This is a genomic window from Streptosporangium becharense, from assembly GCF_014204985.1.
In the GTDB taxonomy this organism is placed as follows: Bacteria; Actinomycetota; Actinomycetes; order Streptosporangiales; family Streptosporangiaceae; genus Streptosporangium; species Streptosporangium becharense.
This window is the reverse complement of the sequence record NZ_JACHMP010000001.1, coordinates 6,019,087-6,076,757: the sequence shown is the minus strand read 5'-3', so window position 1 is coordinate 6,076,757 and position 57,671 is coordinate 6,019,087. Positions and strand designations below refer to the sequence as shown.

The following is a 57,671-nucleotide window of genomic DNA, read 5'->3' as shown; positions in this document are numbered from 1 at the left end:
GCAGCCGCCGGGCGAGGGCGGCGGCCTGGAGGGCGAGCGGACGCAGGCCCTCGTTCTTGATCTTCCAACGGCCGGCCATCTGCTCGACGACCAGTTTGGAGTCCATCCGGACCTCGACCGTCGCGCCGTCGCCCGCGAGGGCGAGGAGCGCGTCGAGACCGGCGATCAGCCCTCGGTACTCGGCGACGTTGTTGGTCTGGGTGCCGATCGCCTCGGCGGTCTCGACGAGGATCTGACCGTCGGCGGCGTCCCTGACGACGGCGCCGTACCCGGCGGGCCCGGGGTTGCCCCTGGACCCGCCGTCGGCCTCGATGACGTAGGAGGTCACAGGCCCGACTCTGGGGTGCGGACCAGGATCCGGCGGCACTCCTCGCAGCGGACGACCTCGTCGTGCGCGGTGGCCTTGATCCGGTTGATCTCCGCGATGGACAGGCTCGTGCGGCAGCCGAGGCAGCGACCCCCGTGCAGCATGGCGGCGCCGACGCCGAACTGCTCCCGGAGCTTCTCGTAGAGAGCGAGCAGGTCGGCCGGGATGTCGCCGGCGACCGTGCCCCGCTTGGCCTGGACCTCCGCCCGCTCCTTGTCGATCTCGGCGAAGGCGGTGTCCCTGGCGTCCTCGACCGTGCCGCGCTCGGCGGCGAGCTCGTCGCGCTCGGCGGTGAGCCTGGCCACCTGGGCGTCGGCCGCCTCGCGGCGCTCCATGATCTCCAGCACGACCTCCTCCAGGTCGCTCTGGCGGCGGCCGAGGGAGGCGATCTCGGACTGGAGGCTGGCCAGGTCCTTCGGCGAGGACACCTGGCCCGAGTCGAGGCGCTTCTGGTCGCGTTCGGCGCGGACGCGGACCGAGTCGACGTCGCCTTCGGCCTTGGTCTGCTCGCGGGCGAGGTCGCCGGCCTCGGTCTCGGCGGCGATCACCTGGGTGGCGACGCGGGCCAGGCGGGTGGAGAGGTCGTCGATCCGGGCCAGCTCCGGCAGGGTGCGGCGGCGGTGGGCCAGCCGGTCGAGGGCGGAGTCGAGTTCGGCCAGGTCAAGCAGACGCTTCTGGGCTGCCGGGGCTGCTTTCACGTGAAATCCTCGCACTTTGCTGTTGTGTTCCAGGCGTCCGTGACCGTCTCGGATACGCGCGTCTCAACAGTAATCCCCCCGGCGGCCAAGGCGGACGCCAGGAGGCGCGCCGCGTCGGCCAGCCAGGGCCATTCGGTGGCCCAGTGAGCGGCGTCGACCAGCGCCGGGCCGCCGCCCTCCATGAACTCGCTCGCCGGGTGGTGGCGCAGGTCGGCGGTGAGGAAGACGTCCACCCCGGCGGCGCGGGCCGCACCGAGCAGGGAGTCTCCGGATCCTCCGCTGACCGCGACCCGGTGCACCGGCCGGTCGGGGTCGCCGGCGACCCGCAGGCCGCCGGCGGTGGCGGGCAGTCCGCTCGCGGCCCGCCGGGCGAACTCGGCCAGGGGAACCGGGGCCGGCAGCGAACCGATCCGGCCCAGGCCGCGCCGGGGGGCGTCGGCGGCCGGCTGAAGGGGAACGAGCGGCCCGGTCAGCCCGACGGCACGGGCGAGCGCGTCGGAGACGCCGGGGTCGGCGACGTCGGCGTTGGTGTGGGCGGTGAAGAGCGCCACGTCGTTCTTGATGAGCATGTGGACCACCCGGCCCTTGAAGGTGGTGGCCGCGACACTCGTGGTGCCGCGCAGGTAGAGCGGGTGGTGGGTGACGATGAGGTCGGCGCCCCAGTCGAGGGCTTCGTCCACCACGGCGGCCACCGGGTCGACCGCGAACAGGATCTTGCGTATCTCCGCGGAGGGGTCTCCGCAGACGAGCCCGACCGCGTCCCACGACTCCGCCCACCGGGGGTCGTAACGGGATTCGAGCTCTCGGACGATGTCGGCGAGGGTAGGCACGTGCGCAGACTACCGGCCTGTCCGCCGGGGGACGTAGATCACTTGGCGTGAGCCTCCCGGGATGGGCGGGTACGGCAGCCGCTACCGTCGTGCCGGACGAGAGCAGCCCGCACAGAAAGGTTTCACCGTGTCCGCCGACCTTCACCTCGACCTCCACCACCGCGCCGTGGTCGCCGATGCCCACAATGACTTGTTGATGGCGGTGTGTGCCCGGCCGCCGGAGCGGTGGGCGTCGTTCTTCCGGGAGCGGTGGCTGCCCCAGCTGCGCGAGGGCGGGGTGGACATCCAGGTGCTGCCGGTCTTCGTCGAGGACCGCTACCGGCCGGAGGGTGCGCTGCGCCAGACGCTGCGGATGATCGAGTGCGCGCATGTGCTGGCCGAGGGCAACGCCGACGCGGTGCGGTTGTGCCTGGACGGGGCCCAGGTGGACGCGGCGCTGGCCGCCGGGCGGATCGCGCTGGTGCTGGCACTGGAGAGCATGCCGGGGCTGGACGCGTCGGTGGAGTTGCTGCCCACCGTGTACCGGCTGGGGGTGCGGGTGGCCTCGATCGCGCACTGGGGGCGGAGCGCGCTGGCCGACGGCAGCGGGGAGGACGCCACCGGGGGGCGGCTGACCGCGGCCGGGGTGGCGGCGCTGGCGGTGATGGAGCGGCTGGGCATGCTGTTCGACGTCTCGCATCTGGGGGCGGCCGGGGTGGCGCACGTGCTGGAGCTGGCGACCCGGCCGGTGCTGGCCACGCATTCGGCGGCGCGGGCGTTGCGGGATCATCATCGGAATCTGACCGATGCGCAGCTGCGGGGGGTGGCCGCCACCGGTGGGGTGGTGTGCGTCAATTTCTTTCCGGGGTTTCTGGCGGCGGATCCGGCGGCGCGGGGAGTGGATCGGCTGGTGGAGCACATCGCGCATGTGGCGGGGGTGGCCGGGATCGATCATGTGGGGCTGGGGCCGGATTTCGTGCGGGAGGTGCTGCACGATGTGACGCCGCCGTGTTGTGAGGATCTGGGGTACGGGGAGGTGGACGTGTACGCGACGCTGCCCGGGCTGGCCGGGCCGGCCGGGTTGCCGCTGGTGACCGAGGCGCTGGTCGGGCACGGGTTCGCCGACGACGAGATCGTGAAGATCCTGGGCGGCAACGTGCACCGGTTGTTCCGCGCCGAGTTGGGCAGGCCCGCGTGAGCCGGCTGTTCCACGTCAGATCGGGCGAACCCACCTGAACCGGCTGTTCCGCACCGGTTTGCGCCGGTCCGGGCGTGCATGGGCAGGCCTGGGCGGGCCTGGGTGAACCGGTTCTTCAGCACCGGTCCGGGCAGGCCCGGGTGAACCCGCTGCCGAGCCCGGCCGGCGGATCGGTCGCCCGGAGCGGCACTCCACAGCGGATGGTGGGGCGATCTTTGCCACTGCTTGGCCATGGATGGCCAGGAAAGGGCAATTAATCCGCCTGGGATGATCGTTCGTGCCGGGAGAGTGAAGTGTTCAGGCGGAACGCGTGGTCGGTGAGACTCCGGCTGACGCTGATCGCCATGGTGACGGCCGTGGCGTCCGGCTTGGCCCTCACCGTCGTGGCCACGATCTCCCTGTACGGCCTGGCGGGCGGTTACCGGACGGAGGAGGCCGCGAGCGGGGCGCTTGAGGTCGTCCACCTCATCAAGAGCGGCAGGCTGCCCCAGGTGCTCCCCGAGGGCAGGACCAGCGGCATCCAGGTGCTGGACCCTCAGGGGCGGATCGTCTCGTCGACCCGGAACCTGGTCGGTGCCCCACGGGTGGCGGACTTCGTTCCGCCGAGCACCGTCGTCAGACAGGACCGCAGAATCTGCGACGCCCCTCACTTCCCCCGCAGGTGCGTGAAGATCGTGGCCTTCCGGATCTCCGACCCCGGCGGCGACTGGATGATCTACGCCACCGCCACCCCGGTCCCCTGGTACGCGCATTCCGGCCTGTTCGCCGTCATCGTCGGCTCCTCCCTGCTGGGGGTGGCGATGTCGGGGATCGGCGCCTACCGGACGGTGACCGGGTCGCTGGAACCGGTGCGGGCGATCCGGAGGGAACTGGAGGAGATCACCGCGACCGACCTGGGTCGCCGGGTGCCGGTTCCGCCCGCGCGGGACGAGATCAGGCAACTGGCCGAGACCATCAACCAGACGTTGGACCGGCTGGAGGCCGCGGCGGAGCAGCAGCGCAGGTTCGCCTCCGACGCGTCGCACGACCTGCGCAGCCCGCTGACCGCGATGCGTGCCCAGGTGGAGGAGGCGCTGCACTATCCCGAGGACGTCGACTGGAAGTCGAAGGCCCACGAGATGCTCGCCAGCCTGGACCGGCTCCAGGCGATCGTCTCGGACCTGCTGGTGCTCGCCCGGCTCGACTCCGGGATTCCCGCCGCCAGGGAACGCATCGACCTCGGCACACTGGTCGGTGACGAGCTGGACCGCCGCAGACGTCGCGTCGAGGTGGTTCGGGACCTCGAATCCGGAGTGATGGTGACCGGCGACCGGCTCCGGCTGGCGCGGTTACTGACCAACCTGCTGGACAACGCCGAGCGGCACGCCATCTCGCGGGTCGGGGTGCGCGTGGCCGGGGAGGACGGCACGGCGGTGCTGGAGGTGCTGGACGACGGCGCCGGCATCCCGCCGGAGTACCGGGAGCTGGTCTTCCGGAGGTTCACCCGGCTGGACGCCGCGCGCAACCGGGACGCCGGCGGCACCGGGCTGGGACTGCCGATCGCCAGGGAGGTCGCCGAATCCCACGGCGGCACCCTGAAGGTCGAGGACAGTACCCGCGGTGCGCGCTTCGTATTGCGCATACCCCGCGCCGACTAACGTGATATTTACCCGCTAATGTTCTTTCGTGACACGGGGATTTGGGCGATTACGTCGTGAAGATCTGCTGCGGACCGCCTGCGATGTCATCGCGGCCAGGGGATTCGGGCATACCCGTACCGCGGATATCGCCCAGGCCGCCGGGGTCAGTCAGGCGCTGCTCTTCTATCATTTCGAGACCAAGGAGAAACTGTTCGCCCAGGCGTTCTCCTACGCCGCCCAGCTCGACCTGGAGGCGCTCGCCAAGATCGAGGAGTCCGGCGGCTCCCCGCTCGACCGGTTACGGGCCCTGATCCGGCTCTACGCCCCCACCGGCAAGTCCAAGTCGTGGGCTCTGTGGATCGACGCTCGGGCGGAGTCGATGCGCAACCCCGAGTTGGAGGAGACCTCACGCGGGATCGGCCTGCGGTGGAGGCAGGCGCTACGCGCGGTCATCGAGGACGGTGTCCGGTCGGGGCTGTTCGTCTGTGACGACCCCGAGGGCACCACCTGGCGGATCATTTCTCTCCTGGACGGGCTGTCCACCCAGGTGACCGTGCATCGGCGGGTGCTGAGCCGCGCTCGCATGGCCGAACTGGTCGGCGCCGCCACCGCGAGGGAACTCGGCGTCTTCCCCGCCGACCTGCTCTGAACGGTCCTCCGGGCGGTACGGCCAGGAGCATGGCCAGTGCCACCAGTCCCCCGCCCAGCAGGACGCTCGCGGTGAGCGGTTCACCGTGGACGGCGACGGCCAGCCCGGTCGCCCAGAGCGGCTGAGCCGACAGGATGACCGCGGCGGGTACCGGCGGGACGTGGACCTGGCCGTAGGAGCGGGCCAGGAAGCCCAAGGCGCAGGCCACGACGGCCAGGTGCCCGAGGGCAGCCCAGTCCGAGGGGGTGCCGGGCAGCGCGAGGCCGTCCGGTACGGCGAGCAGACCGGTCATGACCGCGATGGTGCCGAGCTGGATCACCGTGACGGCGTAGGCGTTGCGTCGCGCCGCGGCGGAGGTGCCGAACACCAGCGTGTGGATCGCGTACAGCACCGCCGACAGCAGGGTGACCGCCAGCGCGGACAGGGAGACGACGTCGTCCTCCGCCTCCCGTAGCAGGACGAAGACGGCCATCGCGGCCAGGGCCAGCAGCACCGCGGCCCAGACCCTGCCGGAGATCGCGACACCGAACAGGACCAGCCCGAGGACCGGCGTGATCACCACGTACGAACCGACCGCGAATCCCGACACCGGCGCGGGCAGGTCGTGCAGGGCCATCGCCTGCGCGGTCTGCCCGACGCCGAACAACAGGCCGAGCGCCAGGCCGGCCGGCCAGGTGCCGCGGGCCAGGCCGCGCAGACAGCCGGGACGGAGCGTCACCAGGACGAGCGCCGCGACACCGTACCTCTCGGCGAGGACGTCGGCCACCGGCATGCGGGTGATGAGGTCCTTCATCAGCGGAAACGCCGATCCCCACGCGGCGCCGACGAACAGCAGGAGCACGGCCCCCAGGAGGGGCCGGGGCACTACCGGTGTCATCACCGCAGGATGGCATCACCGTCGGCGACGGCGGAGTCACCGAGTGGGCGGGGGATGGCCCGGATACCACGCCGGGTGAAGGACCTCATCCCGACACCCGGGACCTCACACCTCCGCAGGCTGACGGCCGAGGACCTCGACCGCCGGTCAGGCTCCACCGGCAGCCGAACATATCCGGTCATGCCTGGCCCGGCCCGCCGCAGGACTCGGTGGACGGCAACGAACGACGGCGGAGGGCGGTGGGTGGAGGGTGACGGCCGACGGTGGACGGTGGACGGTGACGGCCGCGGGTCGCCGTCCGGGATCGTCGCCGTCCGGGGGAAGGCCGGGGATGACGAAGAACCGGACTCCGGGAGGAGGCGTACCCGAGGAAGGGGGATCCGGAGAATCCGATTCCCGGAGAAGGCGATCCCGGAAAAGGGCAGGCCGGGGAAAGGGCTGCGGGGGAAGACGGGCCCGAACCCTGGAATTCCCCGAGAAGAACGGGGCGGAGCTCACGGGATGGAGCCGGAAGGAAGGAGAGCCCGGAGAAAAGGAACTCCCGGAGCGCGTACACGACGAGGGCCGCACCGTGTTTCGACACGGTGCGGCCCCGAACGGCGGAAACCCCGCACCGGGTGACCAGACCACGGTGCGGGGTTTCCGCTTTTCCTTCATTCGGTAGGGGGTGCCTGCCGCTGTCGCCTGTCAGTCCCGCCCCAACCGCTCACCGGTTCATCGACCACGAGGGTGACGAGGGAACCCGGGAGCCGGACCTAGTTGTTGTTGTTATTGTTGTTGTTGTTCCCACCGCCGTTGTTGTTGTTGTTATTGTTGTTGTTGTTCCCACCGCCGTTGTTGTTGTTGTTATTGTTGTTGTTGTTCCCACCGCCGTTGTTGTTGTTATTGTTGTTGTTGTTCCCACCGCCGTTGTTGTTGTTGTTGTTATTGTTGTTGTTGTTCCCACCGCCGTTGTTGTTGTTGTTATTGTTGTTGTTGTTCCTGCCACCGTTGTTGTTGTTATTGTTGTTGTTATTATTGCGGCACTTGCCGCGCTTCCTGCAGTCCTGCGCGAGGAACGTCGACGAGGCGTCGGCCGAGACGACCGCGGTGCCGGTGGTGCCGACGGCGGCACCGGCGGGCTGGGCCAGCATCGCCGCGGGGGCGAACGTGGAGGCGACGATGGCGGCGGCGGCGAGGGCGTTCTTGAAAGTGATCATTAGAGGTAACTCCATCTCGTGTCTGTTTCGTGGTGCTTGTGAACTTTCTAGGCGAGACCCCTTGCAAGCCCCCTTCGTCCCGATAACAGCCGCTTTCGTGCCAGTTGACTGATATGTCCGCATCCCCGTGCCGGCCGATGAAAGTGGGGGTCTCACCGACACCCCATCTGACCTGCGAAAAGGTGCTTGACAGCCCTTGACGGGTGATGAGGCTCGCTTCAGACGAGAGATGGCAGGCACGATTCCCGGGCGCCGGACGGTGGTGGGACCATGTCAGGGTCATGAGGAACCCAACGGAAGGCCACGACCGGTGAGGCGGCTACTAACGGTCCTGCTGCTGGTGTGCGCCGCGCTGCTCGGCGCGGTCGCACCGGCGCAGGCTCACAACGTGCTGATCGGCAGCGACCCCAAGGACGGCGCCGAGCTGACCGCCGGGCCGCGGCAGATCACGCTGACCTTCGACCAGCCCGTCCGGCAGGGCTTCGCGCAGATCAGCGTGACCGGCCCGGACGGCGCCCGGTGGGAGGACGGGAAGACCACCGTCGACAAGGAGAAGGTCAGCGTCGGCGTCAAGCCCCTCGGCCCCGCCGGGGAGTACGTGGTGGGCTACCGGATCCTCTCCTCCGACGGACACCCGGTCTCCAGCAAGATCGCCTTCACGCTGACCGCTCCGGGCCCCGCCGCCGGGCAGGCGTCCGCCGCCCCCGTCCCGGCGGCCTCCGTGCCCGCTCCGCAGCAGCCCGACCTGGGCGCCCAGGCCGCCGAGGCCGCGCAGAACGGCGGGGCCGGGATGGCCGTGCTGTGGATCGCGGTCGCCCTCGTCGTCCTGGGCGGTGCCACCGTCGTCGCGCTGCGCCGCACGAGAGAGCAGGGGAACGCGGGATGACCGTCACCGTGGAGCGGGCCTCCGGAGCCGGCACCGCCAGGAGGCTGGTGGTCGGCGGGTTCGTGTCGGGAGCCGTGCTGTCCGTGCTGGCCGCGACGGCCTTCGGCGCCCAGGAGGCCGTGCCGGGGATCGCCATCCCCGGGCCGCTGGTGGAGTACGGCCTGCCGGTGCTGCGGGTGCTGCTGGATCTGGCGACGGTGGCGGTGGTGGGGCTGAGCCTGCTGCCGAAGCTGCTGGGGTTCGACGACCCGGAGCTGACCGAGCCGGTGCTGCGCCGGGCACGGCCGATGGCGGTGACGTTCGCCTGGGCGTGGGCGGTGCTGGCGCTGGTGGTCATCGTGTTCCAGACCGCCGAGCTGAACCCCGGCACGATCCCGACGCCGGGCATGATCGCCGAGTACGTCGACACGGTCGGCGCGGGTCAGGGGATGCTCTTCACCGCCGCCTGTGCGCTGGTCTACGCCGGGATCGGGCTGCTGGCGGTGCGGTTCGGCGAGAAGGTCCCGGCCGAGCTGCGGATCGTGATCGCCTTCTTCGGGCTGCTGCCGATCCCGGTCACCGGCCACGCGGTCGACTCGGTCTGGCACGACCCCATCATGATCTCGATGGAGCTGCACGTGATGGGCTCGGCGGCGTGGACCGGCGGCCTCATCGTGATCATTCTTCTGGTCGCCCGAGACCGGGAGCTGCTGGCGCGGGTGCTGCCGAAGTTCTCCCGGCTGGCGACCCTGGCACTGGTCCTGGTGAGCGTCTCGGGCCTGGTGAACGGCCTGGCGACGATGGCACTGACCCCGGGCGTGGAGCTGCCGGGGGCGCTCCTGGAGCGCGAGTACGGCCTGCTGGTGGTCGCCAAGACGGTGTGCGTGGTGCTGCTGATCCCGTTCGCCGCCCACATCCGGTTCCGCCTGCTGCCGCTCATCGCGGAGCGGCGGGCGACGGCGGTCGCGGCGTGGGCGGCGGCGGAGGTCACCGTGATGGGGCTGGCCTACGGGGTGGCGGTGGCGCTGACCACGGCCTCGCTGTCCTGAAAGCGGAGCCGGTAGCGGCCGAGCGACCACTCGGCCGCCAGCCACAGGGCCATGATCCCGGCCCCTCCGATCACCATGGTCGCGGGAGACACCAGCGGCGGCGACATGAACATCGCGTTCTGGAAACGCAGCGCCTGGTCGAGCACCAGGGTGGTGCCGACCGAGCCGATCACGGCCCTGGCCACCGGGTTCCTGAGCAGGAACGCCAGGTCGACGGCGAGCGCCCCGGCGATCAGGAAGACCGGCACCGCGGAGCGCGGGAAGTCGGCGACCGCGAGCAGCGGCCAGATCAGGGTACGGAAGACGAGGTAGGCGCCGATCACGGCGGTGGCGGAGAACATCCGGCCGATCATCGCGCGTGCGCAGACGGCGACGATCATCGCGGCCATCGCGGCGTAGAGCGGGTAGAGCTGGTCGGGGACGGGCAGCGCGAAGTGCAGCGCCACTGCCCTGTCGGTCACCGGCAGGCCGATCTGGTCGGCCGCGAACTTGATCAGGATCGGCTCGGCCTCCGGCTCGCCGCGGTCCCAGGCGGCGATGCTGTAGACGCCGTACTCCTGATGCTGGGCCGGGAACCAGACGTTCTCGAAGAGGAAGACGAACAACCCGCCCAGGACCAGGGTGCGCATCCGCCCGGGAGGCGCACCCATGAACCACCCGCGGACCACCCCGAAGATCATGAAGAGCGTGCCGATGTACAGCATCATGTGGGACGGGCTCCACGAGGTGATGTCGAGCCCGTTGATCCGGTGGTTGATCAGGTCCAGTGGAACGGCCACCAGGAAGACACCCGTGCCCCAGGTGATGAGACGCTGCGATGTCCTGTCGACGCCGTAACCGGTGTAGACATGGACGATCGTGAGCGTCAGGACGATGACCGTACCGACGCTGTTGAGCAGGTGCGGCGGGGCGAGGTCGTCGCGGAGCCACTTGAAGTGCCAGGAGACGTCCCAGGACGCTCCGAGCACCTTGAAGGAGAAGGCCACCAGCCATCCGAGATAGAGGACCCGGAAAAGATCCTCGGGGGTTTCCCGGCCGGCTTTGCCTCGCGTCCAATACGGCAGAGCCCACTCGATCGCTGAGGTGGCTCTTCTTCGGAGGCGCACTACTGGATTCACGCGTCGCAATGATGCCCGCCCTTTACCTTGGTCCGCAATCGGGGATATCCCTGATGGATAAGACCGGCTCACCCCCTCCTGCCTGGATGATCACCGCGGCGGCGACCTGAGAAGCGTCTCAGGAGCGCTTTGGCTGCGGTCAGTAAGCTCTCGGCATGAGACGTGCGGGAGGGCGGGCCACCTGGGTCGCGGTGGTGGCCGTGCTGGTGGTCGGCGTCGCGGCCTGGCTGGTGTGGCCGTCGACGCCGGCGGTACGGGCCCAGAACCAGATGATCACAGTGGTCGACGGGCCCCGGGACGACCAGCGGGTCACCCTGGACACGAGCTTCTTCCCGCCCGCCGGTGGTGGGAAGGCCCCGGCGGTGCTGCTCGCGCACGGCTTCGGCGGCAGCAAGCAGAGCGTCAGGGCCGAGGCCGTACGCCTCGCCGGTGAGGGATACGCCGTGCTGACCTGGTCGGCGCGCGGCTTCGGCCGTTCCACCGGGCAGATCGCGCTGAACTCCCCCGACTACGAGGTCAAGGACGTCCGGCAGCTGGTCGACTGGGTGGCGCGGCGGCCCGAGGTCCTGCTCGACGCGGCCGGCGATCCGCGGGTGGGCGTGGCGGGCGGCTCCTACGGAGGGGCCATCGCGCTGATGTCGGCGGCCCACGACTCCCGGATCGACGCGATCGTCCCTCAGATCACCTGGTACGACCTGGCCGACGCGCTGTTCCCCGACGCCACCGGGCGAGGCCCGGAGAACGGGGTGTTCAAGCGCATGTGGGCCGGGCTGTTCTTCAGCCGGGGCGGCCCCACGCCGGACGCGTCCGCGCTGGCCGGGCTTGGTGCGCGGAGCGCGCGGGACACCGGGGACGCAGGGGACGCAGGGGACACCGGCGACGGGGAAAGCCCGGCGCGACCCGCGGTGAACCCGCCCACGCCGCAGGAGGTCCGCTGCGGTCGTTTCCTGCCGGAGATCTGTGACATGTACCAGCAGGTCGCCGAGGAAGGCCGGGCGAGCGCGGCTGCGGTGGAGACGCTGCGCAGGTCCAGTCCGATCTCGGTCCCCGGGAAGATCAGGGTTCCGACGTTGCTGCTCCAGGGGCAGCGCGACTCGCTGTTCCCGCTGGGTCACGCCGACGCCAACGCCCGCGCGATCGCCGCCACCGGCGCCCCGGTCGAGGTCGCCTGGTTCGACGGCGGCCACGACGGCGGCAACGGGGAGGTCGACTGGCTGCACGAGAAGACCCTCGGCTGGTTCGACCGTCACCTGAAGAAGGACTCAGGCGCGGCCCAGCCGGCCGGAGTCTTCACCGTCACCCGTGACGGGGGACGCGACCCCGGCACCCGCCGCCCCGTCCAGCTGCACGCCATCGCCCCGGCCTACGCGGGCCTGTCGGGCACCGACCGGACCTCCGTGCCGCTCAGCGGGCCTGACCAGCCGGTGGCCAACCCGCCCGGCGGCTCCCCCTCCTCGATTTCCGCGGTGCCCGGTTTCGGCGGTCTCGGCGCCAATCTGAATCTGTCGGTCGACATGGCCGGGCAGAGCGCCGCCTTCGACTCGGCCCCGCTGACGGCTCCGCTCCAGGTCACCGGAAGCTCCACGGTGAAGGTCCGGGTGACCGCGGAGGCGGCCGGCACCGGGACCACGGAGAAGGAGAGCACCGGCGACATCGAGACCACGGAGAAGGACGCCGGGAGCGGCGAGAACACCACGGACAACGCGGACACCGGGAACACCACGGACACTGCGGACACCGGGAACACGGAGACCGACGGCGCCTCCCGCGCGGCGGGTGAGGTGACGCTGTTCGCCAAGCTCTACGACGTCGCGGGCGACACCCAGGCGCCGATCCTGCCCGAAGGGCTCGTCGCCCCCGCCAGGATCGCCCTCTCCGCGGACGGCACCGGCGAGGCCACCGTGACCCTGCCCGCCGTCGACCATCGCTTCGACGTCGGGCACCGGCTGCGGGTCGCGTTCACCACCACCGACCTCGGCTACAGCACCCCCTCCGCCCCGGCCGTCTACACGGTCGGCCTGGCCTCGCCCGCCGTGACCGTCCCCGTCTACACGACCCTGCGCACGCCCTCCACCGGTCCTGTGTGGTGGACCTGGGCGTTGCCGCTGCTCTCGATCGCGGTCGCGATCGCGGTCGCCCTGACCGGGCGTCGCCGCGCCGCCGACGAGCACGACCCGGCCCTGGAGTCGGTGCCGCTGCGGATCTCCGGCCTGACCAAGGCGTACCGCAACGGGGAACGGGCGGTGGACGACCTGTCGTTCACCGTCGAGCACGGCCAGGTGCTGGGGTTGCTCGGCCCCAACGGGGCGGGCAAGACCACCACCCTGCGCATGATGATGGGCCTGATCCACCCCGACGGCGGCGAGATCAGGATCTTCGGCCACCGGGTCGTCCCCGGTGCCCCGGTGCTGTCCAGGCTCGGTTCGTTCGTCGAGGGGCCGGGTTTCCTGCCGCACCTCAACGGCCGCGACAACCTCGAGCTGTACTGGAAGGCCACCGGCCGGCCGGCCGGGGACGCCCACTTCGACGAGGCCCTGGAGATCGCCGGGCTCGGGAACGCGCTGGAACGCGCCGTCCGCACGTACTCGCAGGGCATGCGCCAGCGGCTGGCCATCGCGCAGGCGATGCTCGGCCTGCCCGACCTGCTGGTCCTCGACGAGCCCACCAACGGTCTCGACCCGCCGCAGATCCGCGAGATGCGCGAGGTCCTGATCCGCTACGCCGCGCGGGGCCGCACGGTCATCGTCTCCAGTCACCTGCTGGCGGAGGTGGAGCAGACCTGCAGCCACGTGGTGGTCATGCGGCGCGGGCGCCTGGTGACGGCCGGCCCGGTCAGCGAGCTGCTGGAGGGCGGTGCCGCCGCGGGCGGCTCGAGCACCCGGCTTGAGGACGTCTTCCTGGACCTGATCGGAGACAAGGCGTGAGCGACGTCAACGGTTCCCACCCGGCCGCCCTCTCCGGCGGTACGGCGGGCGGCGGTTCACCGAACGGATCCGGCCCCGCCTCCGCGGTGGCCGGCCCACCGGCGGGCGACACCACTGGGACCGGCGGGAGGAACACCCGTGAGGACGATCCCGCGCAGCGCAGAGACCGGGACAACGACCCCGGTGAGAACGGCGCGGCGCGCGGGTACGCGCCGGGGCGGACGCTCCCGCTCGGCGTGGAGGTGGTCCGCCAGTTCAAGCGGCGCCGCACCCTGGTGATGTTCGGCCTGCTGCTCGCGCTGCCGTGGATCCTGGTGATCGCGTTCAAGCTCGGCGCGGGCTCCGGTCAGCAGGCCGCGAGCCTGCGCATCTCCGACCTCGCGACCGAAGGCGCGCTGAACTTCGGGGCGTTCGCACTGTCGGTGTCGGCGAACTTCCTGCTGGTCGTCGCGGTGGCGCTGTTCTGCGGCGACACCGTGGCCGGGGAGGCGAGCTGGTCGTCGCTGCGTTACCTGCTGGCCGCGCCGGTCCCGCGTGACCGGTTGCTGCGCCAGAAGCTGATCGTCGCGATGGGCTACTCGGCGGCGGCGGTGATCTGCCTGCCGCTGATGGCGCTGCTGGCCGGGACCCTCGCCTTCGGCTGGAACGACGTCCGGGTCCCGGGGACCGGTGAGATCATCCCCGCCTTCGACGTGCTGCCGCAGTTCGCCGTCGTCATCGGGTACGCGCTGGTCAGTCAGTTCGTCGTCGCCTCGCTGGCCTTCCTGCTCTCCGTCGGCACCGACTCCCCGCTCGGGGCGGTCGGCGGCGCGGTCGGCCTGGTCATCGTCAGCACCATCCTGCAAGCGGTCGAGGCGCTCGGCTCGCTGCGGGAGTTCCTTCCCACGTTCTGGAACACCGCGTGGCTGGACGCGCTGGCGCCGCAACCCGAATACGACGGGATGCTCAAGGGGGTCGCCGTGTCGATCACCTACTCGGCGATCCTGGTCGCCTTCGCCTTCCGCCGCTTCCGCCGCAAGGACGTCGTCTCCTAGCGGTCTCCCGGGGGCTCCCTCCTTCCGCGGGCTTCGGGTCGTCCGCCCGCGGAAGGAAGAAGCCCCCGGGAGACCCGGCCGCCGCGGAGACGCCGGGGTCAGCCCCAGTGCGGAGGACGCTCCTCCAGCAGTCGGGCGTCGTCGTCGGCCTGGCGCCAGTCACCCCATCCGAGGTCGGTGTCGTCGGCCGTCTGGTCGGGCAGGATCGGCGGGCCGTCGTCCGTGAGGTCGACGGGACGCAGATCGTCGGGCTCATGAACTGTCACGCGACCATGCTAGCCACCGTGCCGGCACACCGTTTCCCGCCTCGCAGGACCGCCCGGGAAGCCGTCCCCGCGGATCCCGGCGAGCCGTCCATGAGGCTCCCCGGGGGCCGCCCGGCAGGTCTTCCGGCAGAGCTCCGGCGGGTTCTCCCGGCGGGTCCCCGGCGGGGCTCCCGGGGGCCGCCGGGGAAGGAGGCCGGCCGAAGAGCCCGCCCTCGCGCGTCCGGAGGCCGGGGACAGCCGTAGACCCAGGGGGTACGATGCCGGAGGCAGGTGTCAGCTACCCCCGTGAGGCGCCATGACAACGCCAGCAGGATGGCGGCGAGACGGCAATCTCCCCAACGAGCTCACCAGCTTCGTCGGGCGGACTCGGTTGCTCACGACCCTCCGGCACCGGCTTCAGGAGCACCGGCTGGTCACGGTGACCGGCATCGGAGGCGTCGGCAAGTCGCGCACCGCGCTGCGGATCGCGCACCAGATGCGCGGCGAGTTCAAGGACGGCGTCTGGTTCGCCGACCTGGCCCGCCTGCAGGATTCGGGGATGGTCCGCCACACGATCACCTCGGCGCTGGGCATCGCCGACCAGTCCTCCCGGTCGGCGAACGAGACGCTGGTCGAGTGGCTGGGCGACCGCGAGCTCCTGCTGATCATCGACACGTGCGAGCATCTGGTCGACGCCTGCGCGATGCTCTTCGACGAGCTGCTGAGCACCGCCAGGGGTCTGACGATCCTGGCGACCAGCCGTCAGTCGCTCAACGCCAGGGGCGAGCACACGGTCACCATCCCGCCGCTGACCGTCCCGGGTGACTCCCCCGGAGAGAACGTCTTCACCAACGAGGCGGTGCAGCTCTTCGTCGCGCGGGCGAGCGCCGTGGTGCCCAACTTCGTGCTGGACGAGCACAACATCGGCCCGGTGGCCGAGCTGTGCCGCCGTCTCGACGGCATCCCGCTGGCCATCGAGCTGGCCGCGGTCCGGATGCGCGCGCTGTCGGTGGAGCAGATCCTCGGCCTGCTGGCCGACCGGTTCAGCCTGCTCGCGGGGGCCAGCCGCACGGCGCTGCCCCGGCACCAGACCCTGCGTGCCGCGATCGGGTGGAGTCACGAGCTGTGCGAGCCCGCCGAACGGCTGCTGTGGGCCCGGCTGTCGGTCTTCGCCGGCGACTTCGAACTCGACGCCGCCCGCTACGTCTGCGCCGGTGACAGCCTGCCCGCGGCCGACGTCATGGATCTGATCTCCAGTCTCGTGGAGAAGTCCATCCTCCTCAGCGAGGGCACGCCCTCCGGGCACCGCTACCGGCTGATCGACACCCTGCGGCAGTACGGCGAGGAGTGGCTGAGCAAGCTCGGCGAGACCGAGCAGATCAGGCGCAAGCACCGCGACTACTACCTGCAGCTGGCCAAGCGGAGCGAGGACGCCTGGTCGGGTGCCCGCCAGGTCTACTGGTACGTCCGCATGCGCCACGAGCACGACAACATCCGCGTCGCCCTCGACTACTGCCTGCGCACCCCCGGTGAGGTGCAGGCGGGGCTGCGGCTGCTGTCGTCCCTGTGGTTCATGTGGGTGGCCTGCGGGCTGGCCCGCGAGGGCCGGCTCTACCTGGAGAAGACACTGGAGCAGGCGTCCCAGCCCAGCCCGGAGCGGTGCAAGGCGCTGTGGGTGCTGTCCTACGTGCACAGTGCGCAAGGCGACATCGGCGGGGTGATCGAGGCGGCCGAGAAGTGCAGCTCGGACGCGGTCAGGGTCGGCGACTCCGGGGCGGTCATCCTCGCCACCAAGATGCTCGGTACCGCCGCGTTCCTCCAGAACGACCTGCAGAAGGCCAGCGCGCTGCTGGGTGTGGCGATCGAGTTCCACAAGAGCGGTCGCGAGCTCAATCCGGGCCTGCTGCCCTCGATCGTCGAGCTGTCCATGGTGTTGCTCATCCAGAACGACCCGGCCGAGGCCGAGGTGCTGCTGCGCGACTGCATCGCGGTCTGCACGCAGCGCGGCGAGCTGTGGCTGCGTTCGTACGCGATGTACGCGCTGGCCAGCGTCCACCAGGCGATGGGCCGCACCGCCGAGGCCATGTCGAACGCCCGCGAGTCGTTACGGATCAAGCGTTACTTCCACGACGTGCTCGGCATCGGCCTGGCGATCGAGGTGGTGGCCAGGCAGGCGCTGGAGTCGGGCCAGCCGCTGCTCGCGGCTCAGCTGATGGGCGGCGGCCAGGCCAACTGGCGGACCTTCGGCATGCCGCAGATGAACTCCCCGTTCTTCAACTCCGAGCACGACCGCTGCGTCAAGGAGTGCCGGCGGATCCTCGGCGACGAGGCCCACGAGGAGGCCTTCGCCCGGGGCCGGAGACTCGACCTGGACGAGCTGATCGAGCTCGCGCTGGGAGATCAGGAGGAGGACCGGACTCCCCGGCTGTGAGCCGTGCGAGGCGGCCGACCCGGGTCAGCACTGTGGACCGTGCGAGGCGGCCGACCCGGGTCACCGCCGGGTCACCCCGGGGCGGCCGTCCTCCGGTCACCGCTCGGCGGGTGAGCGCTCGTGCGCCTGCCAGGCCGCGGTGTAGCGGGAACTGGTCAGTGAGTAGTCGACGCTCCCGCTGACCCACGACTCCAGGCCCCGCAGGTAGGCGTTCACCGCCTCGGAGCCGAGCGCCTCCAGGGCGGGGCGGAAGGCGACCATATCGTCGACGGCGCGGTCGCGCATCTCACCGATCATGTCCATGGCCTCCTGCCGCGAGCAGCCCCGGTGCCGGACCAGCACGCTCACCAGGTTGTTGCGGGAGTTGCCCTCGCCGCTCTCCTTGGCGTACGAGATCAGGTCGTTGTCCCAGACGACGACGTCGTTGGCGCTCTCGGTGACGGCCCGCACCGCGGGATGGCGCCACTCGGCGGGGGTGAGGGGGAGGCCGGTGGCGACGTCGATGAGCGCGAAGACCGTGAGCATGGCGCCGGTGCGCCGCCGCATGAAGATGTAGTCGTCCAGCGGCGGCACCACCTCGTCGTCGCGGTTGGCCGCCTCCCACACCTGGGCGAAGAGGTAGTCCTTGGTGACGGCCCGCCACCGGTCGAGCCGGTCGCCGTCGCCGTACGCGATGATCCTGCCCTTGATGTCCAGCAGCGACCTGGCGAAGACGTCGTCCACCTCCTGGCCGAACTCCAGGTCGTCGAGGGCGGCGATGAGCTGGGGCAGCGCGCGGGCGATCTCGGCGGCGCGCCGGTCGGACTCGCAGAAGGCGTCGTCGAAGGCGAACAGCCACACGCACCAGTCGGTCACCAGGCGCAGCGTGTGGTACTCGGCATAGGGGTACGTCCTGGCCCCCAACCAGCCGTACTTCGCGGTCCGGAAGCGCTCCACCGTCTCGGCGTCCTGCGGGATCCCCGAGGTGACGAGCCAGTCCAGGGTTTCCGCGTCGACCCTTTCCACATGCGGGTTCACCTCGCTCGGGAACGGACAGGACAACCGGGGAAGGCGAAGGGGTAGGCCGAACCTACGGGTAGTAGTAGTTCCCACCCCCCAAGAATGGCCCATGAGGCATGGTTTTCCTATACATCAGTAAACAACCGGATACGGACCGCCCGCTTCAGTGCCCGAACCACCTCAGGTACTCCTCCTGACCGAACATCCGGGCCGTCTCGGTCGCCGAGGGACTGCCCAGGTCGGGGTCGGCGCCGGCGTCGAGCAGTGCCCGGATCACCTCGGGTTCCTTCTTGAAGACCGCACCCGCCAGCGGTGTCTGGCCGCGGTCGTTGGCCCGGCCCGGATCGGCGCCCAGCGCGGCCAGCACCCGGACCGTCTCGGCGTGGCCGTGGTAGGCGGCGAGCATCAGCAGCGTGTCCCCCTTGTCATTGCTGAGGTCGGCCGGGACCCCGGCCTCGACGTAGGCGCGCAGCCGCGCCGTCTCCCCGGACCTGGCCAGGTCGAACAGCCGGGTTGCGAACTCCTCAAGCTCAGGGTCAGGCTGCATGTGAGCCATTCTGCCCCGATAGGGTGCCTGTGATCGCCGAGGGTAGGCGGAATTCAGCGGACGCCCCACGGGTTGGAGCTGAAGAGACGACCGACGAAAGGCTGGAACACGGTGTTCGACCCGACGGATCTCTACCGGCTCGACGGAGACGTCCCCGAGCTGACCGATCCGGTGCTGCTCTACCACTTCGACGGGTTCGTGGACGCGGGCGCGGCCGGTCGGCTCGCCATCGCCCACCTGCTCGACGAGCTGGAGCACCGGGTCGTCGCGACCTTCGACGTGGACCGCCTGCTCGACTACCGGTCCCGGCGTCCCATCATGACCTTCGACACCGACCGGTGGGTGGAGGTGGAGAGCCCCCGGATCGACCTGCGCCTCGCCCACGACACCACGGGCACGCCGTTCCTGCTGCTGAGCGGCCCCGAGCCCGACCGCGAGTGGGAGCTGTTCACCGCGGCCGTCGGCGCGCTGGTCACCCGGCTCGGTGTCGGCAAGCTGGTGACCACGCACGGCATCCCGATGGCCGTGCCGCACACCCGCCCGCTAGGTGTCACCGGGCACGCCACCCGTCCCGAGCTCGTCGCCGGCCAGACCAGTGCCTTCGGCCGGGTCCAGGTGCCGGGCAGCGTGGCCTCGCTGATCGAGTTCCGGCTCGGCGCGCAGGGGCACGACGCCCTCGGCTACGCCGTGCACGTCCCCCATTACCTCGCCCAGGCCGAGTATCCGGCCGCCGCGGTGACCGCGCTGGAGGCCGTCACCAAGGGCACCGGCCTGGTCTTCCCACTCGACGGCCTGCGCGACGCCGCGGAGAAGACCGACGCCGAGATCGCCGAGCAGATCGCGGCCTCCCAGGAGCTGTCCACCGCCATCACCGGCCTGGAGCAGCAGTACGACGCGTTCGCCGCCGGGGCCGCGCGCGAGAGCCTCATCGCCGAGACCGCGGAGATGCCCACCGGTGAGGAGCTCGCCGCCCAGTTCGAGGCGTTCCTCGCCGAGCGCGACGAGCGGCGCGGTGACTGACCTGCGCGTCGGTCTCGTCGGGTACGGCGTGGCCGGGGCGTTCTTCCACGCCCCGCTGATCGCGGCGACCCCCGGGCTGCGACTGTCCGCGGTGGTCACCCGCGATCCCGGGCGGGCCGCCGAGGTGAGCGGGAGGTACGGCGCGCGGGCGGTCGGCGACGCCTCCGACCTGTTCGGCTCCACCGACCTGGTCGTGGTGGCCTCCCCCAACCGCACGCACGTCCCGCTGGCCGAGGCCGCCCTGGAGGCGGGCCTGCCGGTGGTGGTGGACAAGCCACTGGCCGCGACCGCCGGGGAGGCCGGCGGCCTGGCCCGCCTGGCACGCGAGCGCGGGCTGATGCTGACCGTCTTCCAGAACCGCCGCTGGGACGGCGACTTCCTGACCATCCGGCGGCTGGTCGCCGCCGGAGAGCTCGGTGAGGTCACCCGGCTGGAGTCACGCTTCGAGCGCTGGCGGCCCGTGCCCAAGGGCGGCTGGCGGGAGGTGGGCGGCGCCGACGAGGTCGCCGGTCTGCTCTACGACCTCGGCAGCCACCTGGTGGACCAGGCCGTGCGTCTGCTCGGCCCGGTCTCGGAGGTCTACGCCGAGTCCAACGTGCGCCGGTCCGGTGTGACCTCCGACGACGACACCTTCATCGCGCTCTCGCACGCGGGCGGGGCCCGCTCGCACCTGTGGGTCAGCGCGGTCGCGGCCCGGCTCGGGCCCCGCTTCCGGGTGCTCGGCTCGCGGGCGGGGTACGTCAAGCACGGCCTGGACATCCAGGAGGAGCAGCTCCGCGCCGGCCTGACCCCGGGCTCGCCCGGTTTCGGGGAGGAGCCGCCGGAGCGGTGGGGCACGCTCGGCGCCGGTGACGATCGGCGTGCCGTCCCCACCGAGCACGGCGACTACGCGCGTTTCTACCGCGACGTCGCGGACTGTCTCCTGCGGGGTGCCCCGCCGCCGGTCGATCCCGAGCAGGTCGTCGAGGCGCTCACCGTGCTGGAGGCCGCCCGGCTGTCGGCCGCCGAGCGCCGGGTCGTCACCCTCTGACGCGTTCCCCGGCCCGGGGCAGGAGATCCGGTACAGGACCGGAGGTCCGCCCGGAGGCGGGGATCCGGCCCGCCCCGTGCGGCGCCGCTGCGGTTTCCCGCGTGTTCCCGGGCGGGACACGGGGCGCCTCCGGTGGGTGCCGGAGGCGCTCGGCCACGGTGCCGTTACGGTGCCGTTACGGTGCCCTCATGGTGTCGCCGCTGTGCCGTTACGGTGTCGCCGTCAGTCGCGCAGACGAGAGCGGAGCGCCTCCGAGTCGGCCTCGGTCCAGCCGTGCGCGCCGAGCCAGGCCAGCGGGCCGCCGAAGCGGTCGTCGAGGATGCTCAAGAAGTGCTGGATGTACTCGGCCCGGGGGCGGTGCTCGTCGGCCGGGCGGGAGTCGAGGTCGTCACGGTAGGTGTCGCTGGCGCGCAGCCGCGCCAGGATGTCCTCCAGGCGGTCGCCGGTGGCGACGTAGTCGGCGACGATGGCTTCGCGGGTCGCCCCGGCGACTTCCAGGGCCAGTGCGCAGACGACGCCGGTGCGGTCCTTGCCCGCCGCGCAGTGCACGATGGCCGCGCCGTCGTCGCGGGCCATGGTGCGCAGGGCGGCCAGCACCGAGTCGGGGCGTTCGCGGAGGTAGCCGTAGTAGAAGCCGGTCACCCGGAGCTCGGCGAGGTCGTCCTCGTCGCGCCTGGTCCAGGGCAGCACCTTGTCGCCGTCGATGGTGTCGGCTTCCACATCGGTGTGCCTGCCGCCCTCGGCGAACAGCGTGAGGTGGTGGATGCTCACTTCGGGCAGGGCGGTGAGCGGCCCCGGGCCCTCCAGGTGCACCTCCGGGCCGGAGCGCAGGTCGACGACGTGACGGAGCTTGCGCTCACCGACGAGCAGCTCGACATCGCGGCCGGTCAGCCCCTGCAGGTTGTCCGACCGGTAGACCCGGCCGAAGCGTGTGGTCCCCCCGTCCACCGTGGCGAGCCCGCCGAGGTCGCGCACGTTGACGGCGCCTTCAAGATCGATCCAACGCGTGAAGTCGTTCATCGGCACCAGCCTATACGTCGGTTTGCGAGTGTTCGGTTAACGGGCGGCGCCGATATCCGTAACGACGAACGTTCCGACATCAGACACGAAGAATGGCCATACCTCCCTTTGTGGGAGAGAGTGGAAGGACCTGCCTGTGCCGCGTCACGAGGAGGCCGCGTGGATCCGAGGAGACGTCACCCGCATCTGCTGATCGACCCGTCGCTGCCCGACCCGGTCTCCTCGGCCCTGGGGGCCGGCCCGCAGGCCCTGCGCGCAGCCCGGCTCGGCGAGATGCCCCCGGCCCGGCGCCCCGGGCCCGGCACGCTGTTCTTCACCGCCGCACTCCTGATGCTCGTCGCGGCGCTCACCGGCTCGGTCGGGCTGGTCTCCGCCGTGGTGCTGGTCATCCTGGTCAACGGCCTGCACCGGATGATCTCCGACCCGGAGGGCCGGCGGGAACGGCGCCGGATCCTGACGGCCATGGAGCACACCGACCGGTTCATCCTGCCCGAGGATCTCGACGCCGAGTGCGGCGCGCTGCTCCGCCGCGCGCAGGACGCGGCCGAGACGGTGCTCGGCTCCGCCGTCAACCGAGCGCACCTGCTCGACTCGATCGACAACGCGGTGACGCTCCCTGCCCAGACATGGCAGCTCGGCCGCAAGCTGGTCCGGCTGTCCGAGATGAGGGCCGAGTACCGCCGGATCGTGCCGGACCGGCCGCCCAGTGAGGTGGCGGACGCCTTCGCCCCGTACACCGGGGCGCTGAAGGTCGCCGAGCTCTCACTGACCAGGCGGGTCGAAGCCATGGAGGAGTACGCCAGGCAGGTGCTCAAGGCCGACGGCGTCTACCGCGCGTACGGGCAGTTGCAGGCGCTGGCGGAGCAGACCCCGCAGTACGAGGCGTTGATCGTCGAGACCGCCGAGGACGCGCTGACCGTACCGGATCTCGCTCGGCTGGGCGAGCACGCCCAGCAGGTCAGGAGACTGTTCGAGCAGAGCATCGACGAGGCCCGCGGCGCCGCCCGGCACCTGCTGACCGCCACCGACCTCTGACCGGGCGGCGCGGCTCACTCCTGCGCGTGGCGCGGCAGTTCGAGCGCGCGACCCATCCCCGCCCGGTTGCCCAGGCTGCGGGAGATGTCCCGCACCTGCCGGAGCACGGAGACCGCGGCTCGCAGGTCACCCGCCTCCAGGCGCGTCTCTCCGGATAGCGCAGGCTCCTGGCCATCCACCAGCGGTCGCCCTCGGCCTTGAACGCGGTGACGGCGGCGGCAACCGGACAGGACCCGCTCGACGGCCGCCCTCCGGTGGTCATCGCCGGAACCGGACGGGGTCGGCTCGCGGACGAAGACGCGGACCAGGCCGTCGGAGCCGGCGGTCAGGCGCGTTCGACGGCCCGGCCGTCCACGCCTCTCGGAGAAGAGCATGGCGCGTCGCGGCCTCCGCCCGGCTGACGCGTTCTCTCAAGATTCGTTCAGCCAGATGCCGGGCCGCCCACCGCGTCCGCTCCCGGTCCGATCGACCGGTCACCGACGGCCGGGCTGCCGGTGTGCCGGTGTGCCGCGGGAGATGGGGCGGGGGTGGGAGAGAACCGGCAATACCCCTGCAAAGGATACTTTCAGTAAGATATATGGACGCTCAGGTTTAAACGGAGCTATAGATCGTTTAACGGATATCCGCCACTCGTCCGGGGGAAGTGAGGCGGACGTTCACCAGAGATACGTTTGTGATAGAGCGGCCCCTGCCTTTAATCTCCCCAAAGGGAACGAACCCATAGGAGTGCCCATGTCCACGCGCGCCGGTCGGACCATCGGCACGCGCAACCGGGCAGCGGTCTTCATCCACACCGCGCCACTGGTCCTGCCCGTGGACGGCCCTCCCGTGGAAGACGGCGCCGTCGTCGTCCAGGGCGACCGGGTGCTCGCGGTCGGCCCGCGCCGCGCGATCGAGGCGGCCCACGGCCGCGTCGAGGCGGTCGAGTGGCCGGGTGTGATCGTGCCCGGCCTGGTCGACGCGCATCTCCGGCTCGGCGAGGGCACCACCGCGCCGTTCACCCACGGCGTCACCGCGGTGGGCGGCGTCGCCGGTGACCTGGAGACCGCTTCCGCGTTCGGGGAGACCGGCCTGGGTGGCGTGACCTACCTGGAGACCCGGTGCGAGAGCGAGAGACGCTGGGAGGACGAGGGACGCGACCGGCTGATCACCGCGATCCGCGAGGTGGACCACCCCGGGGCCGTCGGCATCGCCGCGCACTCCCCCGACCCCGCCGTCATGGAGGATCTGGCCGTCCTGTCCATGACGTTCGGCCTCCGGCTCCACGTGGAGCCCGGCCGCCACCCCGTCACGTTCCTGGACGAGGCGGGAGTGCTCGGCCCCGGCTGTCACATCGCCGTCTCCAGCCCGCTCGACGAGGCGGACCGCAAGCTCCTGCGGCTCCGCGGCACGGTGATCGCGATCTCCTCGCCGTTCGCCGCCGAGGGGCTGCTCGACGGGGAGAACGCCATCGCCGTGGGAACCCGCACGGGCGGCGACCCGCTGGCGGCGGCCCGCGCGCTCGCCCGCGACCCGGAGCTCGACCGGCTCCTGGTCGAGGCCGTGACGCTGGGCGGCGCCCGGGCCCTGGGCATGGCCGAAGGACCCGGCCGGCTGGGCTGCCTGGGCCCCGGCAGTCGCGCCGACTTCGCGGTGTTCGCCGTGGAGGCCGACCGGTCGACCGCCTACAGCGCTCTGCTCCGCGACGGCCCGGGACGTTGCACGGCGACGATCGTGGGCGGCCGCCTCCGCTGGCGCCTCGGCGACGCCCGGGACGCCGACACCAGGCTCCCGGCCTGACACCCCCGGCGACCGGAAACGGACCCACGTCCAGAGCGGGCCCACGTCCAGAGCAGGTTCACATTCAGAGCGGGCCAGCGCTCAGAGCAGGTTCACATTCAGCGCAAGTCCACATTCAGAGCGGACCAGCGCTCAGAGCGGCCCGCCCGGCCGGGCCGGTGACCGGGGAGGTGGCGCCGGCTGGGCGTCCACCAGCTCCAGCAGTTCCCTGAGCCTGTCCCGCTGCCCCGCGGTGAGCACGGAGAACAGCTCCTCGGCGACCTGACCCCGAGCCTCACGCACCCGCGCGTAGCGCTCCAGCCCCTCGGGGGTCACCACGAGCAGGGTGGAACGGCGATTGGCCGGGTCGACCTCACGGCGGACCAGGCCGGCCTCCTCCAGCGCGTCGATCACCGGGGTCACCGAGCGCGGCACGATCCTCAGCCGCTCGGCGAGCTGCACCATCCTGAGCGGCGGATCGGCGTCGACGATCGCCCGGAGCGCCCGCGCCTGGCCCGGGCTCAGGCCGAGCGGGCCGAGCCGGTCCGCGTACCCGCGCCGCAGTCGGTGGCCGACGCCGTGCACCAGCTCGGCCAGTTCCTTCTCCACAGCGCCGAACCTATCCCAGTGCCCACCGCAGCCCAGTGCCCACCAGACCCCGATGCCCACCGAACCCCGGTGCCCACCGCAGCCCAGTACCCACCGAACCTCGGTGCCCACCGGAATGAATGAGAGGTAACCTCCGTTTGAGAGAACATCAGAGAGGAGCTCCGTGACGAACCAAACCGGAAGCACCGTACGACACGAAAACCCGCATATGAACGACGAACCCCGGGCGCCCCTGCGGCGCGTCGTCGGCCTGTTCCGCCCCTACCGGGGCCGACTGGCCATCGTGGGCGGCCTCATCGGGCTGTCCTCCCTCATCTCGCTGGCCTCCCCGTTCATGCTCCGCGAGGTCCTCGACGACGCCATCCCCAACGGCAGGACCGGCCTGCTGACGCTGCTGGCCCTCGGCATGGTCGCGGTCGCCGTCACCACGAGCGTGCTCGACGTCGTCCAGACGATGATCTCCGCCGAGGTCGGCCAGCGCGTCATGCACGACCTGCGCACCGCCGTCTACGGTCACCTGCAGCGCATGTCCCTGGCGTTCTTCACCCGCACCCGGACCGGCGAGGTGCAGTCGCGCATCGCCGGCGACATCGGCGGCATGCAGCAGGTGGTCACCTCCACCGCCGCGTCGATCGTCTCGAACCTGACGACCGTGGTGGCGACCGTCGTGGCGATGCTCGTGCTCGACTGGCGGCTGACGGTCGTGTCACTGCTGCTGCTCCCCCTCTTCGTCGGGATCAGCCGCAAGGTCGGCCGGGAGCGCCGGAGGATCACCTCTGAGCGGCAGCGGAAGCTGGCCGCCATGTCGGCGACGGTCCAGGAGTCGCTCTCGATCAGCGGCATCCTGCTCGGCCGGACGATGGGCCGCGGCCCGGAACTGGCCGGGCGGTTCGCCACGGCCTCGGAGGAACTCGCCGGTCTGGAGGTACGCGCCGGGATGGCCGGACGCTGGCGGCAGTCGACCATCCAGATCATCATGGCGGCCATGCCCGCGATGATCTACTGGACCATCGGGCTGGCCCCGGTCGTCTCCATCGGCACCGTCGTCGCCTTCACCACGTTGCAGGCGACCCTGTTCCGCCCCGCCGTGTCGCTGCTGCGGCTCGGCGTCGAGGTGCAGAGCTCACTGGCCCTGTTCGCCAGGATCTTCGAGTACCTGGACCTGCCCGTGGACATCCACCCCGGCCCCCGGACGCTGGCGCGCGTGCGGGGCGAGATCCGCTTCGAGCACGTCCACTTCTCCTACGGCGACACGCCTGCCCTGTCGGACGTCGACCTGACCGTCCCGGCCGGCACGACGCTGGCCCTGGTCGGCGAGACCGGCTCGGGCAAGACCACCCTGAGCTACCTGCTGCCCCGCCTGTACGACGTGACCGGCGGCAGGATCACCATTGACGGCGTGGACGTGCGCGAACTGACCTTCGAGACCCTCGCCGAGACGGTCGGCGTGGTCTCCCAGGAGACCTACCTGTTCCACGCGTCGATCGCCGACAACCTGCGCTTCGCCAAACCCTCCGCCACCGACGAGGAGATCGCCGGGGCCGCGCGGGCCGCCCGGATCCACGACCACGTCATGTCGCTGCCCGACGGCTACGACACCGTGGTGGGCGAACGCGGCTACCGCTTCTCCGGCGGCGAGAAGCAGCGCCTCGCCATCGCCAGGACGCTGCTGCGCAACCCTCCCGTACTGATCCTCGACGAGGCCACCAGCGCCCTCGACACCCGGACCGAACGCGCCGTCCAGGAGGCCCTGGACACGCTGTCGCGCGGCCGGACCACCATCATGATCGCCCATCGGCTTTCGACGATCCGCGAGGCCGACCAGATCGCGGTGCTCGACCGCGGCCGCGTCGCCGAACGCGGCACCCACGAGGAACTCCTCGCCGCCGGCGGCCGTTACACCGCCCTCGTCGACCGCGACCGGTCCCTCGCCTCCGCCTGACGACGACCCGCGCGGGCCCAGGTGACGGCGGTCGCCCTCCCGGACGGGCCTCGGGCGTACCCCTCACCGCAGATCTAACAAAGTCCTTAAATTCCCATACGGAACACCGGAACCGCTTGCGCCGTCCACAGAGGTGATGTTCTTCTCTATGAAGATCGTTCCTTTCACAGTGGTCCGCACCTGCTGTGCCGAGCATGGGCGGTGGGGATGGATTTCCGGGTTCTCGGTTGTGTGGGCGCCTATGACGACGGGGTTCCCGTCGGGCTCGGCGGCCCACGCCAGCGCGCGGTGCTGGCGCGGCTGCTGGTCGCGCGCGGAGCGGTCGTCTCCACCGACACACTGATCGAAGACCTGTACGGCGACGCCCCTCCGCCGAGCGTGGTGGGCACGCTCCAGGCATACGTGTCCAACCTGCGCCGGGCCGTCGAACCGGGACGCCCCCCGCGTACCCTTCCGCGGCTGCTCATCGGACGGCCGCCCGGCTACCTGCTCGCCACCACGGACGTCGACGCGATCCGGTTCGCCGAACTGGTCGACCGGTCGGAGTTCCGGCCGCCCGAGGAGGCGTTCACGGACCTGGAGGAGGCGCTGCGGCTCTGGCGCGGGGTGCCGTACGGCGAGTTCTCCGGGGAGCTGTGGGCGTCCTCCGAGGTCAACCGCCTCTGCGAGCTGCGGCTCACCGCGGTCGAACGGCGGGCCCAGGCGCAGCTGGACCTCGGCCGCCCGCACGCCGCGATCGCCGACCTGGAGGCCGAGACATCCGCCAACCCGCTGCGTGAGCGGCTGTGGTGCCTGCTGGCGCTGTCCCTCTACCGAACCGGGCGGCAGGCCGACGCGCTGGCCATGCTGCGCCGGGCCAGAGACCTGTTCGCCGACCAGCTGGGCCTGGATCCCGGCCCCGAACTACGGACGCTGGAGGACGCCATCCTCCGGCAGGCCGAATCGCTCATGCTCGTGCCGCCCGTCCCCGTCCTTCCCGTCCCGGTCGCCTCCTCCCCCCGCCGGCGGCTCCCGCACGGCCGGGAACGACAGCTCGCGGAGCTGAGGACGTTACTGAAGCGAGGGGACCTGACCACCGTCGCGGTGGGCGGGGAGCCTGGCATCGGCAAGACGTGGCTGCTCGAGACGTTCCGCCGGGACTGCGCCGACTCCGGTCACCTGGTGCTCTGGGGCCGCTGTCCCGAGGCCGAGGGCACCCCGCCGCTGTGGCCGTGGCTGCAGATCCTGCGATCGCTCGCCCGGATCTGTCCCCCGCCGGACCGCCAGGCCCTGGCCGGGCTCCTGGACGACGAGCCACCCGCCGGGACCACCGAGGCGGCGCGGCTCCGCCGTCACAAGGCCATCGCCGACTGGCTGACGGCCGCCGCACTGAGCCAGCCCGTGGTGATCACCCTGGACGACCTGCACTGGGCCGACATCGCCTCGCTCAGGTTGCTCGGCGACGTGGTCGCGCTCATCGAGGACTCGGCGGGCCCCACCCCCATCACGCTGGTCACCGCCTTCCGCGACGGCGCCGACCGCTTACCCCTTGAGGACGTGCTGGGACGCCTCGCCCGATACGACCTGTTCCACCTCCGCCTCACCGGCCTCGAACCCGGTTCCATACAGATCATCTCCAAGGAGATGGGCGTCGAGATGGACGAGTGCACCGCTCGCCGGGTGACCCGGCGTACCGGGGGCAACCCCCTGTTCGTCCGGGAGACGGTGCGGATGCTCGCCCAGGGAGGCACGCTGAACGCGGTTCCGGGTGCGGTCGCGGATCTGATCCGGCGCCGGCTCGCCACGCTCGGCACGCGGGCCGGTGACGTGCTCGCGGTCGCCGCGGTGATCGGCAGGGAGTTCGATCCCGACGTCGTCTCCCGGGTGTGCCGGGCGGAGGCGTACGACTCGCTGGACCAGGCCACCCGGGCCGGGCTGCTGGTCCCCCACGCCAGCCCCATGGCCTTCGTCCACGACCTGGTGCGGGAGACCCTCCTGGACGGCATCCCCCCGCTGCGCAGAGCGAAGATCCACCGGGAGGTGATGGCCGTCCTCGCGACCCGCCCGGGGGTGGACGTGAGCGTCATCGCCCACCACGCGGTCGAGGCCGGTCCGACGGCGTACGACGAGGCGGCCCGATGGTCCCGCGCCGCGGCCGAGCAGGCGTCCCTGCGCCTGGCCTACGAGGAGGCGGCCCTGTGGTGGGGCCGGGCGGTGGAGGCCCACGGCGCCTGCTCCAGCGATCCGGTCGATCACGTCGAGCTCCTGCTGCGGCAGGTCCGCGCGCTACTGGAGGCGGGGGACGCGCTCGGCGCCAGGAAGGCGCGGGCACAGGCCATACGCGTCGCCGACCGCGCCGCGGAACGTGGCGGCCCCGCGCTGGTCGCCCGCGCGCTGACCGCGCTGGACGCCCCGTCCGTCTGGACGCTGCGCAATCCCTACGAGGAGGTGGAGCTGCGCCTGGTGCACCGGTTCGAGGTCGCGCTGGCCTCCCTGCCCCCGGGTGACAGCACCGAACGCGCGCGGTTGCTGGGCGGGCTGGCACAGGAGCTGTACGACGGGACCGAGAACCCGCGCTGTGACTCCCTGTCGGCCGCGGCCGTGGAGACGGCCCGCCGGCTCGGCGACCCGCACCTGCTGATGCAGACGCTCAGTGCCCGGCAGTTGTCGCTGCCCCAGTCGACCCACTCCCGGGAACTGCTGGAGATCGCCACCGAACTGCTCGACCTGGCGTCGCGCACCCGGACGCCGGGATTCGAACTGCTCGCGCAGATGCTGTTCACCCACCACAGGCTGGAACTGTCCGACGTGGCCGGGGCGGACGAGGCCGCCGCCTGCTGCGACGCCATACTGGAGCGGCTCCCCCTGCCCTGGCCGTACTTCCAGCACACCATGTGGCGCGCCGGTCGGCTGGCCCTGGCCGGTCGCTTCGACGACGCCGAGGCCCTCTACGGCGAGGCCGAGCAGCGGGCCGGGGGAATCGGCATGTGGTACGCGGGCGCGGTGGTGGCCACCGGGCGGATCCTCCTGCACTACCAGCGGGGCTCCATGGCCGACACCGGCCCGTTGATCGACTCGATCACCGGCATCCACCGCACCATGGACCACGACGCCCGGATCCTGCAACTGTGCGCGCAGGGGCGTACCGCGGAAGCGTGGAAGCTGGCCGAGAGCGGCTGGCCGTCCCCGCCCCGTGACTGGTCCTGGCTGACCATGACCTGCCTGCAGGGGGCGGCCCAGGCGGCTCTCGGCGACGTGCCGGCCTGCCAGGTGAGCTACTCGGCGCTGCTGCCGCACAGCGGCAAGATTTCGGTGGGCTCCGCGATAGCCCCGATAGGGCCGGTGGACTGGTTCCTGGCGCTGCTCGCCTCCGCCCTCGGTGATCACGGAACCGCCACCCGGCATCTCGTGGCGCTGGTGCGCCAGACGAGCCGGACCGGCCTGCCGGCCTGGCGGGAACGGGCGATGACGGCGGCCGGGTTCATCTCACCGACCTGGTGGAGCACTCCCCTGCGGGAGCCGGGTCACGTGCGCTGACGGCGGCCGGGGCGTGCGTCCCGGCCCCGCGGACGATACGGGGGCAGCGGGGTGGACGGGGTCCGTTCGCAGTCCTAGCGGTCCCTAACGACCGCAGGCCGCTTCCAAGCGGTCCCGGTGATCCTGGGAGGTCAAGGCCGCCGGTGCCTCCGGCCCGGAGTGAGACGGGCCGGGGACGGCGGCCGGCGCCCGGGGACGTGCCCCGGCACCCCCCGTCTCAGGAAGGAGAACCTCGTGGAAATCGACATCGCCGCCCTCGACATGCTTCCGGCCTCCGAGGAGAGCCAGTTGCAGCCCTGCTTCGGGACGTGTTTCGACTGGACGCGCTGCGTCACGACCTACGTCTGGTAGCCGGGCCATCGGTGAACACGGTCATCGGACCGGCATACCCGGGTACGGGGGCATTCCCGGATCATCCTCCGGGATCCCGTCGGCCGCGCGGCATTCCGGTGGCCGTGCGGCATTCCGATGGCCGTGCGGCATTCCGATGGCCGTGCGGCGTGACCGTCCGAAGCACGACAGAGCCATAGGACGTGGCCACGCGAAGGCGTGACGGCGGCGCCGGGTCGTCGCCGTCACGCGAGCCCGCCCTGCGGTGACCCGGCCGCGCGTGACGGCGCATGGCGCCATGGTCCACCGGGCCGCCGTCGCCCGCGGGTGCGTCACCGGGGATGGTCGGGGCACCGGACGCGGCACGCCCCGGCTCCCTGGGCTTCCCGGCGCACCTCCGCCTGCTCCGGTCCCCTCCGGTTTTCCCGGCACGACCGGCCCGACCAGCCAACCGGCACGACCGATCCGCCGACACCCCGGCACAATCGATCACCGGCCCCTCGGCACGACCGATCCGCCGGCATTCCGGGCGGGGAAACCCGACTAGAGCAACGCTCCAAGTCATTCGCAAGCGGCCCTGACGATACTGCGGGGCGATGAAACCGTCCCGTCCCACCCTCCCTGAGACGCGGAGACCCCGGCTCGGCGCCACGAATCCCATCGCGCGTTTCGGCACCGCATCCACATATTCCGGCACCGCACCCACGGGTTCCGACCCCCCGTCTCTCCGTGGAACCGGCCGGACGCCTACCGCATGAAAAACCACCAGGAAGCCATATTAAAAATGTCATTATCCATTAAATTACCAAAACGAGGTATTATGGGGAAACTAATGACTCAGTATGAAATGGCACTGGAGTCCGACCGGCGGCGGCTCATCGACGACCCGGCGGTGGCGCAGGTGCTCTCCCCCTCCTGCGACGAGCGGTCCTTCGTCCGATGGATGCTGCGCCACAGCGCCTACGGCGCCCACATGACGCATGACGCCGAGCGCTGGATCTCCGCCCCGGCCGCGCAGCACGGCCTGCCGGGTGCGAACGAACAGCACGGCCTGCCCGACACGGACGGGTCGCGGGAGCCGGCCAGGACGCGTGCCCCGGCGGCCGGGTACGGCCGGATGCTGGCCGACGCCCGCGCCACGGCGGCCTGGTGGGCCGAGCGCTTCAGCGAGGCAGGGGCACTCGACACCGACGCCCTGCTGGCCACGGCCCCACCGGCCAGCGTGGCGTTCTACACCCGGCTCCGGGAGAATGTGATCTCCGGCCCCCTCCCGTTCGCCCAGCTGGCGATCTGGTACGAGGTCGAGCGGCTCTCGGTCACGGTCGGCCCCGCCCTGGTCGCGAACTGCCGGCGGATCTTCGGAGCCGACCGGGCCTGCTACGCCTTCCTGGCCGAACGCGTCGAGTTCGGCGCCGACTACACGGCCTTCAGACGGCGGCAGGTCGACGCCGCCCTGACCGCCTCCCCGTCCACACTGGACGTCATGATCAAAACAGGTAAGACCGCTCTCGCGGCCTACGCCTCACTCATGACCGAGTGCTGGGAACTGGCCCAGGCGGACCTGCGATCCGGCGAGGCCGACACGTGAGACCTCCGGGCACGGCGATCACCTCTCGCGGAGACGTCGGGGCCGGGTGGAGCGGGCGGCGGTCGATGCGGCGGTGGACGGTCACGTGACCGGTGACCGGCTCTCTTCCCGCTCCGCGCCGTCGTCGTGCCAGTGACCGACCAGGTCGGCGTACAGGGGCGAGCGGGCCAGCAACTCCTGATGCGTTCCGGTGAGCGTGCGCGTGCCGTCCATCAGCAGGACGCGCTGAGCCCTGAGCGCGGAGCTGATGCGGTGGGCGATCACGATGAGGGTGCCCTCGCGGGCGGCGAACGCCGTCTCCGCCAGATGTTCGGCGGCCGGGTCGAGATGGCAGGTGGCCTCGTCCAGGACCACGACGCGCGCGGGCGAGGCGTGGACCCGGGCCAGCGCGATGAGCTGCCGCTCCCCCGCGGAGAGGGCTCCGGGATTCTCGATCGTGGCCTGGAGCCCGCCGAGCCGCTCGACGAGCGGGCCGGCGCCCACCGCGTGCGCGGCTTCGAGCAACCGGGCCCCGGCCTCGGCGCCGTCGGCATCGACGTCAGCGTCGGCGTCGGCGTCGGCGTCGGCGTCGGCGTCGGGACAGAGGTAGGCGAGGTTCTCCCTCACCGTACCGGCGAACACGTACGCCTCCTGCGGCACCAGCGCCGTCACCCGCCGCAGATGACGGCTAGACACCGCGTGGAGCGGAAGATCACCCAGCCATATCCGGCCGCCGGTGGGACGCCGGAGCCCGGTCAGCAGCAAGGACAGGGTGGATTTGCCGATGCCGCTGGGGCCGACCACGGCCAGATGCTCGCCTTCGGCGACGGTGAGATCCAGATCGCGTACGACCGGGGTGGCCTGCGGCGCGTAGGCGAAGCTCAGGCCCCGGGTGCGCAACCGGTGACCGGCCGGGGCCGTGACCGGGTGGGACGCCGGGCAGGGCGGGATCGCGGCGCCGGTCGGAAGCGACGGAGCGGCCACGGCGGACGATCCAGGTGGGGGCCCGGATGTCGGGGCGGCCACCGTGGACGATCCGGACGAGAGCGCGGGTGACGGGGTGATCGTCTCCGCGAGCCTGCTCAGGGTCACGGCGAGGGTGACGCCCCAGGTCCCGGCGACCCCGACGAGCGCGCGCAGGGCCGGATCGAGACCGGTGACCAGGTAGGTCGCCACCCCGACGACCTCCCCGGCACTCAGATGCCCTTCACGCACCAGGAACGGGGCTGCGACCAGCAGGCCGACCAGAGGGAGCTGCGCGCCGAGCAGGACGACCAGCCGCCGCCCGGCCCCTGCCCAGGCCAGCGACCGCATGGCCGCCGCCTGCGCCGCCACCGCGGCCCGCACCGTCGCGTGAGCCTGCCGGTCCGCCCCGCAGGCGGCGATGTCGCGCAGTCCCGCCAGGATCGGGCCGGTCCGGACGGTCAGCGTCTCCTCCGCGAGGATGAGCGCGCGTTGGCGCACCACGAGCACGCGCAGTAGCCGGACGAACACCAGCACCGCCACCGCCAGGGGCACCACGGCCAGGACCGCCGCCACCGGCGACAGCACCAGCAGTCCGGTGAGCGCGGCGAGCAGGGAGACGCCCAGGGCACGGGTGCTGCGCAGCAGTGCCGACACCAGGTTGCGCACGGCCTCCACCTGAGCGGTGAGGCGGGTGACGGCGGCGGTGTCGGGCGGTTCGGCACCGTCGGCGGCACGGGTGACGACGGTGGTGACGACGGCCGTCACCAGATCGTCACGGAGCGGCTCGACCACCGCGGCCAGGTGGGGGAACATCGCCCGCGTCGCCACAGCCCGGACGACCATGCCGAGACCCAGCACGCCGAGCCAGGCCAGGCCGGCGCCGGGCCGTCCGGTGAGGAAGCCGTGGTCCAGGGCCATGGCGATGAGCCACCCGGACAGCAGGCTCGGCAGTCCTTCGATCAGGGACCACACGGCGGCCACGGCCAGGGCCCGGCGACGGGGACGCAGCAGGCCCAGCAGCAGGCGCGGCCCGTCACCGGCCGGGAATCGGTCGCGTGCGCGCGACGGCCCCGCCGCGCCGGCGCGGAAGATTCCGGCCCTCCGCCCGGCCGCCTGCCCGGACCGCGGGCGGGTCACGGGCCGGCGGGGCATGGTTCCTCCTCGGGGGACGTCCGGACGGCGGGCTCGGTCCCGGCGGCGAACAGGGCCCGGTAGTCCGGATCGCGCCAGAGCTCCCGGTGGGTGCCGTGGGCGCGTACCCGGCCGCCGTCGAGCCAGACCACCAGGTCGGCGCGGGCGGCGGTGGCCGCGCGGTGGGCGACGAGCAGCCGGGTGCGTCCGCGCATGCCTTCCACCAGCGCGTGGGTCACCTGGGCTTCGGTCGCGGTGTCGAGGCTGGAGGTGGCGTCGTCGAGCACGGTCAGCCGGGCCCGCCGGACCAGGGCACGGGCCAGGCCCAGCCGCTGGATCTCACCGCCCGACAGCGGGGCGGCGTGCGGCGGGGTGGCGTACCCCGCGGGGAGACGTCGCACGACGTCGTCGATGCGGGCGGCGCGCGCCGCCTCCCGCACGGCGTCGTGCCCGGTGTCGGGAAGGCCGTAGGCGATGGCCGAGGTCAGGTCGTCGCCCAGCAGCACCGGACGTTCGAAGGCGTAGGCGACGGCGCCGCGCAGCGCGTCGGGGGCCAGTTCCGCCAGGGGCAGGCCGTCGAGCAGCACCTGCCCGCGGTCGGGGTCGATCAGGCGTCCGGCCAGCAGCGCCAGCGTGCTCTTGCCCACGCCGGAGTGCCCGACGACGGCGGTCAGCGTTCCGGCGGGGATCTCCAGATCGACGTCGTCCAGCAACGGGGCGCCGTCTCCCGCCACGGTGACCCCGCGGAACGACAGCGTGCCGGGACCGTCGGCCGGCGGACGGGTTCCGGGCGTCATGGCGGGCAGGGCGAGCACCTCGACCACCCGCCGGGCCGCGGAGCGGGCGTGCGCCACGCCCAGGAGCGTGTCGCTCTGCTCGACGAAGATCAGCGCCAGCGCGGTGTAGCCGGCCACGGCCATGAGCTGTCCGGGCTCCAGGCGACCGTCCGCCACCCCGATCCCGGCCACGGCGAGCACGCTCACCTCGATGAGCGGCAGCAGCAGGGAGATCTGCCACACGCTGCGGGCCTGCACCCGCCACAGGGAGTGCCCGGCGGCCGACAGCTCCGGCAGCGGGGCGAGCACCCGGGTGATCTCCCGGTCGGCGGTGCCCGAGGCCCGCACGGTGCGGATGCCGGCCAGGGTGTCGGTCAGGCGTGCGGCCAGACGCCCCTGGGCGTCCTGGTAGCGGTCGTACAGATCCGACACCCGGCTGACGAACAGGCGCAGGACGACGAGCGCGACGGGCACGCCGGCCAGAAACGCCGCCCCCACCCGCCAGTCGATGACGAAAAGCGCGGCGAGACCTCCGATGGAGGTGAGGATCCCGGTCATGGCGTGCAGCAACGTCACCGGCACGTATCCCACCGTGGTGGTGTTGCTCACCAGGCGGTTGACCAGCTCTCCGGCCGGCAGCCCGCGGGCCCGGGCGACGTCGAGCGAGAGCACACGGGTGGTGAGGCGCAGGCGCAGGGCTTGCGTGGCGGACGCGGCGGACGTCGCACCGGCCACCACCGAGACGACCTCGGCCCCCGCGGCCAGGGCCAGGACGAGGACCAGTGCCGCGACCGTGCCGTACGCGGGCTCGCCCGCCAGCACCGCGTCCACGGCGGCGGCCAGGACCGCCGGCAGCGCCAGTGCCGTGGCGGTCGCGACGATCGTGCCGACGGCCGTCACGGTCAGCGGTGCCCACACGCCGCGCACCACGGAACGGAGAAGACGGTCACCGTTCCTGTGTCTCGCTGAGGCGTCCGGCAGGTCTGCCACGGGGTCTGACATCGTCTCCCTCCGGGGAGTGGGCGGGCGCCACGGCGGCCGTCCGGGGCGGAAGGCGTGAGTGTGCCCTCCCCCGTGGGACGAGGAGGGCACACTCACGTGCTCGGGCCACGCCCGGCCGGCCGTCTCTCAGCGGACGGCCGGGCGCGGAGACCGGTGATCTCTCAGAAAGTCCGGTGGCACATGGTCTGGCCGCTGCAGGTGCCGGTGTGCAGACCGCAGGTCATGTCACAGACCTGGAGCTTGGTCTCCTCGGTGGCGGGGAGCATGTCCAGGGTGTTGATGTCGAGTTCCATGGTGTTCTTCCTTTCTTGTAACCGGGTGGTGTGAGACCGCCGGCCATGCGCGGGGCGAGCCCCGTGCGCGGCGGCCTCAGGCGACCCGTCCCGGGTGGGCACCCGGGACGGGAGATCAGATCACCGGGGTTCCGGCGGTGCGGGTGGTCCGGTGTGCAGGAAGGCGACGACGCGGTCGAGGACGAGGTGCCCGCCGTCCTCCGAGAGCGGGTCGTGGCCGCCGGGGGCCTCCAGGTAGGTCAGGTCGACGCCGTCGCGGTGCCCGCTCGCGCGCAGCCGGTCGCGCAGGCGCCGGGAGTGGGCGACCGGGATGATCAGGTCCTGTTCGCCGTGCACGACCAGCAGCGGCAGCCGCATCCGGGGTGCCAGGCGCAGCAGGTCGCGGGGGCCGAGCTCGTCGTCGATGGCCGCGCACCCGCCGAGCCGGTCGATCAGGTTGCGCACCGACTGCGGCCCGTCGGCGTACAGCGCCGGTCCGGACAGGAACGGGGCGACCACCGCGGCGCGCGACCACAGGCCGGCCTGCGCGGCCGCGGCCAGCAGCGCCAGGTGCGCGCCGTAGCTGACGCCGTACAGTGCCGGCCGCTCGCGGCCGGGCCCACGTGTCGCGGTCAGGGTGCGACCCAGGTGCAGCACGTCGTCCAGGTCCGGGCCGCCCCAGGCGCCGCGGATGGCGTCACGGTGCGCGGTTCCATAGCCGGTGCTGCCTCGCTGGTTGGGTGCCACCACCGCGATGCCGGCCGCGGCCAGACGCTGGAACAGCGGGTCGAAGCCGAGCTGCCAGGCGGCGTCGGGGCCGCCGTGCAGGGCCAGCACCACCTGTGGGCTGGTCGCGGGGTCGCCGTAGACGACGGCTTCGATGTCTCCGGCCGGGCCGTCGAAGGTGTGCGCGCGGGCCGGTGCCCACCCTGCCGGAGAGCGGCCGGGAGCGAGCGGGACACCGGGCCGGACCGGACCGGCGAGGGTGATCACCCCCAGTGGGTGATCCGGTGTGCTGTGCACCAGGTGCAGGCCGGTCGCGTTCCAGCGCGCGACCGGGTACAGCACCCCGGCCGCCAGGTCGATCTCGGTGATGGTGTCGTCGGCCAGGTCGTGGACGAGCAGATGGCAGCGGGTGCCGCGGGTGACCGACAGGGCCAGGCGCCGCCCGGCGGGGTCCAGCGCCAGCGGCGCCACGGTGCCCTCGATCGCGTTCAGCCGCGCGGGGAAGACGGTGGGGCCCTCGTCGTCGCGGTGCCGGACCCCGAGCCGATGGGCGCCGTCGCGCGTCGCGACGGTGAGCAGCACCCCGGTGCGAGGCGCGGCGGCCAGCAGGTGTTCACCGGCGGCCGGCCCGCGCAGTGGGGTGACGGTGCCCCGCGCCAGGTCCAGGACCATGGTGGCGGCCTCCGGCCCACGGCCGGTCAGCGCCAGGCGGTCACCGGTCTCGTCCAGCCAGATTCTGCCGGTGACCGGACCGGGCACCTCGGCGGCGACCTCGGGCGGTTCGAGGTGCCCGGACAGGCGCCAGACAGCGGTGACCTGGTCGGCGCCGGTCCTGAAGGCCACGGCGGCCGTTCCCCGCGCCGGCCCGGCGGCGAGTGTCAGCTCGCCGCCGCGTACGGCGGCCAGCCGGTGCTCCTCGACGCCCCCGTCACCGTCTGCGTCCGGCCCGGGGACGGCCACGACCAGCTGGTGGATGCCTCCGTCCAGGTGGCGCAGCAGCAGCAGGCGGCCGTCGTCGGTGGGGAGAGGCGTCGTCCACGGGCTCTCACCATCGTGGGTGGGCAGGATCCGGGGCCGGGGTGTGCCCCCGGTGAGGTCCCACAGTTCCGGGGCGAGAAGGTGCGGGCCGCGACCGGCCAGGCAGGAGGCGTACCGGCCACGGCCGGAGAAGCGGACGTTGATCCGCCGGACGAACTCGGGGTGCCCGGTTCCCATCGGGGAGGGGCGTGGGCTCACCGTGCCCGGGGCCGTGACGGGACTCATCGCGCCGCTCCGGCGGCCGGGGCACCCATGTGGTCGCCGTCGTGCGTCTCGGCCATCCAGGAGCGTGGTCCGCCGTGGCGCAGCCGGTGCAGGAAGTCCAGCACCCCGGCCAGGCCGGTGTTCCAGCCGACGGCCGTCTCGGTGCCGTTCTCGTCCGGCACCACCAGCAGCCCGTCGCGGACCACCGCGCGTGCCCACAGGAGGGCCGCCAGTTCCGTGGCCTGTTCCCGGTAGACCGGCTCGCCCAGCAGGTCGGCCATGTCCAGCAGGAACTGCCCGTCACCGGCCAGTCCGTGGCAGGCCGCGGTGCCCGAGCCCAGACGGTGTGCGTGCACGGTGATCGCGGCGGCCTCGGCCGCCTCCCGGAACCGCGGGTCGCCGGTGGCCGCGTACAGCCGGACCAGGAACGTGCCGACCCCGGAGGAGCCGCTGCACCAGTGCGGCATCCGGGCCTTGCCCGCCGGCCCGTCCGCCCACCAGGCGGCGCCGCCGTCGCGGTACTCGGCGGCGTCCAGCAGGGTGTCACCGGCGGCCAGCGCGGTCTCCAGGCAGTCGTCGCGGTCCAACGCGACGCCCGCGGCCAGCAGGGCGGCGCCGATCCCGGCGACGCCGTGCGCGAAGCCGTAATGCACCACCCCCGCCAGCGCGGAGTCGAAATCGGCGGGGACGGGCCACAGCACCGTCTCCGGAGTGCGCTGGGCGGCCTTCAGCAGCTCGTCGGCGCACGCCCCGGCCCGTTCGCGGAAGCGGGCGTCACCGGTGGCCCGCCAGAAGTGCAGCAGCGCCAGTTCCGTCCCGGCCAGACCGTGGCACACGTCGGGATTCGGCCAGCTCGTCGGCAGTTCCAGCGCCAGCTCGACGCCCGCGGTGCGCAGAGCCGTGTCGTCGAGCGCGCGGCCGGCCTCGTACAGGGCCCAGGCGATGCCGGCCCGGCCGAAGTACAGCCCCGGTGACGGCCGGTGCTCATCGGCCACGCGACGCGCCGTCCAGCCCGCCACGTCCCGCAGACCCGCCACCAGATCGGCGCGCGACTCCTGCGGGAGGTCCGTTTCCGGTGGGGTGGATCCCGCCGGCCGCACCAGCGAGGCGAACAGCGTGAGCACCCCGGCCGAGCCGTGCTGGACCGCGCACGGGTCGGCGGTCGCGCCGAACCCTTGCACGGGCCACAACGTCCCCCGCGCCGAGGGGTCGGCGAGCGCGGCCCGCGACATCGTCCGCAACACGTGGGTGAGCCCGTCCCGCAACAGGCGATCCCGCTCGTCCGGGCCCAGGCGGTAACCGTCCGCGGCGGCGAGGGAGGCCGGGGGCCCGGCGGCCACGCCGTCCAGGAACTCCCGCACCCGCCGCAGCTCCCAGCGCCGAGCGGGATCCTCCCGCATCAGCCCCAGGATCATCGGTGCCAGCGCGGTGGCCACCGGATCACCCTCGGCGGCCACGCTCACCAGCGTGCGCACCCGCGAATCCCACGATCGCGTCCCGTCCGGCCGGTCCTCGGCCAGCATCGGATGGCACCCGGTGGCCAGGTAGAACACCGTGGCCCCCAGCGCGTACAGATCGGCCTCCGCGCCGGGCGCCGGTGCGTGAACGGCGCTGCGCGTCTGCTCGGGCGGGGCGTATCCGGGGGTGAAGGCCCGCGACACCGCGACACCGGGCCTGGTGGCCATCTCCAGGTCGATCAGCCGGCAGTCGTCGTCGGCGGTGACGATGACGTTGTTCGGCGTCAGATCCCGCAGCACGTACCCCTGCTCGTGCACCGCCGCCACCAGCGCGGTCAACCGCCGCGCCAGGCCCGTCACCGCACCGTGCCAGTGCCGGTCCGCCCGGATGGGCCGCCGCTCGCCGACCCAGTTGCCGAGCACGGTCCCGGCCAGGTGCTCCTGCGCCAGGAACACGTTGCCGTCGGTCTCGAACAGCGCCACCTTGGCCGCGGTGACCCCCAGGGGGGCGAAGGTCTCCAGCATGCGGGCCTCGTGGCGCAGCAGGTCGCGTCCGTCCCGGCCGTCCAGGGCGGCGTCCAGGTGCGGGCGGGCCCGCTTGATCACCACCTCGGCGCCGGTCACCTGGTCCTCGGCCAGGAACACCCCGCCCTTGGCGCCGTGCCGGATCGCCTGGCGGACCACGAACCGGTCGGCCAGCAGCACCGCCTGCGGCGCGACCGTGCGCGCCGGGGCCTGCCCCGACTCGAACGGGCAGGGTGCCCAGGCCGGCGGGGTGTACCAGGCGTTGCGCTCGTCGCTCACCCGGGTGCCGTCCGGCGCGGTCAGCCGCGAGGCGTAGGAGCCGTCGTTGTCCAGTTCGCTGGGGGCGGAGAACACCCCGAACCGGTAGTGCACCAGGCTGCCGGGCTTGTAGACGCGGTCGGACAGGATCGGCGGGCCGGGCAGCCCATAGGTGGCCTGATGCAGCTCCTCGGCCAGCGCCACCGCGGTCTCGTCGTCGGGCGGGTAGACGGTGATGAACTTGCCCACCGACCCGCGGTCCTGGACGCGCGAGACGAGCCCGCCGAGGTCGTTCAGGGTGGCGGCGAACTTGAACGGGCACCGGCGGCGGACCAGCACTTCGGCCGCCCGCGCCAGCACCACCGGCGCCGACAGCGGCGTCGCCGAGACGTGGAGTTTCCAGCCCTGGGCCCGCCTCACCGCGTCCGGCGGGGTCACGTACGTCCACGGAGTGCCGGGACGGATCTCCCAGCCGGCGGTGATCTCCCTTCCGGAGGAGACCGGCCCGTCACCGCCGGACACCGCGTCCCCGTCCGTGTCGCCTTCCCCGTCCGTGTCAGCGCTCTCCCGGCTCGCCACCCGTTGCAGGGTCGTGCGGGCGATGTCCTCCAGCAGGTGACGGTTCACGCCGTGCCACTCGCGCTCTTCCACACTCCGTACACCCACGTCCCGAAGCCCTTTCCTGTGCCCGACACCGGCCCGCGCCGAACCGGGGCACCGGGCGATCAGTCGAATCGCCTCCGGCCCTTCGGGACGGCCCACACCTGGAACCGTGATCCGCAGGAGGTTTTCCGGCGTGATCTCGATCCGCACACAGAATCAACGCAACCTCTAGCGACCTGCCAGGATTCTCTAGGGGCCGGGGAACCGGCGGCTTGCGGCGTGCTAGGAACCCCGTTTTCGGAGGGGCCGTTGACGCGTCATCGCTCCTGGTGGCGACGGCCGGCGCGGCTTCGCCGCGACAGCGATCACGCAGGCGCCGCCGGAGGGATGAGCAGGCCGTCACCGGAGAGGGAAGAGCCCGCCCCGGTGACGGCGGCCGCCGGCTTGGAACGCCCGGACCGCTTCGGCGGACCGCCGGATCGGGCCGGTCAGACCTTCGTGACGCCGAGAACGGACACCAGGTCGTCGAGACCGTCGACGACGTGGTCGGCGCCGGCGGCCTCGGGCCGGAGCGCGTGGAGGTACCCCCAGGGACCCCGGCGGATCAGAGCGGTGCGCATGCCCGCCGCGCGCGCGGGAAGGACGTCGTTGTCGAGCCGGTCGCCCACGTAGAGGATGTCGCCGGGTTCCCGCCCCGTCACCTCGACGACCCTGGCGAAGAACGCGGGGGCGGGCTTGGCCACCCCCCAGCCGTCCGAGGTGTGGATCGCGTCGACGGGCAGGTCCATCGCGGCGAGCGCGTCGTAGGCCTGCGGCGGCTGGTTGCCCGCGATGACCAGCTCGTAGCCGAGGTCCCGCAGCGCGGCCAGGCAGGGCCGCACGTCCGGGTAGAGATCGTCGGCGTCGAAGTTCACCCGGAGCCCGTCCGGATCGTCGCGCTTCCACGCCTCCTGCTCCGCCTCGACGTCGAAACCGGGCCTGAGCAGCTGGAACGCCTCCTCGAACGACTGACCGAGGGCCGCCATGCCGCCGAGGACGCCGAGCATGGTGAACCGGGGGACGCCCAGCCGGTCGGCCCAGCGCGACCAGATCCGCGTCTCGTCGATCAGCGTCTCGCCCACGTCGAACACCAGCGTCCGGACCACGCTTCCCTCCCCCTCCACACCCCGAGTGCGAGCCCACCGATCGTAGTCCGGCACCCCCGGGACGGCATCACGCGGGGCGGCGTCACGCGGAGCGGTGCCACGCGGGGTGACGCGCCACCGCATGACGGGGGAGCCACCGGCCTCCGGCGGTGATCCATAACCACCGCGCATTTCCGCGTCGAACAGTGGAACCCCGTGGAACACTGAGAGTACTTACGTGGACACGAAGGGACACGGGTCGATGGTGATGACAGCGCCAGAACGCTCCGCTCAGCACACCGCCGCAGACGACCGCTCGCTACCGCGCACACCGAGAGAGATCTTCGAGTCCCTCCCCCCCAACCCGCGCCTTCGCGCCGAGATCATCGACGGGAACCTCATAGTGAGTCCTTCAGGCCTTCCCCAGCACGGCCGCGTGGCCATGCGCCTTGCCTTCGCCCTGCTTCCCCTCCTGGAGGAGAATGGCTGGGAAAGCTTTACCGGAAATGTCGACATCTGCATCGAGGGGCCACGCGACACCGTGGTCCCCGACTACTGCCTGCTCCCCCTGAACGCCCCGCTCTGGGGCGACCGGGAGATCCTCTCCTCCGCGTTGATCATGGTGGCCGAGGTCGTCTCACCCGGCAGCCAGGAGATGGACCGCGTCACCAAGCCCAGGCTCTACGCGGGGTGCCGCATCCCGGTCATGCTCCTGATCGACCCCGTCGCCTCCCCAGCGGCCGTGACCGTCTTCAGCGACCCCGAGGACGGCGAGTACCGGACCACGACCCGGACCGAGGCGGGCAAGCCCCTCCGCCTTCCCTCCCCCGTCGACTTCGACCTGGACACCTCGATCTTCCTGTAGGTTCGCCTGCCCGGTGAAGCCCCGACGGGCTCAGAGCCGCTCCATGGCCTTGCGGATGCGCTTCTCGGAGATCGAGTACGGGGTGCCGAGGGTCTGGGCGAAGAAGCTGACCCTGAGCTCCTCGATCATCCAGCGGATCTCCTTGACGTCGTCGCCGGAGCGCCGGGCCGGGGGGAGTTTCTCGACCAGCTCGTGATAGTCGTCCTCGATGTCGTGGATCGTGCGCATCCGCTCCCCGTCGCGGAACGGGTCGTCGGCGATCTTCTCCAGCCGCCGTTCGACCCCCTTGAGGTAGCGGAGCAGGTCGGGCAGGCGCCGGTGACCGGTCTCGGTGACGAACCCCGGGTAGACGAGGTTGCCGACCTGGTCGCGGACGTCCTCGATCGCGGGGGTGGAGCGCGCGTCGGCCAGCAGGGTCGAGACGGTGTGCCAGACCTTGAGGATGTCCTCGACCCGGGAGACCACCTCCGCGGTGGTGTCGAACAGCTCGGCACGGACCTTGTCGTGCAGGGCGGTGAAGGCGGGGCCGTCCCAGACCGGCCCGCCGTAGTCGGTGATGAGCTTGTCGGCGGCGCAGGCGATGCAGTCGTCGAACAGGGCGACGGCCCCGGCGTGCGGGCTGCGGCTCAGCGCGAGCTTCGACTGGTTGCCCAGGCGGCCGAGCACCCACTTGGCCGGGGACGGGATGTTGAGCAGCAGCAGCCTGCGGGTGCCCTCCCACATGGCCCGGCGCTGCTCCGCCTCGGTCTCGTACATCCGCACGGCCACCGAGGACCCCTCGTCGACGAGAGCCGGGTACGCCTTCATCCGGCGCTGCTCGAACGTCTTGGGCAGCTCCCCCAGACTCCACGAGGTGAGGCCGGACCTCTCCAGCCCGTCGGCGGCCCGGGAGAGGGTCTGGCGGAGCTTGGGGGCGAGCCGCCGTTTGAGCTCGGCCAGGTCCTTGCTCTCGGCCAGCTTGTGCTTGCGTCCGTCGACGACCCGGAAGGTGATCTTCAGGTGGTCGGGGACCAGGTCGGGCTGCCACGCCTCGCGCGGCACCTGGACGCCGGTGAGGTTGAGCAGCTCACGCTCCAGCACCGCCAGCAGCGGCTCCTGGGTGGGCTGGGCCCGCTGGAGGACCTGCTTGGCGAAGTTGGGGGCGGGCACGAAGTTGCGCCGGATGTTCTTGGGCAGGCTGCGGATCAGCGCGGTGAGCAGTTCCTCACGCAGGCCGGGGATCTGCCAGTCGAAGCCCTCGACGTTGACCTGGTTGAGCAGCGAGAGCGGGATGTGCGCGGTGACACCGTCGGCGTCGGTGCCGGGTTCGAACTGGTACGTCAGCGGGAAGCGCAGGCCGCCCTGCCGCCACACGTCGGGGTAGTCGCGGTGGCTGACGTCGCCCGCCGACTCGCTGATCAGCATCGATTTCTCGAAGCTCAGCAGGTCGGGCGACTCCTGCCTGGCCTTCTTCCACCAGGAGTCGAAGTGGCGCCCGGAGACGACGTCCGCCGGGATCCGCTGGTCGTAGAAGTCGAAGAGCGTCTCGTCGTCGACGAGGATGTCGCGGCGGCGGGCCCGCTCCTCCAGTTCCTCGACCTCTTCGAGCAGCCTGCGGTTCTCCTTGAAGAACGCGTGGTGGGTCTCCCAGTCGCCCTCGACCAGGGCGTGCCGGATGAACAGCTCCCGGCTCAGCTCCGGGTCGATGCGGCCGTAGTTGACCTTGCGCTGGACCACGATCGGCACCCCGTACAGGGTGACCTTCTCATAGCCCATCACCGCACCCTGCTTGCGTTCCCAGTGGGGTTCGGAGTAGGTGCGTTTGACGAGGTGCTGGGCGAGCGGCTCGACCCATTCGGGCTCGATCTTGGCGTTGACCCGGGCCCAGAGCCGGGAGGTCTCCACCAGCTCGGCGGACATCACCCAGAGCGGCTGCTTCTTGGCGAGCGCCGACCCGGGGAAGATCGCGAAGCGGGCGTTGCGGGCACCGATGTACTCGGTGACGGGACGGCGGGGGCCGTCGTTCGTCGTCTTGCGGTCGATGTCCTTGACCCCGATGTGGGACAGCAGGCCCGACAGCAGCGAGGCGTGGATCTTCTGCTCGTCGCCGGGGACGCTGTTGAGCGTGACGCCCAGCGACTTCGACATCTGCCGGAGCTGGCTGTAGACGTCCTGCCATTCGCGGACGCGCAGGTAGTTGAGGAACTCGGCCTTGCACAACCGCCGGAACGCGCTGGAGGAGAGCTCCTTCTGCTGTTCCTGCAGGTAGTTCCACAGGTTCAGGTACGACAGGAAGTCGGACTCCTTGTCGGCGAAGCGGCGGTGCTTCTCGTCGGCCGCCTGCTGCTTGTCGACCGGACGCTCACGCGGATCCTGGATCGACAGGGCGGCGGCGATGACCATGACCTCCCGCACGCACCCGTTGTGGTCGGCCTCCAGCACCATGCGGGCCAGGCGCGGGTCGACCGGGAGCCCGGCCAGCTTGCGGCCCAGCGGGGTCATCTGCCTGGCCTGGTCGAAGGCGCCCAGCTCCTGGAGCAGGTCGTAGCCGTCCTTGACCTGGCGCTGGTCCGGCGGCTCGACGAACGGGAAGGCCCCGACGTCGCCCAGGCCGATCGAGGTCATCTGCAGGATGACCGAGGCGAGGTTGGTGCGCAGGATCTCCGGGTCGGTGAACTCCGGCCGGGTGAGGAAGTCGTCCTCCTCGTACAGCCGGATGCACACGCCCTCGGAGACGCGGCCGCAGCGGCCCTTGCGCTGGTTGGCCGACGCCTGGGAGATGGCCTCGATGGGCAGCCGCTGAACCTTGGTGCGGTGGCTGTAGCGCGAGATGCGGGCGAAGCCGGGGTCGATGACGTATTTGATGCCGGGCACGGTCAGCGAGGTCTCGGCCACGTTGGTGGCCAGCACGACCCGGCGGCCGGTGTGCCGCTGGAAGACCCTGTGCTGCTCGGCGGCCGACAACCGCGCGTACAGCGGGAGGATCTCGGCGTCCTTGCGCTTGGACAGCGCGTCGGCGGTGTCGCGGATCTCCCGTTCTCCGCTGAGGAAGACCAGGATGTCGCCGGGGCCCTCGGCGCACAGCTCGTCGACGGCGTCGCTGATCGCCTGGATCTGGTCGTCGTCCTCGGCGACCGGCCGGTAGCGCACCTCGACCGGGTACGTCCGGCCGGAGACCTCCACGATGGGGGCACCGCCGAAGTGCTCGGAGAAGCGCTCGGGGTCGATGGTCGCCGAGGTGATGACGACCTTCAGGTCGGGGCGGCGCGGGAGCAGCTGTTTGAGGTAGCCCAGGATGAAGTCGATGTTGAGGCTGCGTTCGTGCGCCTCGTCGATGATCAGCGTGTCGTACTGGGCGAGGTCGCGGTCGTTCTGCAGCTCGGCCAGCAGGATGCCGTCCGTCATGACCTTGACGAGCGTGCCGTCGCTCACCTGGTCGGTGAAGCGGACCTTGTAGCCCACGGCGTCGCCCAGCGGGGTGTCGAGCTCCTCGGCGACACGCTCGGCGACGGTCCGGGCGGCGATGCGGCGGGGCTGGGTGTGCCCGATCAGGCCCCGCACCCCCCGCCCCAGCTCCAGGCAGATCTTCGGCAGCTGCGTGGTCTTGCCGGAGCCGGTCTCACCGGCGACGATCACGACCTGGTTGTCGCGGATCGCCTCCAGGATGTCGTCCTTGCGCTGGCTGACCGGCAGCGCCTCCGGGTAGCTGATCGCGGGCACGCCGGCCCGGCGTGCGGCGACCCGCTGCTCGGCGCGCTCGATGTCGGAGGCGATCTCCGTGGCGATCTTCTGCTGCGCGGCGCGGTTCCTGACCTTGCGGGCACCGTCGAGCCTGCGGCGCAGCCGCCGCTCGTCGCGGACGGTGAGGTCGGGCAGACGAGCGTGCAGGTCGGCGAGCGGAGATGTCAAAGGAGGCGTTCCCATACTGGACCCAGGATACTTTCGGCCCCCAACTCCGGGACCAACAGTCCATGCTGCCCCGGAGAACGTGCCGGCGCATCCCAATATCCCGCCGCCCGGCCTCTCCCGGCGGCCCGGCGCGCACGACGAGGCCCCACCGCCCCCGGGGATCGGGGCGGCGGGGCCGGGGTTCCGGGCCGGGGGTTCCGGACCGGGGACGGCGGGCCAGGATGTTCCGGGCCCGGGGGGTGGTCACGTCCGGGCCCGGGGAGGGCCACGGAGGCGGCTCTCCCCGGACGGTCATCGGACGGGGACCTCAGGCGGTCACTGGACGGGCGGGTAGGCGTTCTTCAGGAGCTCGCGGAACTGGGCGGAGAACCACTGGCCGGAGATGGGCGCGTCGGGCAGGGCACCGCTCATGTTGTACTTGTTGCGCTCGTTGCCGGTGTAGGTCGGGTCGCACATCCGGTCGAAGCCCTTGCCCTCGTTGTTCGGGATCTCCTTGCTGGAGCCGTCGGACTCGCCCGGAGGCTTGATCCAGACGTAGGCGTCCAGCCCGGGGGCGGGGTTGGCCTGCGGACGCTCACCGAGGCCGGCGCCGCTCTGGTTGCACCAGTTGCCGGCGTGGATGCGGCGGTCGACGCGGGACTGGTCGACGAAGGTGTCGACGTTGGTGGAGGTGCTGGCCTGGGTCGGCCGCGCGGTGCCGCCCCAGCCGTTGCGGGAGGTGTCGATCAGCATTCCGATGGTGCTCTTGAAGCCCTTCCTGATGAGCTCCTGCCGGAACGCCTGGGCGAAGGAGAGCTCGTCGACGTAGAAGTTCCAGTCGAGCCACTTGGACTGCCGGACCGTCGTGCCGTTGACGGTGGTGCCGATGGAGAAGAAGGGCTCCCTCAGCGCGGAGTAGTTGGCGGTGTTGGTGATGAAGCCGTCGACGCTGTCGAAGCCCTTGGCGGTGCCGGCGACGGTGCTGGCGAACAGGTCGGCGGTGGGGCCGAAGTTGGTGTCCCAGCCGATCCAGCCGTGGTGGGCGGCGTCGACGTAGGTGTAGACGTTCTTGATCGCGTGCAGCTTGTCCAGGGCGTAGCGGATGCCGTCGACGTAGGCGCCGGTGCTCTTGGCCTCCTGGCACTTGGGCACGTTGAGGTTGGTGATCAGGTTGGGCAGCGAGTCGATCTCGACGACCGTCACGATGCGCAGGGCCGAGTACTTCGGATCCTTCATGATCTCGGCGATCGGGTCGATGTACTCGTTCTTGTAGCGGTTCAGGCCGTTCTGGGCGATGAGCAGCTCTCCGTTGGAGGCCAGCGCCGAGCAGTCGCGGTTGGGCAGGTTGTAGATGACGAACTGGATCGTCAGTGGCTTGCCGCCGTTGGCGGCGTCCTGCTTCAGGGCCTCTTCGAGGTGCGCGCGCAGGCCCATGGCCGAGGAGCTGCCCTGGATCGCGGCGATGCGGTCCAGCCACACGCCGGTGGAGATGTCGGCGACCGCGTCACCGCCGGGCTCGGCGGCGGCCTTGGCCGACCAGTTGGGGTTGACGTAGCCGGTGGCACCCTCGTACGGGTTGTCGACGTGCTCGACGGGCGGCGGGGTGCCGTCGTCGTCAGCCTCGGTCGCGGTGACGGAGACACCGGTGTGACCGGTGGCGGCGGCGGCGATGGTGGCCGTGCCGTCGGCCTCGTCTGCGTCCTGAGCCGCCGACACCGCCACGTTCTGCGCCGTGTTCCAGTTGTCCGCGGTGAAGGTCAGCGTGGCGGGCGCGATGGTGAGGTCGGCGTCACCCGTCTTGGTCAGGTTGACCGTGACGTTGCCGCTCGGCGCCTTGCTGAGCTTGTAACCGACCGTCTTCGAGCCGCCCTCGGGGACGCTGACGGAGGTCGGGGAGGCGATGATCGACGGGGTCCCCCCGCCACCGCCCACGGTGAAGGGGACCTCGGCGCTCTCCTTGCTGAGCACCGGGGAGCCGTTGTCGTAGGCCTTGGCCTTGGCGGTGTGGGAGCCGGACGACAGGCCGGCGGCGGAGTGGGAGTAGGGGGCGGTGGTGTCGGTGTTGACCAGTTCGCCGTCGACGTAGAACTCGACCTTGCTGACCGCGCCGTCGTCACTGGCCGTGGCCGCGAGCGGCACGGCCGCGCCGGCGTCGTAGGAGGCGCCGGAGGCCGGGCTGGTCAGGCTGACCGTGGGGGCCTGGTTGGTGGGGTTCTGTCCGGCGCAGGCCACCCCGTTGACCGTGAAGTCGGTGGGCTTGGGGTTGCTCCCGGTCCACGACCCGTTGAACCCGAGGCCGGCGGACGCCCCGGTGGCCAGGGCACCGTTCCAGTCGAGGTTCTTGGCGGTGACCTTGGTACCCTCCTGGGTCCAGTTCGCCGCCCAGCCCTGCTGGAGCTTCTGCCCGCCGGTGAAGGTGAAGCCCAGGGTCCAGCCGTTGAGGGCGTCACCGAGGTTCTTGACGGTGACGCTGGCGGTGAAGCCGCCCTGCCAGTCGTTGGTCGAGTAGGCGACGTCGCAGGCGACTGCGGCGTGCGCCGTGGCGGCCTGCCCGGTGGCGAGCCCGGCGGCGGCCACCAGCATGGCCGCCGTGGTCGCCGCCCGGTTGCGCCAGGCATGGCGGCGCGGATTGACTCTCATGCGCGATCATCTCCAGGACGAGGGTGGGAGCGCTCCCATAGTCCGGAGGTTTCAAGAGTGTGTACAGCACGTTGCCTGCGGGAGACGTCCTACCGGCGTCCGCCCCGCCTCTGACCTCACCGAACGGGCGGCGAACCCGATGAAAGTTTCAACGACGCCCGTACGCGGTGCCCGGAACTCCGCACGCCGTCCCGAGATACCCGGCCCCGCACCACCCGGACCGAAGACGCATCCTCACCCCGCACCGGGCTCCGCAGCAGGACCGTGCCGGGTCCTACGGCAAGGACCGCACCGGCCCCCGCGCTGGGACCGCGCCGGGCCTCACAGCAGGACCGTGCCGGCCCCCGCGCCGGGCCTCACACCAGGACCGTGCCGGGCCTCACACCAGGAGCATGCCTGGAACCGCGCCGGGGAACCGGACGGCGTCCCGGAAGGGGGCGTCTCCGGAGCGGGCGGGAGAGGCCGGGCGGGGAACCACCCGACCTCTCCCGCTCACCCCGGCCCGGCCGATCGGTCCGCTCAGTCGTCCCGCCCATCGGGCAGGAAGTCAAAGGACCGGTACAGGCCCGCGAAGTCGCCGTAGACGATCAGGTTGTCGTCGTAGGAGTGGCGTTCGAAGTCGTACCTGCCACCGCAGGTCACGACCCTGATGACCGGGTAAGGCGGCGACCGGTAGACCTTCTTCACCGGGAAGGCCGTCTTGCGGACCTGCTGGACCGCCGACACCCGGAAGACCACCACGGTCTCGTCCTCGCGTAGCACGGCCACCGTGTCCCCCCGGCGCACCTGCGAGAGCCGGGCGAAGACCGCGGGCCCGGTCTTGGTGTCGAGATGGCCGATGACGACCGCGGCCCCGTTCTCGCCGGGAGCCGGGCCCATGCGGTCCCAGCCGGCGAGGTTCGCCCGGTGCAGGGGAGGCACCTCCACCTTTCCGTCCAGCTCGGAGCCGACCGGCATGACGGGGGCGTTCACCCCGGCACGCGGCACCACGATCGCCACCGGTTCGGATCTGCCGGGCGGCCGGCCCAGCGGGCTGGGCCAGCCGTTCCTTTCCTGCCCGCCTGCCGTGGCGCTCCCGGCGGACCGTCCGGCACCGGCGGTTCCGGCGGTGGCCCGTCCTGCGGCACCGGCGGTTCCGGTGGCCGGTCCGGTGGTCTCCCCGGAAGCCCGTCCGGTGGCTGCCGCGGCTCCGGCAGGACGTCCGGTGGCTGCCGGGGCTCCGGCGGGCCGGGGCGGGACCGGGGCGACGACCGGCAAGGCGCGGGCCAACCGTGGATCGGCCTGCCTGCCGACGCTCCGGGCACATCCGGAAAGGGAGAGCAGGAGGGCGGCTCCGAGCCCCAGGGCCGTCACGGCTCTGAGATCAGTCACGCCCCGCCGCCCTGCGGCGCCTCACCGCCAGCGCCAGCCCACCGCCGCCGACGAGCGCGACGGCTCCTGCGGCACCCCAGCCGAGCGGCGGGACGGATGTCTCCCCCGGTTCCCCCGCCGCCTCGGCCCCGGCCCGCACCTGGGGACCGCTCCGCGCTCCGCCCGCGTCGGCCCCACCCGGACTGCTCACATCGGCCCCGCCCGGACCGCCCGCCGCGTCGCCCGCCAGCGCCAGACCTCCCCCGCCGGTCTCCGGGCCGTACCCCTCGAAGCCGTACTTCCCCAGGATGTTGAACGTGCCGAACTGTCTGCCGCCGCCGCCCCGGCAGTCGGCCTCGACGCTGTAGGAACCGCCCAGGGCGTCACGGTCGATGTGTGCCCACCCGACCGCGACCCCGAGCCCGTCGTCCTCCAGTTCGACATCCTCCACGAAGCCTTCGGACTCGGCGAAGGCCGGAGCCTCGCACTCGAATACAGTGATCTTGACGGTGGCGCCCGGCTCCGTCCGGTACGGCGAGAGCTGGACCTCTCCGTCCGCTCCCGCCGCCGTCGCCGGACCCGCCGTCACCGCGACCGTGACGGCCGCCGTCGCGGCCGTCACCGCCCACCGGAAAATGACCTCCGTCGGCTGCTTCACGTTTATCCGCCTCCAGCAGATGCGACCTACCTGACGACCGCTATTTACCCAGGCAGAATGGCGTGTCCGCAAAAAGAAGATCAAAACATAAACGGCCTTTCCGGCATTCAACGCATTCGGCGGTTACATTTTGGTGGCCGCCATCGCCGCCCCCACGATGCCCGCCTCGTTGCGCAGGGTGGCGGGCACGATCGGGGTACGGATCTTCAGCAGCGGCAGGAACTTATCGGCCTTCTTGCTCACGCCTCCCCCGATGATGAACAGCGACGGGGAGAACAGCGCCTCGACGTGCTCCAGATACTCCTGCACCTTGCCGGCCCATTCCTCCCAGCTCAGATCGTGAGCCTCGCGGGCGTGGTCGGAGGCGCGCTTCTCGGCTTCCTTACCCCTGATCTCCAGATGGCCGAGCTCGGTGTTGGGCACGAGCTTGCCGTCGACGAGCAGGGCACTACCGATCCCGGTGCCGAAGGTCAGCAGCATCACCACCCCCGGCCGGTCCTTGGCCGCCCCCGCCGCCACCTCGGCCAGACCTGCCGCGTCCGCGTCGTTGAGCACCGTCACCGGCACGCCGGTCACCCCGGTGAACAGCTTCCGCGCGTCGGTACCGATCCAGCGCTTGTCCACGTTGGCGGCCGACCTGGTGACCCCGTCGACCACGATGCCGGGGAAGGTCACCCCGACCGGCCCGTTCCACGCGAAGTTCTTGGTGATCTTCGCCACCACCTCCGCGACGGCCTCCGGACTGGACGGGACGGGCGTGGGGATCCGCAACCGCTCCTGCGTCAGCCGCCCTGTGGCGACGTCCACCGGTGCCCCTTTGATCCCCGACCCGCCGATGTCGATTCCCAGCGCTTCCATGGTTCGCACCTCCTGCCCTGACCCCTTTCCCACGGAGAGGGGGCTGATGCTCCCGGGCGGGCGGTTGGTGCTTCCCGGTGCCGTCATGACAGACCGGGCACGGCCACGCCCCTGGGGTGCACCTCGATTCAACGCCCGCACCCGGGGTCATCAACGTACGTTTCCCCGACGAGGACCAGAAAATCATCCGGAAAAATCCGCAAAACTGAGACGAGGCGTCGCCACGTTGGACGGACGACGCCGCTACCGCTTCACCGGGCCCGTCGAGGCGCGGACCACCAGTTCGGGCTCGAACAGGAGCTCGTCGGCGGAGACCAGCGCCTTGTCGATCTGGGCGACCAGGAGGTCGACGACAGCGCGACCCATCGCGTCGATCGGCTGGCGCAGCGTGGTCAGCGGCGGGTCGGTGCAGTTCATCAGCGCGGAGTCGTCATAGCCGATCACCGAGACGTCGCCGGGCACGCCGAGTCCGGCCCGGCGGGCCGCCCTGATGGCTCCCAGGGCCATCACGTCACTGGCGCAGACGACACCGGTCACGCCCCGTCTCATCAACCGGGCCGCCGCCGCGTGCCCGCCCTCCAGGGAGAACATGGTGTGCTCCACCAGCTCCGGATCGATGTCGGCCGCCTCCAGCTTGCGCCGGGAGGGCACGTGGTCGGGCGGCCCCAGCACCATGCCGATCCGCTCGTGCCCCAGCGACCTCAGGTGCCCGAGCGCCATCTCGGCGGCGGCGGCGTCGTCACAGGAGACCTGCGGGAAGGTCAGGTGCTCCACCGCGGCGTTGACCAGCACGGTCGGCAGACGCCGTTCGAGCAGCAGCCGGTAGTGCTCGTGCGGGGCGTCGGCCTGGGCGAACAGCCCTCCGGCGAACACCACACCGGACACCTGCTGCTGGAGCAGCAGGTCGACGTACTCGGCCTCGGAGACACCACCGAGGGTTCTGGTGCACAGCACGGAGGTGAAACCCTGCTGGGCCAGCGCACCCCCCACCACCTCGGCGAAGGCGGGGAATATCGGATTCTGCAACTCGGGGAGGACGAGCCCGACCAGCCGTGCCCGGTCGCCCCGCAGCTGGGTCGGCCGCTCGTATCCGAGGACGTCCAGCGCGGTGAGCACGGCCTCCCGGGTGGCCTCCGACACCCCGGGCTTCCCGTTGAGCACGCGGCTCACGGTCGCCTCGCTCATGCCGACCTTCTTGGCCACCTCTGCAAGCCGTCGCGTCATGATGAAACTATAAGGCAGGGCAAGTAATTATTTGCGGCTGCTTGCGAAAGTCACCGCAACCCACGCGGACGCCCGGTCACCGCTCCCGGACGTGCCCGGCATCGACATGCAGGTGCCGGGTGGTCTGTACGGCGTCGAGCATCCGCCGGTCGTGGGTGACCAGCAGGAGCGTGCCTGGGTAGGAGGCCAGGGCGGACTCCAGTTGCTCGATCGCGGCCAGGTCCAGGTGGTTGGTCGGCTCGTCGAGGACGAGCAGGTTCACCCCGCGCGCCTGGAGCAGCGCGAGCGCGGCACGTGTCCGCTCCCCCGGCGACAGGGTGACGGCCGGGCGGCCCACGTGCGCCGCGCGCAGCCCGAACTTGGCGAGCAGCGTCCGCACGTCGGCGGGGACCATGCCCGGCGCCGCGGAGCCGAAGGCCTCGGCCAGCGCCTCCTCGCCGAGGAACAGCCCGCGCGCCTGGTCCACCTCTCCGACGACCACGCCGGGCCCGAGCGAGGCGTGCCCGTCCTGGAGCGGAACCCGGCCCAGCAGGGCCGCGAGCAGGGTGGACTTGCCGGAGCCGTTGGCCCCGGTGATCGCCACCCGCTCGGCCCAGCCGATCTGCAGGCTCACCGGGCCGAGGGTGAAGGCGCCGCGCCGGACGACGGCCTCGCGCAGGGTCGCCACGACCGCCCCGGCGCGGGGGGCCACCGCGATCTCCATCCGGAGCTCCCACTCCTTGCGCGGCTCCTCCACCACCTCCAGCCGCTCGATCAGCCGTTCGGTCTGGCGGGCTTTGGCGGCCTGCTTCTCGGTCGTCTCGATCCGGGCGTTACGCCCGATCTTGTCGCCGTCGGTCATCTTGCGCCGCGCGTTCTTGACGCCCTTCTCCATCCAGTTGCGCTGCTTGAGGGCACGGCTCTTGAGCGAGGCGACGGTGTCGGCGTACTCCTCGTACTCCTCCCGGGCGTGCCTGCGGGCGACCTCACGTTCGTTCAGGTACGCCTCGTAGCCGCCGCCGTGCACCCGGACGAGCTGCTGGGCGAGGTCGAGCTCGACGACGCGGTTGACGGTCCTGGCGAGGAACTCCCGGTCGTGGCTGACGAGGACGGTCGCGGCACGCAGGCCGGTGACGAAGCGTTCGAGCCGTTCCAGCCCCTCCAGGTCGAGGTCGTTGGTGGGTTCGTCCAGTAGGAAGACGTCGTAGCGGCTGAGAAGCAGGGACGCCATGCCCGCCCGCGCCGCCTGACCGCCGGAGAGCGCCGTCATCGGCCGGTCGAGCTCGACCGTGAGGCCGAGCTCGGCGACGACCTCGGCGGCCCGTTCCTCCAGGTCGGCACCGCCCAGTGCGAGCCAGCGCTCCAGACTCTCGGCGTAGGCGTCGTCGGCGCCGGGACGCCCCTCGACCAGCCCCTCGGTCGCGGCGTCCAGGGCACGTTGCGCGGCGGCCACCCCGGTACGGCGGGCGAGGAAGGCGGCGACGGTCTCGTCCGCGCTGCGCTCGCGCTCCTGAGGCAGGTAGCCGACCGCGGCCGAGGCGGGACTGAGCCGCACGGAGCCGTGCTCGGGCGACTGCAGGCCGGCGAGGATGCGCATCAGGGTGGACTTCCCCGCCCCGTTCACGCCGACCAGGCCGATCACGTCACCCGGGGCGACGACCAGTTCCAGACCGGAGAACAGTGCCCGGTCGCCGTGCCCTGCGGCGAGATCCTTGGCAACGATGGTGGCGCTCATACCCGAACGCTATCCGTCGGCGATGGCTGCCCGTAACCGATTTATGTCGCTTTTGTCCCCTTATGAGCGGTTTGCCGGACAGGGCACCCCCCTCCCCCTGAAACCATATTCCCGGCAAATCGGACAATTTTAAATTCGAGCAGTCAGCCATCAAGATCATTTATTGTGGCGATTGACCTGCGCCTTTTAAGGCTAAACATGATCTTAGAGAGATTTTCTTCGGCTTTTTTTCTGATTTACAGCAACATCGGCCGATCTCATAACGTCTTATGGAGTCGAAGGGCCTACCCCTGGGCCCTTCGGCAACGGGGAGAGAAGGAATCAGAGTCATGAAACGAATCGCCGTCGGTCTGCTGTCCACCGTCGTGGGTGGAACCCTGCTCATGGGCGCCACCCCCGCCTCCGCGGAGCAGGCCGCTCTCAGCGTGCGCATCGACAGCGTCAACCCCAACCCGGTCGTCGTCCACGACGACCACGACACCCGGGTCACCATCAGGGTCCGCACCACGGACGCCACCCGCGTCGAACTCCGTCTCAAGCCGGTCTCCGACCAGTTCCGCACGCAGGACGCGCAGGAGCCGAGGGCCTTCCGCGACGGTGACCTGTGGCGCTTCACGACCAGCTTCGACGAGTCCGACTTCGAGGGCCGCTGGGTCGCGATCGCCGACGCGTACGACAAGGACGGCAAGAAGGAGACCCACCAGGTCGGCTTCTCCGTCGAGCACGAGGAGAGCAAGGCCGAGACCCGGATCTACCGGTTCTCCGCCGACCCCGGATCGGTCCGCAAGGGCCGCTCGGTCTACTTCACCGGCCGTCTCCAGGTCAACGACGACGACCGGTGGAAGAGCCTGCGCGGTGAGGAGGTGGAGATCTACTTCCGCAAGCGCGGCTCGAACACCTGGAAGTACGTGACCTCCGCCGACACCGGCTGGAAGGGCACCTTCCGCGCCAAGGCGCGCGCCTCCCGGAGCGGTGAGTACCGCGCCGTCTTCGACGGCACCGACGAGCTCGCCGAGAGCGTCAGCCGCTCCGACTGGGTGCGGGTCTACAGCCGCCGCTGGTAGTCACCCCCGCCGTGTGACGGCGGATGACGGATGACGCGGAAGCCCGGGGCGCCCCGGGCTTCCGCTCAGCGGTGAAGCCGTCCGGCGGCCCTGACCGCGAGCCGCACCGCCGAGGTGCCGAGGCCCGCGGGCAGGAACGGTGACCCCGGCGGCACGGCCGGGGTCCGGCCGCGCCGGAGCTCGGCCTCGGTGTAGCGCACGCATCTGCGGTGCCACTCCAGGATGCCCGACATCCACTCCTTGAGGTCGTCGGCGTGGCGGGTGAGGATCGCGCGGACCCGTTCGTCGAGGGCGAGGTCGTCGAACATCGCCGGCAGGTCGTTGGCGACGATGTGCTCGAACTGCCGCATCCGCGCCGTCATCAGGTCGGCCACGACGTCCCGGGCCGTCACCGGGTCCAGTCCCAGGAAGCTCTCCACCACCAGGACGAGGTTGTGGACCTCGCCCTCGAACTCGATCTCCTTCTGGTAGGAGAACAGGTCGTTGGTGAAACAGGCGTAGTCCTGCGCCGCGGTGTCGAGTTCGTGCATGACCCGTGTCCGGTAGACCTCCTCGGGCACCACGTCCGAGTGCGCGAGCCGGGCCAGGCTCATCGTCATGTCCGACCCGAACGTCCTGCGGCGCATCTCGATGTAGTCGACCGGGTCGGGGATACGGTTCTGGGCCTGGTTGGCCAGCTCCCACAGCCAACTGGAGGTCATGTCCTCGACCGCCGTACGGAAGCGCCGTCTGGCGGGCGGTGTCATCGGCCCCGCGGTGCGCCGCCACAGGTCGGCCAGCCCCCGTTCGAGCGGATTCGCCGGCTCCGGGGTCGTCCCGGCGTCCAGCGGCATGAACACCGACAACCGCTCGTTGCAGAGTTTCGCACCCACCAGGTCACGGGTCGTCCCGAAC

The 57,671-nt window shown here is 71.5% G+C and carries 43 protein-coding genes and 1 pseudogene (2 of these 44 only partly in view); 18 read left to right on the top strand and 26 right to left on the bottom strand.

The window, feature by feature from the left end; all coding sequences use genetic code 11:
- The 3 genes in view from F4562_RS36465 to F4562_RS26685 are tightly spaced (each overlapping or abutting the next) and all read right to left on the bottom strand, a layout consistent with a single transcriptional unit that may run on beyond the window.
- Nucleotides 1–328: the beginning of a histidine phosphatase family protein gene (locus F4562_RS36465; RefSeq protein WP_184541763.1), read on the bottom strand. The gene continues 1,181 nt to the left of window position 1, outside the view; the window shows 328 of its 1,509 coding nt (coding positions 1–328); its start codon is at nt 326–328; the stop codon falls past the left edge of the window.
- The gene (locus tag F4562_RS26690; RefSeq protein WP_184541764.1) at nt 325–1,065 is read right to left on the bottom strand and encodes a zinc ribbon domain-containing protein; all 741 of its coding nucleotides are present in this window, start codon (nt 1,063–1,065) and stop codon (nt 325–327) included. The genes F4562_RS36465 and F4562_RS26690 overlap by 4 nt, the downstream gene beginning before the upstream one ends.
- On the bottom strand, nt 1,062–1,895 hold the full coding sequence (locus F4562_RS26685) for a Nif3-like dinuclear metal center hexameric protein (protein WP_184541766.1): 834 nt from the start codon (nt 1,893–1,895) through the stop codon (nt 1,062–1,064). Before F4562_RS26685 ends, F4562_RS26690 begins: the two co-directional genes overlap by 4 nt.
- Before the next feature lie 127 nt (nt 1,896–2,022).
- Here F4562_RS26685 and F4562_RS26680 point away from each other — a divergent pair, with 127 nt between their 5' ends.
- The 3 genes from F4562_RS26680 (at nt 2,023) to F4562_RS35275 (ending at nt 5,340) form a co-directional block, all read left to right on the top strand.
- Nucleotides 2,023–3,072: a dipeptidase gene (locus F4562_RS26680; RefSeq protein WP_312872174.1), complete on the top strand. Its 1,050-nt coding sequence runs from the start codon at nt 2,023–2,025 to the stop codon at nt 3,070–3,072.
- 293 nt (nt 3,073–3,365) lie between these two features.
- The gene (locus tag F4562_RS26675; protein WP_312872173.1) at nt 3,366–4,709 is read left to right on the top strand and encodes a sensor histidine kinase; all 1,344 of its coding nucleotides are present in this window, start codon (nt 3,366–3,368) and stop codon (nt 4,707–4,709) included.
- 28 nt (nt 4,710–4,737) lie between these two features.
- Nucleotides 4,738–5,340, top strand: a complete 603-nt coding sequence (locus F4562_RS35275; RefSeq protein ID WP_311734141.1) for a TetR/AcrR family transcriptional regulator — start codon at nt 4,738–4,740, stop codon at nt 5,338–5,340.
- Nucleotides 5,341–5,371: 31 nt separating this feature from the next.
- Here the strand turns inward: F4562_RS35275 and F4562_RS26670 are convergent.
- A pseudogene (locus F4562_RS26670) lies at nt 5,372–6,217 on the bottom strand (DMT family transporter); the annotation flags it as partial.
- Nucleotides 6,218–6,972: 755 nt separating this feature from the next.
- Complete coding sequence (locus F4562_RS26665) at nt 6,973–7,416, bottom strand: hypothetical protein (RefSeq protein ID WP_184544630.1); 444 nt, start codon at nt 7,414–7,416, stop codon at nt 6,973–6,975.
- Between the two features lie 310 nt (nt 7,417–7,726).
- Here F4562_RS26665 and F4562_RS26660 point away from each other — a divergent pair, with 310 nt between their 5' ends.
- Both F4562_RS26660 and F4562_RS26655 read left to right on the top strand, forming a co-directional pair.
- The gene (locus tag F4562_RS26660) at nt 7,727–8,302 is read left to right on the top strand and encodes a copper resistance CopC family protein (protein ID WP_184544628.1); all 576 of its coding nucleotides are present in this window, start codon (nt 7,727–7,729) and stop codon (nt 8,300–8,302) included.
- Nucleotides 8,299–9,330: a CopD family protein gene (locus F4562_RS26655; RefSeq protein ID WP_184544626.1), complete on the top strand. Its 1,032-nt coding sequence runs from the start codon at nt 8,299–8,301 to the stop codon at nt 9,328–9,330. Before F4562_RS26660 ends, F4562_RS26655 begins: the two co-directional genes overlap by 4 nt.
- Here the strand turns inward: F4562_RS26655 and F4562_RS26650 are convergent.
- Nucleotides 9,288–10,316: a hypothetical protein gene (locus F4562_RS26650; RefSeq protein WP_311734140.1), complete on the bottom strand. Its 1,029-nt coding sequence runs from the start codon at nt 10,314–10,316 to the stop codon at nt 9,288–9,290. The genes F4562_RS26655 and F4562_RS26650 overlap by 43 nt on opposite strands.
- A 287-nt stretch (nt 10,317–10,603) precedes the next feature.
- Between F4562_RS26650 and F4562_RS26645 the strand changes: the two genes are divergently transcribed.
- The gene (locus F4562_RS26645; protein WP_184544623.1) at nt 10,604–13,372 is read left to right on the top strand and encodes a CocE/NonD family hydrolase; all 2,769 of its coding nucleotides are present in this window, start codon (nt 10,604–10,606) and stop codon (nt 13,370–13,372) included.
- The gene (locus F4562_RS26640; RefSeq protein ID WP_311734139.1) at nt 13,369–14,406 is read left to right on the top strand and encodes an ABC transporter permease; all 1,038 of its coding nucleotides are present in this window, start codon (nt 13,369–13,371) and stop codon (nt 14,404–14,406) included. The genes F4562_RS26645 and F4562_RS26640 overlap by 4 nt, the downstream gene beginning before the upstream one ends.
- 98 nt (nt 14,407–14,504) lie before the next feature.
- Here the strand turns inward: F4562_RS26640 and F4562_RS26635 are convergent, their stop codons facing one another.
- A complete protein-coding gene (locus tag F4562_RS26635) occupies nt 14,505–14,672 on the bottom strand; it encodes a hypothetical protein (RefSeq protein ID WP_184544621.1) in 168 nt (55 codons plus the stop codon).
- A gap of 295 nt (nt 14,673–14,967) precedes the next feature.
- Here F4562_RS26635 and F4562_RS26630 point away from each other — a divergent pair, with 295 nt between their 5' ends.
- On the top strand, nt 14,968–17,082 hold the full coding sequence (locus F4562_RS26630) for an ATP-binding protein (protein WP_184544620.1): 2,115 nt from the start codon (nt 14,968–14,970) through the stop codon (nt 17,080–17,082).
- A 96-nt stretch (nt 17,083–17,178) separates the two neighbouring features.
- Here the strand turns inward: F4562_RS26630 and F4562_RS26625 are convergent, their stop codons facing one another.
- Together F4562_RS26625 and F4562_RS26620 are read right to left on the bottom strand one after the other, a co-directional pair.
- Complete coding sequence (locus F4562_RS26625; protein WP_184544618.1) at nt 17,179–18,087, bottom strand: 4-epi-cubebol synthase; 909 nt, start codon at nt 18,085–18,087, stop codon at nt 17,179–17,181.
- Between the two features lie 157 nt (nt 18,088–18,244).
- Nucleotides 18,245–18,637, bottom strand: a complete 393-nt coding sequence (locus F4562_RS26620; RefSeq protein ID WP_184544616.1) for an ankyrin repeat domain-containing protein — start codon at nt 18,635–18,637, stop codon at nt 18,245–18,247.
- Between the two features lie 102 nt (nt 18,638–18,739).
- On the opposite strand from F4562_RS26620, the gene F4562_RS26615 reads away from it, so the two are divergent.
- Nucleotides 18,740–19,648, top strand: coding sequence for a proteasome assembly chaperone family protein (locus tag F4562_RS26615; protein ID WP_184544614.1), 909 nt, complete (start codon nt 18,740–18,742; stop codon nt 19,646–19,648).
- Nucleotides 19,641–20,678 carry a Gfo/Idh/MocA family oxidoreductase gene (locus F4562_RS26610; RefSeq protein WP_184544612.1) on the top strand — a complete coding sequence of 346 codons (1,038 nt, stop codon included), beginning with the start codon at nt 19,641–19,643 and terminating at the stop codon, nt 20,676–20,678. The genes F4562_RS26615 and F4562_RS26610 overlap by 8 nt, the downstream gene beginning before the upstream one ends.
- Before the next feature lie 222 nt (nt 20,679–20,900).
- Here F4562_RS26610 and F4562_RS26605 read toward each other — a convergent pair whose 3' ends face one another.
- The gene (locus F4562_RS26605; RefSeq protein ID WP_184544610.1) at nt 20,901–21,698 is read right to left on the bottom strand and encodes a tyrosine-protein phosphatase; all 798 of its coding nucleotides are present in this window, start codon (nt 21,696–21,698) and stop codon (nt 20,901–20,903) included.
- A 159-nt stretch (nt 21,699–21,857) separates the two neighbouring features.
- On the opposite strand from F4562_RS26605, the gene F4562_RS26600 reads away from it, so the two are divergent.
- The gene (locus tag F4562_RS26600; RefSeq protein ID WP_184544608.1) at nt 21,858–22,733 is read left to right on the top strand and encodes a hypothetical protein; all 876 of its coding nucleotides are present in this window, start codon (nt 21,858–21,860) and stop codon (nt 22,731–22,733) included.
- Nucleotides 22,734–22,747: 14 nt separating this feature from the next.
- Here F4562_RS26600 and F4562_RS26595 read toward each other — a convergent pair whose 3' ends face one another.
- Nucleotides 22,748–22,912, bottom strand: coding sequence for a hypothetical protein (locus F4562_RS26595; protein ID WP_184544604.1), 165 nt, complete (start codon nt 22,910–22,912; stop codon nt 22,748–22,750).
- 553 nt (nt 22,913–23,465) lie between these two features.
- On the opposite strand from F4562_RS26595, the gene F4562_RS26590 reads away from it, so the two are divergent.
- A complete protein-coding gene (locus F4562_RS26590; protein WP_184544602.1) occupies nt 23,466–24,512 on the top strand; it encodes an amidohydrolase family protein in 1,047 nt (348 codons plus the stop codon).
- A 132-nt stretch (nt 24,513–24,644) separates the two neighbouring features.
- Here F4562_RS26590 and F4562_RS26585 read toward each other — a convergent pair whose 3' ends face one another.
- Nucleotides 24,645–25,211, bottom strand: coding sequence for a MarR family winged helix-turn-helix transcriptional regulator (locus tag F4562_RS26585; RefSeq protein WP_311734138.1), 567 nt, complete (start codon nt 25,209–25,211; stop codon nt 24,645–24,647).
- Nucleotides 25,212–25,308: 97 nt separating this feature from the next.
- On the opposite strand from F4562_RS26585, the gene F4562_RS26580 reads away from it, so the two are divergent.
- The 4 genes from F4562_RS26580 to F4562_RS26570 all read left to right on the top strand — a co-directional run bounded on the left by F4562_RS26580 (nt 25,309) and on the right by F4562_RS26570 (nt 32,476).
- The gene (locus tag F4562_RS26580; protein ID WP_184544600.1) at nt 25,309–27,042 is read left to right on the top strand and encodes an ABC transporter ATP-binding protein; all 1,734 of its coding nucleotides are present in this window, start codon (nt 25,309–25,311) and stop codon (nt 27,040–27,042) included.
- Between the two features lie 231 nt (nt 27,043–27,273).
- Nucleotides 27,274–30,558 carry an ATP-binding protein gene (locus F4562_RS26575; RefSeq protein WP_184544598.1) on the top strand — a complete coding sequence of 1,095 codons (3,285 nt, stop codon included), beginning with the start codon at nt 27,274–27,276 and terminating at the stop codon, nt 30,556–30,558.
- A gap of 234 nt (nt 30,559–30,792) precedes the next feature.
- Nucleotides 30,793–30,909 carry an ALQxL family class IV lanthipeptide gene (locus F4562_RS36460; RefSeq protein WP_221207457.1) on the top strand — a complete coding sequence of 39 codons (117 nt, stop codon included), beginning with the start codon at nt 30,793–30,795 and terminating at the stop codon, nt 30,907–30,909.
- An 811-nt stretch (nt 30,910–31,720) separates the two neighbouring features.
- Nucleotides 31,721–32,476 carry a hypothetical protein gene (locus F4562_RS26570; RefSeq protein ID WP_184544596.1) on the top strand — a complete coding sequence of 252 codons (756 nt, stop codon included), beginning with the start codon at nt 31,721–31,723 and terminating at the stop codon, nt 32,474–32,476.
- 81 nt (nt 32,477–32,557) lie between these two features.
- Here F4562_RS26570 and F4562_RS26565 read toward each other — a convergent pair whose 3' ends face one another.
- The 6 genes from F4562_RS26565 to F4562_RS26545 form a co-directional block, all read right to left on the bottom strand.
- Complete coding sequence (locus tag F4562_RS26565) at nt 32,558–34,573, bottom strand: ATP-binding cassette domain-containing protein (protein WP_184544594.1); 2,016 nt, start codon at nt 34,571–34,573, stop codon at nt 32,558–32,560.
- Nucleotides 34,555–36,258 carry an ABC transporter ATP-binding protein gene (locus F4562_RS26560; protein WP_311734137.1) on the bottom strand — a complete coding sequence of 568 codons (1,704 nt, stop codon included), beginning with the start codon at nt 36,256–36,258 and terminating at the stop codon, nt 34,555–34,557. The genes F4562_RS26565 and F4562_RS26560 overlap by 19 nt, the downstream gene beginning before the upstream one ends.
- 233 nt (nt 36,259–36,491) lie before the next feature.
- On the bottom strand, nt 36,492–36,623 hold the full coding sequence (locus F4562_RS34320) for an ALQxL family class IV lanthipeptide (RefSeq protein ID WP_221207455.1): 132 nt from the start codon (nt 36,621–36,623) through the stop codon (nt 36,492–36,494).
- A 120-nt stretch (nt 36,624–36,743) separates the two neighbouring features.
- Nucleotides 36,744–38,591, bottom strand: coding sequence for an alpha/beta hydrolase family protein (locus tag F4562_RS26555; RefSeq protein WP_184544592.1), 1,848 nt, complete (start codon nt 38,589–38,591; stop codon nt 36,744–36,746).
- The gene (lanL, locus tag F4562_RS26550) at nt 38,588–41,461 is read right to left on the bottom strand and encodes a class IV lanthionine synthetase LanL (RefSeq protein ID WP_184544590.1); all 2,874 of its coding nucleotides are present in this window, start codon (nt 41,459–41,461) and stop codon (nt 38,588–38,590) included. Before lanL ends, F4562_RS26555 begins: the two co-directional genes overlap by 4 nt.
- A 440-nt stretch (nt 41,462–41,901) precedes the next feature.
- A complete protein-coding gene (locus tag F4562_RS26545) occupies nt 41,902–42,558 on the bottom strand; it encodes an HAD family hydrolase (RefSeq protein ID WP_184544588.1) in 657 nt (218 codons plus the stop codon).
- Nucleotides 42,559–42,799: 241 nt separating this feature from the next.
- On the opposite strand from F4562_RS26545, the gene F4562_RS26540 reads away from it, so the two are divergent.
- Nucleotides 42,800–43,402, top strand: a complete 603-nt coding sequence (locus F4562_RS26540) for a Uma2 family endonuclease (protein ID WP_184544586.1) — start codon at nt 42,800–42,802, stop codon at nt 43,400–43,402.
- Between the two features lie 30 nt (nt 43,403–43,432).
- On the opposite strand, the gene hrpA is transcribed toward F4562_RS26540, so the two are convergent.
- The 7 genes from hrpA to F4562_RS26505 all read right to left on the bottom strand — a co-directional run bounded on the left by hrpA (nt 43,433) and on the right by F4562_RS26505 (nt 55,713).
- Nucleotides 43,433–47,305 (bottom strand): ATP-dependent RNA helicase HrpA, encoded by a 3,873-nt coding sequence (hrpA, locus tag F4562_RS26535; protein WP_184544584.1) that lies wholly within the window; start codon nt 47,303–47,305, stop codon nt 43,433–43,435.
- Nucleotides 47,306–47,605: 300 nt separating this feature from the next.
- The gene (locus tag F4562_RS36725; protein ID WP_184544582.1) at nt 47,606–49,909 is read right to left on the bottom strand and encodes a glycoside hydrolase family 6 protein; all 2,304 of its coding nucleotides are present in this window, start codon (nt 49,907–49,909) and stop codon (nt 47,606–47,608) included.
- Between the two features lie 519 nt (nt 49,910–50,428).
- Nucleotides 50,429–51,262 (bottom strand): class F sortase, encoded by an 834-nt coding sequence (locus F4562_RS35975; protein ID WP_311734144.1) that lies wholly within the window; start codon nt 51,260–51,262, stop codon nt 50,429–50,431.
- A 10-nt stretch (nt 51,263–51,272) separates the two neighbouring features.
- Nucleotides 51,273–51,917 (bottom strand): hypothetical protein, encoded by a 645-nt coding sequence (locus F4562_RS26520; RefSeq protein ID WP_184544580.1) that lies wholly within the window; start codon nt 51,915–51,917, stop codon nt 51,273–51,275.
- Between the two features lie 123 nt (nt 51,918–52,040).
- Complete coding sequence (gene ppgK, locus F4562_RS26515) at nt 52,041–52,775, bottom strand: polyphosphate--glucose phosphotransferase (RefSeq protein ID WP_184544578.1); 735 nt, start codon at nt 52,773–52,775, stop codon at nt 52,041–52,043.
- Nucleotides 52,776–53,018: 243 nt separating this feature from the next.
- Nucleotides 53,019–53,999 carry a LacI family DNA-binding transcriptional regulator gene (locus tag F4562_RS26510; protein ID WP_184544576.1) on the bottom strand — a complete coding sequence of 327 codons (981 nt, stop codon included), beginning with the start codon at nt 53,997–53,999 and terminating at the stop codon, nt 53,019–53,021.
- Nucleotides 54,000–54,075: 76 nt separating this feature from the next.
- Nucleotides 54,076–55,713: an ABC-F family ATP-binding cassette domain-containing protein gene (locus F4562_RS26505; RefSeq protein WP_184544574.1), complete on the bottom strand. Its 1,638-nt coding sequence runs from the start codon at nt 55,711–55,713 to the stop codon at nt 54,076–54,078.
- A gap of 329 nt (nt 55,714–56,042) precedes the next feature.
- Between F4562_RS26505 and F4562_RS26500 the strand changes: the two genes are divergently transcribed.
- Nucleotides 56,043–56,777 (top strand): hypothetical protein, encoded by a 735-nt coding sequence (locus tag F4562_RS26500; protein ID WP_184544573.1) that lies wholly within the window; start codon nt 56,043–56,045, stop codon nt 56,775–56,777.
- A 65-nt stretch (nt 56,778–56,842) separates the two neighbouring features.
- Here the strand turns inward: F4562_RS26500 and F4562_RS26495 are convergent, their stop codons facing one another.
- On the bottom strand, nt 56,843–57,671 hold the end of the coding sequence (locus tag F4562_RS26495; protein WP_184544571.1) for a family 2 encapsulin nanocompartment cargo protein terpene cyclase. Its footprint extends 1,433 nt past the window's final position; 829 of the gene's 2,262 nt are visible here — the last part of the coding sequence; the start codon falls outside the window, past its right edge — the gene reads right to left on this strand; the stop codon is at nt 56,843–56,845.

Excerpts from the sequence above, each read along its gene's own strand:
- F4562_RS26630 (WP_184544620.1), top strand. The coding sequence starts at position 14,968 with ATGACAACGCCAGCAGGATGGCGGCGAGACGGCAATCTCCCCAACGAG.
- F4562_RS26540 (WP_184544586.1), top strand. The coding sequence starts at position 42,800 with ATGGTGATGACAGCGCCAGAACGCTCCGCTCAGCACACCGCCGCAGAC.
- F4562_RS26645 (WP_184544623.1), top strand. The coding sequence starts at position 10,604 with ATGAGACGTGCGGGAGGGCGGGCCACCTGGGTCGCGGTGGTGGCCGTG.
- ppgK (WP_184544578.1), bottom strand. The coding sequence starts at position 52,775 with ATGGAAGCGCTGGGAATCGACATCGGCGGGTCGGGGATCAAAGGGGCA.
- F4562_RS26565 (WP_184544594.1), bottom strand. The coding sequence starts at position 34,573 with ATGCCCCGCCGGCCCGTGACCCGCCCGCGGTCCGGGCAGGCGGCCGGG.
- F4562_RS26500 (WP_184544573.1), top strand. The coding sequence starts at position 56,043 with ATGAAACGAATCGCCGTCGGTCTGCTGTCCACCGTCGTGGGTGGAACC.
- F4562_RS26555 (WP_184544592.1), bottom strand. The coding sequence starts at position 38,591 with ATGAGTCCCGTCACGGCCCCGGGCACGGTGAGCCCACGCCCCTCCCCG.
- F4562_RS34320 (WP_221207455.1), bottom strand. The coding sequence starts at position 36,623 with ATGGAACTCGACATCAACACCCTGGACATGCTCCCCGCCACCGAGGAG.
- F4562_RS26620 (WP_184544616.1), bottom strand. The coding sequence starts at position 18,637 with ATGGCTCACATGCAGCCTGACCCTGAGCTTGAGGAGTTCGCAACCCGG.
- F4562_RS26605 (WP_184544610.1), bottom strand. The coding sequence starts at position 21,698 with ATGAACGACTTCACGCGTTGGATCGATCTTGAAGGCGCCGTCAACGTG.
- F4562_RS26665 (WP_184544630.1), bottom strand. The coding sequence starts at position 7,416 with ATGATCACTTTCAAGAACGCCCTCGCCGCCGCCGCCATCGTCGCCTCC.
- F4562_RS26590 (WP_184544602.1), top strand. The coding sequence starts at position 23,466 with ATGTCCACGCGCGCCGGTCGGACCATCGGCACGCGCAACCGGGCAGCG.
- F4562_RS36725 (WP_184544582.1), bottom strand. The coding sequence starts at position 49,909 with ATGAGAGTCAATCCGCGCCGCCATGCCTGGCGCAACCGGGCGGCGACC.
- F4562_RS26655 (WP_184544626.1), top strand. The coding sequence starts at position 8,299 with ATGACCGTCACCGTGGAGCGGGCCTCCGGAGCCGGCACCGCCAGGAGG.
- F4562_RS26580 (WP_184544600.1), top strand. The coding sequence starts at position 25,309 with ATGAACGACGAACCCCGGGCGCCCCTGCGGCGCGTCGTCGGCCTGTTC.
- F4562_RS26505 (WP_184544574.1), bottom strand. The coding sequence starts at position 55,713 with ATGAGCGCCACCATCGTTGCCAAGGATCTCGCCGCAGGGCACGGCGAC.
- hrpA (WP_184544584.1), bottom strand. The coding sequence starts at position 47,305 with ATGGGAACGCCTCCTTTGACATCTCCGCTCGCCGACCTGCACGCTCGT.
- F4562_RS26570 (WP_184544596.1), top strand. The coding sequence starts at position 31,721 with ATGACTCAGTATGAAATGGCACTGGAGTCCGACCGGCGGCGGCTCATC.
- F4562_RS26510 (WP_184544576.1), bottom strand. The coding sequence starts at position 53,999 with ATGACGCGACGGCTTGCAGAGGTGGCCAAGAAGGTCGGCATGAGCGAG.